Annotated in this window: 65 protein-coding genes and 2 pseudogenes (2 of these 67 cut by a window edge); 45 read left to right on the forward strand and 22 right to left on the reverse strand. The window is 54.1% G+C overall.

Annotation, left to right across the window (positions count from 1 at the left end; genetic code table 11):
• The 6 genes in view from F4V72_RS07165 to F4V72_RS07190 are tightly spaced (at most 41 nt apart) and all read right to left on the reverse strand, a layout consistent with a single transcriptional unit that may run on beyond the window.
• Window positions 1–827: the 5' end (the start) of a DDE-type integrase/transposase/recombinase gene (locus tag F4V72_RS07165; RefSeq protein WP_136057893.1), read on the reverse strand. The gene continues 973 nt to the left of window position 1, outside the view; the window shows 827 of its 1800 coding nt (coding positions 1–827); the start codon lies at window positions 825–827; its stop codon lies beyond the left edge, outside the window.
• A 2-nt stretch (window positions 828–829) separates the two neighbouring features.
• Window positions 830–1060 carry a hypothetical protein gene (locus F4V72_RS07170; RefSeq protein ID WP_136057894.1) on the reverse strand — a complete coding sequence of 77 codons (231 nt, stop codon included), beginning with the start codon at window positions 1058–1060 and terminating at the stop codon, window positions 830–832.
• Window positions 1053–1370 carry a hypothetical protein gene (locus tag F4V72_RS07175; RefSeq protein ID WP_136057895.1) on the reverse strand — a complete coding sequence of 106 codons (318 nt, stop codon included), beginning with the start codon at window positions 1368–1370 and terminating at the stop codon, window positions 1053–1055. Before F4V72_RS07175 ends, F4V72_RS07170 begins: the two co-directional genes overlap by 8 nt.
• 4 nt (window positions 1371–1374) lie before the next feature.
• The gene (locus F4V72_RS07180) at window positions 1375–2313 is read right to left on the reverse strand and encodes a hypothetical protein (RefSeq protein ID WP_136057896.1); all 939 of its coding nucleotides are present in this window, start codon (window positions 2311–2313) and stop codon (window positions 1375–1377) included.
• Between the two features lie 2 nt (window positions 2314–2315).
• Entirely contained in the window at window positions 2316–2645 is a 330-nt protein-coding gene (locus tag F4V72_RS07185) for a helix-turn-helix domain-containing protein (RefSeq protein WP_136057897.1), read from the reverse strand.
• A gap of 41 nt (window positions 2646–2686) precedes the next feature.
• Window positions 2687–2875 carry a DNA-binding protein gene (locus tag F4V72_RS07190; protein ID WP_136057898.1) on the reverse strand — a complete coding sequence of 63 codons (189 nt, stop codon included), beginning with the start codon at window positions 2873–2875 and terminating at the stop codon, window positions 2687–2689.
• An 82-nt stretch (window positions 2876–2957) separates the two neighbouring features.
• On the opposite strand from F4V72_RS07190, the gene F4V72_RS07195 reads away from it, so the two are divergent.
• The 4 genes from F4V72_RS07195 to F4V72_RS07210 all read left to right on the forward strand — a co-directional run bounded on the left by F4V72_RS07195 (window position 2958) and on the right by F4V72_RS07210 (window position 4680).
• Window positions 2958–3311, forward strand: a complete 354-nt coding sequence (locus F4V72_RS07195) for a helix-turn-helix domain-containing protein (RefSeq protein WP_136058592.1) — start codon at window positions 2958–2960, stop codon at window positions 3309–3311.
• A gap of 249 nt (window positions 3312–3560) precedes the next feature.
• The gene (locus tag F4V72_RS07200; RefSeq protein WP_136057899.1) at window positions 3561–3965 is read left to right on the forward strand and encodes a hypothetical protein; all 405 of its coding nucleotides are present in this window, start codon (window positions 3561–3563) and stop codon (window positions 3963–3965) included.
• A gap of 18 nt (window positions 3966–3983) precedes the next feature.
• Entirely contained in the window at window positions 3984–4358 is a 375-nt protein-coding gene (locus F4V72_RS07205) for a hypothetical protein (RefSeq protein WP_136057900.1), read from the forward strand.
• Window positions 4351–4680 (forward strand): hypothetical protein, encoded by a 330-nt coding sequence (locus F4V72_RS07210; protein ID WP_136057901.1) that lies wholly within the window; start codon window positions 4351–4353, stop codon window positions 4678–4680. The genes F4V72_RS07205 and F4V72_RS07210 overlap by 8 nt, the downstream gene beginning before the upstream one ends.
• Here F4V72_RS07210 and F4V72_RS07215 read toward each other — a convergent pair whose 3' ends face one another.
• Window positions 4681–5493, reverse strand: coding sequence for a DNA adenine methylase (locus F4V72_RS07215; protein ID WP_136057902.1), 813 nt, complete (start codon window positions 5491–5493; stop codon window positions 4681–4683).
• A gap of 169 nt (window positions 5494–5662) precedes the next feature.
• Window positions 5663–6514, reverse strand: coding sequence for a hypothetical protein (locus F4V72_RS07220; protein WP_136057903.1), 852 nt, complete (start codon window positions 6512–6514; stop codon window positions 5663–5665).
• Window positions 6515–6599: 85 nt separating this feature from the next.
• Between F4V72_RS07220 and F4V72_RS07225 the strand changes: the two genes are divergently transcribed.
• The 21 genes from F4V72_RS07225 (at window position 6600) to F4V72_RS24095 (ending at window position 20379) form a co-directional block, all read left to right on the forward strand.
• Window positions 6600–6959, forward strand: coding sequence for a putative holin (locus tag F4V72_RS07225; protein ID WP_136057904.1), 360 nt, complete (start codon window positions 6600–6602; stop codon window positions 6957–6959).
• Window positions 6960–6961: 2 nt separating this feature from the next.
• On the forward strand, window positions 6962–7690 hold the full coding sequence (locus tag F4V72_RS07230; protein WP_136057905.1) for a transglycosylase SLT domain-containing protein: 729 nt from the start codon (window positions 6962–6964) through the stop codon (window positions 7688–7690).
• Window positions 7680–8330 carry a hypothetical protein gene (locus tag F4V72_RS07235; RefSeq protein ID WP_136057906.1) on the forward strand — a complete coding sequence of 217 codons (651 nt, stop codon included), beginning with the start codon at window positions 7680–7682 and terminating at the stop codon, window positions 8328–8330. Before F4V72_RS07230 ends, F4V72_RS07235 begins: the two co-directional genes overlap by 11 nt.
• A complete protein-coding gene (locus tag F4V72_RS07240) occupies window positions 8327–8650 on the forward strand; it encodes a hypothetical protein (protein ID WP_136057907.1) in 324 nt (107 codons plus the stop codon). Before F4V72_RS07235 ends, F4V72_RS07240 begins: the two co-directional genes overlap by 4 nt.
• A 1-nt stretch (window position 8651) precedes the next feature.
• Window positions 8652–8963, forward strand: coding sequence for a hypothetical protein (locus F4V72_RS07245; RefSeq protein ID WP_136057908.1), 312 nt, complete (start codon window positions 8652–8654; stop codon window positions 8961–8963).
• A gap of 2 nt (window positions 8964–8965) precedes the next feature.
• Window positions 8966–9520 carry a DUF3486 family protein gene (locus F4V72_RS07250; RefSeq protein WP_136057909.1) on the forward strand — a complete coding sequence of 185 codons (555 nt, stop codon included), beginning with the start codon at window positions 8966–8968 and terminating at the stop codon, window positions 9518–9520.
• Window positions 9517–10833, forward strand: a complete 1317-nt coding sequence (locus F4V72_RS07255; RefSeq protein ID WP_136057910.1) for a terminase large subunit domain-containing protein — start codon at window positions 9517–9519, stop codon at window positions 10831–10833. Before F4V72_RS07250 ends, F4V72_RS07255 begins: the two co-directional genes overlap by 4 nt.
• Window positions 10833–12362 carry a DUF935 domain-containing protein gene (locus F4V72_RS07260; protein WP_136057911.1) on the forward strand — a complete coding sequence of 510 codons (1530 nt, stop codon included), beginning with the start codon at window positions 10833–10835 and terminating at the stop codon, window positions 12360–12362. Before F4V72_RS07255 ends, F4V72_RS07260 begins: the two co-directional genes overlap by 1 nt.
• Window positions 12346–13167, forward strand: a complete 822-nt coding sequence (locus F4V72_RS07265; RefSeq protein ID WP_170245752.1) for a phage head morphogenesis protein — start codon at window positions 12346–12348, stop codon at window positions 13165–13167. The genes F4V72_RS07260 and F4V72_RS07265 overlap by 17 nt, the downstream gene beginning before the upstream one ends.
• Window positions 13164–13676 (forward strand): phage virion morphogenesis protein, encoded by a 513-nt coding sequence (locus F4V72_RS07270; RefSeq protein WP_232081678.1) that lies wholly within the window; start codon window positions 13164–13166, stop codon window positions 13674–13676. Before F4V72_RS07265 ends, F4V72_RS07270 begins: the two co-directional genes overlap by 4 nt.
• Before the next feature lie 239 nt (window positions 13677–13915).
• Window positions 13916–15055 carry a peptidase gene (locus tag F4V72_RS07275; RefSeq protein WP_136057912.1) on the forward strand — a complete coding sequence of 380 codons (1140 nt, stop codon included), beginning with the start codon at window positions 13916–13918 and terminating at the stop codon, window positions 15053–15055.
• Window positions 15056–15064: 9 nt separating this feature from the next.
• Window positions 15065–16021, forward strand: coding sequence for a hypothetical protein (locus F4V72_RS07280; RefSeq protein ID WP_136057913.1), 957 nt, complete (start codon window positions 15065–15067; stop codon window positions 16019–16021).
• Between the two features lie 2 nt (window positions 16022–16023).
• Complete coding sequence (locus F4V72_RS07285; RefSeq protein ID WP_136057914.1) at window positions 16024–16365, forward strand: capsid cement protein; 342 nt, start codon at window positions 16024–16026, stop codon at window positions 16363–16365.
• Window positions 16365–16856: a DUF1320 domain-containing protein gene (locus F4V72_RS07290; RefSeq protein ID WP_136057915.1), complete on the forward strand. Its 492-nt coding sequence runs from the start codon at window positions 16365–16367 to the stop codon at window positions 16854–16856. Before F4V72_RS07285 ends, F4V72_RS07290 begins: the two co-directional genes overlap by 1 nt.
• A complete protein-coding gene (locus tag F4V72_RS07295; RefSeq protein WP_136057916.1) occupies window positions 16856–17317 on the forward strand; it encodes a Gp37 family protein in 462 nt (153 codons plus the stop codon). Before F4V72_RS07290 ends, F4V72_RS07295 begins: the two co-directional genes overlap by 1 nt.
• Entirely contained in the window at window positions 17317–17532 is a 216-nt protein-coding gene (locus F4V72_RS07300) for a hypothetical protein (protein WP_136057917.1), read from the forward strand. The genes F4V72_RS07295 and F4V72_RS07300 overlap by 1 nt, the downstream gene beginning before the upstream one ends.
• Window positions 17529–18965, forward strand: a complete 1437-nt coding sequence (locus F4V72_RS07305; RefSeq protein ID WP_136057918.1) for a phage tail sheath subtilisin-like domain-containing protein — start codon at window positions 17529–17531, stop codon at window positions 18963–18965. The genes F4V72_RS07300 and F4V72_RS07305 overlap by 4 nt, the downstream gene beginning before the upstream one ends.
• Window positions 18962–19486 (forward strand): phage major tail tube protein, encoded by a 525-nt coding sequence (locus tag F4V72_RS07310; RefSeq protein WP_136057919.1) that lies wholly within the window; start codon window positions 18962–18964, stop codon window positions 19484–19486. Before F4V72_RS07305 ends, F4V72_RS07310 begins: the two co-directional genes overlap by 4 nt.
• A gap of 2 nt (window positions 19487–19488) precedes the next feature.
• Window positions 19489–19767 carry a Gp49 family protein gene (locus F4V72_RS07315; RefSeq protein WP_232081677.1) on the forward strand — a complete coding sequence of 93 codons (279 nt, stop codon included), beginning with the start codon at window positions 19489–19491 and terminating at the stop codon, window positions 19765–19767.
• A gap of 149 nt (window positions 19768–19916) precedes the next feature.
• Entirely contained in the window at window positions 19917–20234 is a 318-nt protein-coding gene (locus F4V72_RS07320; RefSeq protein WP_136057920.1) for a phage tail assembly protein, read from the forward strand.
• A gap of 25 nt (window positions 20235–20259) precedes the next feature.
• Window positions 20260–20379 carry a GpE family phage tail protein gene (locus tag F4V72_RS24095; protein WP_170245749.1) on the forward strand — a complete coding sequence of 40 codons (120 nt, stop codon included), beginning with the start codon at window positions 20260–20262 and terminating at the stop codon, window positions 20377–20379.
• On the opposite strand, the gene F4V72_RS07325 is transcribed toward F4V72_RS24095, so the two are convergent.
• The gene (locus tag F4V72_RS07325; protein WP_136057921.1) at window positions 20354–20620 is read right to left on the reverse strand and encodes a hypothetical protein; all 267 of its coding nucleotides are present in this window, start codon (window positions 20618–20620) and stop codon (window positions 20354–20356) included. The genes F4V72_RS24095 and F4V72_RS07325 overlap by 26 nt on opposite strands.
• Before the next feature lie 44 nt (window positions 20621–20664).
• Here F4V72_RS07325 and F4V72_RS07330 point away from each other — a divergent pair, with 44 nt between their 5' ends.
• The 11 genes and pseudogenes from F4V72_RS07330 to F4V72_RS07375 all read left to right on the forward strand — a co-directional run bounded on the left by F4V72_RS07330 (window position 20665) and on the right by F4V72_RS07375 (window position 30720).
• Window positions 20665–23289, forward strand: a complete 2625-nt coding sequence (locus F4V72_RS07330) for a phage tail tape measure protein (RefSeq protein WP_136057922.1) — start codon at window positions 20665–20667, stop codon at window positions 23287–23289.
• Window positions 23290–23299: 10 nt separating this feature from the next.
• Window positions 23300–24190, forward strand: coding sequence for a phage tail protein (locus F4V72_RS07335; protein ID WP_136057923.1), 891 nt, complete (start codon window positions 23300–23302; stop codon window positions 24188–24190).
• 3 nt (window positions 24191–24193) lie between these two features.
• A complete protein-coding gene (locus F4V72_RS07340; RefSeq protein ID WP_136057924.1) occupies window positions 24194–24418 on the forward strand; it encodes a tail protein X in 225 nt (74 codons plus the stop codon).
• Complete coding sequence (locus F4V72_RS07345; RefSeq protein ID WP_136057925.1) at window positions 24406–25569, forward strand: phage late control D family protein; 1164 nt, start codon at window positions 24406–24408, stop codon at window positions 25567–25569. The genes F4V72_RS07340 and F4V72_RS07345 overlap by 13 nt, the downstream gene beginning before the upstream one ends.
• Window positions 25566–26300 carry a phage baseplate assembly protein V gene (locus F4V72_RS07350; protein ID WP_136057926.1) on the forward strand — a complete coding sequence of 245 codons (735 nt, stop codon included), beginning with the start codon at window positions 25566–25568 and terminating at the stop codon, window positions 26298–26300. The genes F4V72_RS07345 and F4V72_RS07350 overlap by 4 nt, the downstream gene beginning before the upstream one ends.
• Window positions 26301–26403: 103 nt before the next feature.
• A complete protein-coding gene (locus F4V72_RS07355; protein WP_136057927.1) occupies window positions 26404–26766 on the forward strand; it encodes a GPW/gp25 family protein in 363 nt (120 codons plus the stop codon).
• On the forward strand, window positions 26757–27866 hold the full coding sequence (locus F4V72_RS07360; RefSeq protein WP_136057928.1) for a baseplate assembly protein: 1110 nt from the start codon (window positions 26757–26759) through the stop codon (window positions 27864–27866). The genes F4V72_RS07355 and F4V72_RS07360 overlap by 10 nt, the downstream gene beginning before the upstream one ends.
• Entirely contained in the window at window positions 27859–28431 is a 573-nt protein-coding gene (locus F4V72_RS07365; protein ID WP_136057929.1) for a phage tail protein I, read from the forward strand. Before F4V72_RS07360 ends, F4V72_RS07365 begins: the two co-directional genes overlap by 8 nt.
• Before the next feature lie 1124 nt (window positions 28432–29555).
• Window positions 29556–30128: a gp53-like domain-containing protein gene (locus tag F4V72_RS24385; protein ID WP_170245754.1), complete on the forward strand. Its 573-nt coding sequence runs from the start codon at window positions 29556–29558 to the stop codon at window positions 30126–30128.
• A 13-nt stretch (window positions 30129–30141) separates the two neighbouring features.
• Window positions 30142–30366, forward strand: a pseudogene (locus tag F4V72_RS24235) (tail fiber assembly protein); the annotation flags it as partial.
• A 3-nt stretch (window positions 30367–30369) separates the two neighbouring features.
• Entirely contained in the window at window positions 30370–30720 is a 351-nt protein-coding gene (locus tag F4V72_RS07375; RefSeq protein WP_282958702.1) for a DUF4376 domain-containing protein, read from the forward strand.
• A 41-nt stretch (window positions 30721–30761) separates the two neighbouring features.
• On the opposite strand, the gene F4V72_RS07380 is transcribed toward F4V72_RS07375, so the two are convergent.
• The 3 genes and pseudogenes from F4V72_RS07380 to F4V72_RS24660 form a co-directional block, all read right to left on the reverse strand.
• Complete coding sequence (locus F4V72_RS07380) at window positions 30762–31463, reverse strand: DUF4376 domain-containing protein (RefSeq protein WP_150342437.1); 702 nt, start codon at window positions 31461–31463, stop codon at window positions 30762–30764.
• Complete coding sequence (locus F4V72_RS24110) at window positions 31463–32065, reverse strand: hypothetical protein (RefSeq protein WP_394355427.1); 603 nt, start codon at window positions 32063–32065, stop codon at window positions 31463–31465. The genes F4V72_RS07380 and F4V72_RS24110 overlap by 1 nt, the downstream gene beginning before the upstream one ends.
• Window positions 32039–32215: pseudogene (locus tag F4V72_RS24660) on the reverse strand (gp53-like domain-containing protein); the annotation flags it as partial. The pseudogene F4V72_RS24660 and the gene F4V72_RS24110, both read right to left, overlap by 27 nt.
• A 67-nt stretch (window positions 32216–32282) precedes the next feature.
• On the opposite strand from F4V72_RS24660, the gene F4V72_RS07390 reads away from it, so the two are divergent.
• From F4V72_RS07390 to yicI, 4 genes are all read left to right on the forward strand, one after another.
• On the forward strand, window positions 32283–32840 hold the full coding sequence (locus F4V72_RS07390) for a recombinase family protein (RefSeq protein ID WP_136057931.1): 558 nt from the start codon (window positions 32283–32285) through the stop codon (window positions 32838–32840).
• A 198-nt stretch (window positions 32841–33038) separates the two neighbouring features.
• Window positions 33039–34067, forward strand: a complete 1029-nt coding sequence (locus F4V72_RS07395; RefSeq protein ID WP_136057932.1) for a DNA-methyltransferase — start codon at window positions 33039–33041, stop codon at window positions 34065–34067.
• A gap of 22 nt (window positions 34068–34089) precedes the next feature.
• Window positions 34090–34509: a hypothetical protein gene (locus tag F4V72_RS07400; protein ID WP_136057933.1), complete on the forward strand. Its 420-nt coding sequence runs from the start codon at window positions 34090–34092 to the stop codon at window positions 34507–34509.
• A 48-nt stretch (window positions 34510–34557) separates the two neighbouring features.
• Window positions 34558–36846 carry an alpha-xylosidase gene (gene yicI, locus F4V72_RS07405; RefSeq protein WP_136057934.1) on the forward strand — a complete coding sequence of 763 codons (2289 nt, stop codon included), beginning with the start codon at window positions 34558–34560 and terminating at the stop codon, window positions 36844–36846.
• A gap of 102 nt (window positions 36847–36948) precedes the next feature.
• On the opposite strand, the gene F4V72_RS07410 is transcribed toward yicI, so the two are convergent.
• Window positions 36949–38658, reverse strand: a complete 1710-nt coding sequence (locus F4V72_RS07410; protein ID WP_136057935.1) for an AsmA family protein — start codon at window positions 38656–38658, stop codon at window positions 36949–36951.
• 120 nt (window positions 38659–38778) lie between these two features.
• Window positions 38779–40170 (reverse strand): xanthine/proton symporter XanP, encoded by a 1392-nt coding sequence (gene xanP / locus F4V72_RS07415; RefSeq protein ID WP_053509297.1) that lies wholly within the window; start codon window positions 40168–40170, stop codon window positions 38779–38781.
• A 227-nt stretch (window positions 40171–40397) separates the two neighbouring features.
• On the opposite strand from xanP, the gene gltS reads away from it, so the two are divergent.
• Window positions 40398–41603 carry a sodium/glutamate symporter gene (gltS, locus tag F4V72_RS07420; RefSeq protein ID WP_079823639.1) on the forward strand — a complete coding sequence of 402 codons (1206 nt, stop codon included), beginning with the start codon at window positions 40398–40400 and terminating at the stop codon, window positions 41601–41603.
• A 35-nt stretch (window positions 41604–41638) separates the two neighbouring features.
• On the opposite strand, the gene recG is transcribed toward gltS, so the two are convergent.
• The 5 genes from recG to gmk all read right to left on the reverse strand — a co-directional run bounded on the left by recG (window position 41639) and on the right by gmk (window position 47704).
• Window positions 41639–43720 (reverse strand): ATP-dependent DNA helicase RecG, encoded by a 2082-nt coding sequence (gene recG, locus F4V72_RS07425; protein ID WP_136057936.1) that lies wholly within the window; start codon window positions 43718–43720, stop codon window positions 41639–41641.
• Between the two features lie 5 nt (window positions 43721–43725).
• Window positions 43726–44415: a tRNA (guanosine(18)-2'-O)-methyltransferase TrmH gene (trmH, locus tag F4V72_RS07430; protein ID WP_070803451.1), complete on the reverse strand. Its 690-nt coding sequence runs from the start codon at window positions 44413–44415 to the stop codon at window positions 43726–43728.
• Window positions 44416–44620: 205 nt separating this feature from the next.
• A complete protein-coding gene (gene spoT / locus F4V72_RS07435; protein WP_000280481.1) occupies window positions 44621–46732 on the reverse strand; it encodes a bifunctional GTP diphosphokinase/guanosine-3',5'-bis pyrophosphate 3'-pyrophosphohydrolase in 2112 nt (703 codons plus the stop codon).
• An 18-nt stretch (window positions 46733–46750) separates the two neighbouring features.
• A complete protein-coding gene (gene rpoZ / locus F4V72_RS07440) occupies window positions 46751–47026 on the reverse strand; it encodes a DNA-directed RNA polymerase subunit omega (RefSeq protein WP_000135058.1) in 276 nt (91 codons plus the stop codon).
• A gap of 54 nt (window positions 47027–47080) precedes the next feature.
• Window positions 47081–47704 carry a guanylate kinase gene (gmk, locus tag F4V72_RS07445; RefSeq protein WP_000046966.1) on the reverse strand — a complete coding sequence of 208 codons (624 nt, stop codon included), beginning with the start codon at window positions 47702–47704 and terminating at the stop codon, window positions 47081–47083.
• A gap of 256 nt (window positions 47705–47960) precedes the next feature.
• Between gmk and ligB the strand changes: the two genes are divergently transcribed.
• Window positions 47961–49646, forward strand: coding sequence for an NAD-dependent DNA ligase LigB (gene ligB, locus F4V72_RS07450; protein WP_079795987.1), 1686 nt, complete (start codon window positions 47961–47963; stop codon window positions 49644–49646).
• On the opposite strand, the gene F4V72_RS07455 is transcribed toward ligB, so the two are convergent.
• Together F4V72_RS07455 and F4V72_RS07460 are read right to left on the reverse strand one after the other, a co-directional pair.
• On the reverse strand, window positions 49643–50260 hold the full coding sequence (locus tag F4V72_RS07455; protein WP_000924334.1) for a trimeric intracellular cation channel family protein: 618 nt from the start codon (window positions 50258–50260) through the stop codon (window positions 49643–49645). The two genes, ligB and F4V72_RS07455, sit on opposite strands and share 4 nt — an antisense overlap.
• A gap of 250 nt (window positions 50261–50510) precedes the next feature.
• Entirely contained in the window at window positions 50511–51392 is an 882-nt protein-coding gene (locus tag F4V72_RS07460; protein ID WP_053529943.1) for an HARLDQ motif MBL-fold protein, read from the reverse strand.
• Between the two features lie 73 nt (window positions 51393–51465).
• Here F4V72_RS07460 and F4V72_RS07465 point away from each other — a divergent pair, with 73 nt between their 5' ends.
• Window positions 51466–52368 carry a LysR family transcriptional regulator gene (locus F4V72_RS07465; protein WP_136057937.1) on the forward strand — a complete coding sequence of 301 codons (903 nt, stop codon included), beginning with the start codon at window positions 51466–51468 and terminating at the stop codon, window positions 52366–52368.
• A 49-nt stretch (window positions 52369–52417) separates the two neighbouring features.
• Here F4V72_RS07465 and F4V72_RS07470 read toward each other — a convergent pair whose 3' ends face one another.
• A complete protein-coding gene (locus F4V72_RS07470; RefSeq protein WP_053509308.1) occupies window positions 52418–53281 on the reverse strand; it encodes a YicC/YloC family endoribonuclease in 864 nt (287 codons plus the stop codon).
• A 125-nt stretch (window positions 53282–53406) separates the two neighbouring features.
• On the opposite strand from F4V72_RS07470, the gene rph reads away from it, so the two are divergent.
• Together rph and pyrE are read left to right on the forward strand one after the other, a co-directional pair.
• The gene (gene rph, locus F4V72_RS07475; protein ID WP_001247078.1) at window positions 53407–54123 is read left to right on the forward strand and encodes a ribonuclease PH; all 717 of its coding nucleotides are present in this window, start codon (window positions 53407–53409) and stop codon (window positions 54121–54123) included.
• 78 nt (window positions 54124–54201) lie between these two features.
• Window positions 54202–54223 carry the beginning of an orotate phosphoribosyltransferase gene (pyrE, locus tag F4V72_RS07480; RefSeq protein WP_136057938.1) on the forward strand. Its footprint extends 620 nt past the window's final position, so only the first 22 of its 642 coding nucleotides appear in the window; its start codon is at window positions 54202–54204; its stop codon lies off the right edge, out of view.

The following is a 54223-nucleotide window of genomic DNA, read 5'->3' on the forward strand; positions in this document are numbered from 1 at the left end:
GCCCGGCACATGTTCAGCATCGACGCGGAGACCAGCGCCGAGCCGGGGTCGGTATACAGGATGGAAGGAACGCCGTGTAACACATCTGCGCCGCCTCGCTCCTGCATGGCGTTAATCATTACCGACAGAAAGTTTTCAGCGCTTTCGCCACCGAAGCGGTATTCCACGTAGATCCAGTTAGTGGTGTGATCGATGAGTTCGAAGGACCACACGCGGTCGTTAACGATACGATCCAGATTTTTAGGTTTGTTCTTGTAGAACGTATCCCTGTCCATCACGCGCAGGCCGGTATCACCTTTGACTTTTTTGCCGGGGTTCTTCAGGTAATAAAGTACACAGATGGAAGCATCTATCTCCCATACGTGGTTTGGGTGTTTGCTTGCCAGCTCCAGCGATGGAGTTGGGTTCTGGAGTTGATCGTAATGCAGGTGATATGACCGCAGCGCCCGACTGATGGCATCGATGGACAGTGGAAAAAATTCGCCGGTCTCTTCATCGGTACGACCTGCCATTATCATGCCGTTAGTACGCAGGGCTTTGACCACGCTTTCAAGGCTGTACAGGCGCTTGTCATTATTACGCCGCGACTCCAGCCATGCCCCGGATATCACCAGTGCTTCTTCACGCGTCAGGGCGCTACAGCCCGCGTCGGCGCGTTGCTTGCGCTGTGCGGCAGGCTGAAATGCTTTCAGCTTTTTCAGTAATGTGGCGCGTGACATGCGGAGTTCCTCGCAGGCGGCTTTGTATATCGGTTCTTTACGCCCATGACCGGCATGCCGGGCGGCATCTGCATAGTGCATCAGGCGCTGATTCAGGGCGGCGTTCATGGTCAGTTACCTTGTGGTTCAGCACGGTCTGTGGGCAGCAGGCTCTTCAATTTTTCGTAGTCATACCTGCCAGTACCGAGATAAAACTCCACCTCAGACCAGTTGTCCTGCTCGGCAAAACGGACGATATGGTTAATCCAGTTCTGGGCCAGCGCAGCGGCTTTCAGGAACTCGTCACGCTGCGCCTGCTGTTCTTTGGTGCGGCGGAGTTTGATGACGGGTGCGTTAGTCATGATTAACCTCCTGAGCAGGAGCTGATGATTTTTCCCGCGCCACGCGTTTCAGGCTGTCGATGGTGTGGGCGATGTTATTCAGGTATGCCTGCGCAATACCCCAGCGGTCTTTCTGTGCGAACTCAAGGGCGCGGTTAGTCTGAGTCAGTACAGTCTGGATGCCGCATATAAAATGCTTCATGCGTAAGCGTTCCTGGTTGTCACGGTCTGGGGCTGGGCTAAAAACGTAATTGAGAAAATCACCAACTTCTTTCTGGGTTAACAGTCGCTTCCCGTTTGCGCGGATGGCTTCATTGTGTTTGTTATCCATGTGGTTACTCCTCTTCGGTATTGTCGTTAACCCATGCAGGCGGTGTCACTTCTGCCACCATGTCAGGGATGGAAAAGCGCGTGACGATATCGTCAAGCTCACTGCGGATTTCGCAAACGAGGCCCGCCATAAAACTGCTGTGGTCAACGCCACGGTCAGCGGTGTCTTTCTCCAGTTCGGCAAACGCGCCCTGCAGTGCGCCCATCAGTTCGCGGGCAATCTTGCTGCTGATAGACGTTGCTTCCAGTCGGGTGCGTTCGGCCAGTTCATTGTCGGTAATGGGCTTGAAGCGCTCTTCGTGCAGCTTGTCTTCCAGCTCATCGCGGGAGGATTTCAGGTCTGCTGCGCGCTTGCGGCTGGCTTCAAGGTCGGCCTCGGTATCGGCCAGTTGCTTTGCCAGTTGCTCTTTTTCGTCGTTCTGACGGGCAATCAACTCTTCGGCGAGATCGAGCAGACTTTCTTTGTCGCCCTGTTTGGCCACTTCGATAAGGGCGGTTTTGGAATCCTCCGGCAGCTTGCGGAACTGGCGTAGCTCGCGGTAACCGATACCCATGCGGGACATGGATTCGAGGGCTTCTTCGCCGAAGGTACGGAGGTTGGTGATGTCTCGATCAACCTGATCGACTGATGAACCAAGTAATTCGCAAAAACCTTCCCATGTTCCTGAAAACTCCGCACCGTGCGGAGTTTTATTTCCTTTGAGATGACGGTACAGCTTGTTTTCCTTGATAAAAGCAAGTTTGGAAGTCCGCACCGTGCGGGAAAATTTACCAAACGCATCTGCCATTTGGGCCTGACCAAGAAGTTGATTCAGGAGATCGCGCTCACCCTGTGCCTGAATATCTTCCTGTGATAACTCAGGGTATGGGTGTTCAAAGTCCTGCCCAGGAATAGCGGGCGTCATTGGTTCAACATCGATAGTATTTTTAGCTCTACGCCCCATGATTATTTACCCGTCCCTTTCATTAAGAGTTTTTGTTTGCGCTCCAGACGTTGCCTAATGAGTGCGTCTTCTTTCATGCAGTCATACGCCATCTGCAAAAGCGCGGTTGAGTGTGCGTATCGCAGGGTGCTTTCGCCATCAGGGGTGAAAACCTCAATAACGAGATTCTCTTCTATAAGGGCATCCAGCAGTTCAGACATGCGGGTTTTGGGAATATGTGTTGCATCAGCGATTTCACCTGCGGACATACCGGTATTAGTACGACCTGAAAGCGCCTTCAGGATTCTGGCGGTACGCGCGGCTGACGGTGACTTGCCAGTAGGTTTTGCCATTTGATCCTCCTTACTAATTACTGAAAGGCTGTTACAATAAATTAAGCGGCGATGTTGTTGGATTTGAGTCCGAGTTTTACAGCTATCTCATGCCCTATGCCGTAGTGGGCTTTGGTTTGTCCGTTCAATACGCGGTACACGGCTTTACGTGGATAGTTGTTTTCTTTAGCCCACGCAGTAATGGTTTTGCCTTGTTGGCGCAGGTTGTTTTTAACTTGATCTGCGGTCATGTTGGCTCCTTATTTGGTGCAACAATGGTTGTTCTATTTAAGGTGTATTATTATCCCAAAAATGGGATATGTAAAGAGGGTTATGACAAAAATGTCACAAGGGGAACGACTAAAAGAAGAAAGAAAACGCTTGGGTTTTAGTCAAACTGACTTCGCTCAAATGGTTGGGGCTTCCTATAAGAGTCAGTTGAGATGGGAAAAAGACGAATCATCCCCTGGAGCTGACGCTTTAGGTTTATGGGCTGAAGTTGGCTTAGATGTTCTTTATGTTGTTACAGGGCAGCGATCACAAATTTCATCAGATATCCCAAAAATGTCACCTGAGAAACAAGCGTTAGTGGATGCCTACGATGGTATGAGTGCAGACGATAGAAAAACACTTCTCCGTGTTGGCGAATCGCTATCACAGCCAAAACCAAACAAATTCGCCAGTTGATTGCAGTGTCACCAATTTACCTCGCGGCCCACCTGAGCGCCTGCGCACAAGGAAGTATGAACGACTAAAGAACAGCGATGAGCCTGACGTTGATAACGTGATCAACATCTTTTCTCGTAAAGGGAATGGCGGTGGTAAGAAAGAATAAAGTGAATTTTATTGTAAATGGGTTTCATTAAATGTTGAAAAATGCTATCTGCAGGCTTTAGCTTCCTTATAGTTTCGGCCGAAACCACATAAGGAAACGCTATGTCAGCAAAGAAACAAATACTAAAGAGTGACTGGGATTTAACCGCAACAGAACGAATCCTCAAAGAGAAGAAAAGGCTTGGTATTAGCGAAGAACGAATGGCTGAGATACTGGGGTTAACGCCGTACTTCTATGACCTGGTCTCCGATGAGAAACCTGACTTCAAAGTGTATGAAATGGCTGAAGACATTCAGGTTGCACTGGATAAGGCCGGATTTGATCTCTTCTATATATTGACGGGCGAGCATAACGGCGACAACTACGAGATCATGCTTGAGGCGTTTGATTATGCTCTTGCTGATTTGCCTCTTGATGAGCAGGGTGACATGCGTGAGTTGATGGAGCCTATCGTTAAAAAGTTTATGAAGGCCACGAATGGCGGTAAGCATTCCATGCATCATTGATATGTGAGCGAGAACACCATGAGCCACTTTAATATTAATGAATTACATATATCCTCCTCTCGGGTAACAACAGACGAATTCATAGATTTTATTAATTCCTTTAAGGGGCCTCTTGTGTGCCCAGTTTGTGCGGGTAAGTCATGGGATGTGCAAGGCGTTGTTGAGGGATTAGATGCAGGAGAGCCATGGGGAACCATGGATGTCATCGAATCCCTTAATTACGCGGAGTTAAAAGAAGGTGCGAAAACCATTTCGTTTGCAGGGGGTCTTCCTGTGTTTAGAATTACATGTAATACATGTGCATATATGATGCTTTTTTCTTATAAGCGAGTCAGATCAATAATAGACACTAATGCAGCAATGAAAAAACAAGAGGAGCAAGGGGGTGAGTGAGTCTAATGTGTATAATATAGGTTTAAACAAGTCTTCCGCTCAATCTGTTGATTTCCCTGCTGTGCAGGATCATACTGATTTCAGTAATGGCAATGGCGGAGGAGGTGATATGGACAGGCGAATTCAAAAGCTAGAAGAGAATGTTGCTCAGATTAAAACTGATATCGCTGTTATTCGTAGTACGGGAGCGACGGAGGTGACTTTGCATAAAGAAATCGGCGATATACGTAAGGAAATGAACAACCAGACAAAATGGATTGCAGGGGCTATTTTTGCAGCTCTAACAATTGGTCTTGCTGTGGCTAAAGTGCTTTTTCATTGATTATAAATGAGGATAGGTTGTAGTCATCCTTGACCTTGTTACTAAAAAATTCCTGATAATCAGTTCCTGTTTTGGTTTTGCCTTTTCCGTTGTCTGCAGGTTGTACTTGATACCTACTGACCGTATCTCCAACCCCGCAAAGGCTTGACGCATCTCCGGTATGTCGTTTACTGAGATAATCACGTTCCCCTTCATGCTGGTGGCCAGCTGCGCCATGCGCTCATATTCCGCAAGTGGAAAATCCACGCCATAGCCTTCCGTTCCCCAGTACGGCGGGTCGCAGTAGAACAGCGTGTGCGGGCGGTCATAGCGCTCAATACACTTACTCCAGTCCATATGCTCAATAATGGTTCTGGAAAGTCGCAGGTGCGCCAGCGATAACTCTTCCTCGATGCGAAGCAGGTTAAATCGTGGGCCGCTGGTGGTCGATGTACCAAAGGTGTGATCCGCAACCTTACCGCCAAACGCCTGCTTCTGTAGATAGTAGAACCGGGCGGCACGCTGGATATCGGTCAGTGTTTCTTCCGGCGTTACCTGCAACCACTTGTAGATCTGACGGCTGACCAGTGCCCATTTGAACTGCCGTACAAACTCTTCCAGATGGTGCTTGACCACGCGGTACAGGTTCACCAGTTCATTGTTGACGTCGTTGATAACTTCAACGCGGCTGGGTTCTTTGAGAAAATACAACGCAGCAGCGCCGCAGAACGGCTCCACGTAGCAGGTATGTTTGGGAAACAGTGGCAGGATGTGCTTTGCCAGACGGCGTTTACCGCCTATCCACGGCACAATCGGGAGTGATTGTTCTTTCATTTACTGTAAGCCTTTTTCAATAGTTGAAAAATAATGCCTGCATGGCATAGGCTCATCCTGTTCTCGCGAGAACGGAAGGGCCTCGGTTGACTCACAGGGATGTTCTGTGGGTTGATGGCCTGCCGAAGGTTTAGGCACCTCCCGGCAGGTCGCTCTTTTCCGGGGAGGGTTAACCAAGTTTGTTGTGAAGATTCAGGATTTCTTTCCTGATTTTCTCAGTGAGTTCCTCGCGGTGTATTTGCTGCTGTTTGTGGCAATCCAGAATGGCGATAACAGATTCAGTCACCTGACGAATGATATCTTCCGGGGTAAGTAAGGTGTGCTGTGGGGCATTCTGTTCGTCTTTATTTACAACTCCAGATAAGCAATTTGGATTTTGGCTGGAGTATTCATTTCCTTTTTTATATGCCTGCATTGTTTGTTCCGGGACTGGAGTAGTTGTCAGCGCCCAGTTAATCAGGTCAACTACCGGCTGCAGGTCGGTTTCCTGATACTCTTCAAACGATACCCCAAGCTTGCTCATCAGTGCCTGAATATGGACCGGAACCGGGCGATCAACCAAATCATCAATGGTGATTTCCCTGTCTGGCTTGCCCTGGTGATCCAGTGCCAGATACAGTAACTCACGGAAATCGAGATTCAGCGTCAGCGGATGGCCGACCTTATCCCTGAATCCGTATTCCTCAAACCACGCCATCACTTCACTGTGGCTCATGCCGCGTATGGTGGGCTTCTGGAGTGACCCCGGCAGATTAACTTCTTTCAGTTTAAAGATGGTGCCGCTGCGGGGCTTATGCCACGCGGTGTAATCATCCCCGCACATCTCCTTTTCTGCTTTCACGTCAGGCGCTTCAATAATACAGTCGCTGTGGATGAGCCTCAGCACATCCGCAATCACCGCCAGCACGCGACTTTTGCCTGAGCCTGTCGGACCTGATACGGTAATAGTGATGGTGGGGTTAAGTGTCTTTGACATGATATTGACTCCGTGATTAAACGAGTCCCCATCCTGCACATCCATATTTACCGCCACTATTAAAGCCCTTTAAAAGCGATTTAAACCCCGCTTTGTCATGCTGTCTCCATCATTCAAGGAGACGCATTCAATGAAAAAATTCAAACGCCTTTCCCGCTTTGTTGCCACTGCGCCACGCCCGCGCCTGTGGGGCTGGTTGCTGGCCGCTGCCGTGATGTTTCTGGTAATTGCGGTGGTGTCGCCGCAGCAGCTGCCGGTGGTGGTCTACAAGCTGTCGCTCATTTCGCTCGCTGCTGTACTCGGCTACTGGCTGGACCGTTCGCTGTTCCCCAAGGCTCGTCCCGGACAGTTCCAGCGTCACGTTCCGCAACTGATGGATATCGGTCGCTATCCGGTGGAGACGGGAAATCACCTGGTCTTTGCGGCTGTATTGATCCGTCGCGCAATGATTGTCGCGGCGGTATGTCTGGCTGTGGCGATGGGGTTGTAACGATGATTTTTCACTGGCCGCAAATCGTCTGGTGCGTGCTGGCCCTGATGGGTCTTGGTATGTCACTGGCTGATAGCTCTAAGAAAAAAAACGGGTTTATCGGCTTTCTGTCAAGCCTGATTGCCACGCTGGTTACCGCCTGGCTGCTCTGGTGTGGCGGGTTCTTCTCGCAGGCTGACGCCGCTGAACCACCGACCGTCGCCCTCAAATACCGCAGTGATGTTATTCGTTCTGCCCGCGTGGACTGGGGACTGAATGCGCCGGTCGCTGATTTTGCCGCGCAGCTGCATCAGGAGTCGGGCTGGAATCCTGCCGCCCGTTCACCTGTCGGCGCGCAGGGGCTGGCGCAGTTCATGCCGTCGACATCTGAATGGATTGCCGGACTGATGCCGCACCTGGCCTCGCGCGAACCGTATAACCCCGGCTGGGCCATCCGGGCGCTGGTCAGTTACGACCGCTGGCTGTGGAGCCGTGTGGCCGTGCCTGACGGCTGTGAGCGTATGGCCATGACATTGTCTGCCTACAACGGAGGACTGGGTTGGGTCAACCGCGACCGCAGGCTGGCACGAACGCGCGGTCTCGATGACGCCCGCTGGTTTGGTGCGGTTGAAACGGTCAATGCCGGGCGAAGTGTCGCCAACTGGCGGGAGAACCGCCACTACCCGCAGCGCATTCTGCGTGAGCTGGCCCCGCGCTACCTGTCGTGGGGAGGGGCTAATTGTGTGGGTTAAATGGATTAAGCGTCTGCCCTGGACAAGCATTGCGCTGGTGCTGGCCATCATCATGATCTTTGCCGCCACCTGGCTTAAAGGCTACACCACCGGGCGTAAAGAAGGCTGGCGTGATGGTGAACAGCAGGTAGCGCAACTGCAGTCGCAGTTTGATACATACCGGCGTGAAGACGCGGTGAAACAGACCGAAGCGCTGATGGAGATTGTCAGGCGCTATAACGCGCAGGTCGCCGCCGCGCACAAGGCGGACGAGGATTTTCAGGCCAAAAAACAACAGCTGGAGCGTGAGAATGCTGCCCTTAAAAAACAGATTGCCGACGTCACCCGCCAGTGGGTGGATGAAAAAGGCAAGAGCCATCCCATTGAGTGCGTGTTTACTCGCGGTTTCGTGCAGCAGTACAACGCCGCCCTCGGTGTCACCGCCCCATACAGCGCCGGTCATCACGAATCCGCTACCGCCGCTTCCGCCAGCGCTGGCACAACGACCGGGACAACTGATACCGCTGTCACCCGGTTACGCGACTCCGGCGTCAGTCAGGCCGATATCCTCGCCAACGTTACCGACAACGCCCGGCAGTGCCGTGTCTGGCGTGAGCAACTGAACGGCGTGCTGGATTACACAGAAGGATTGCATCAATGACCATACAGGTTGAGTTCTGGACGCTGGTTGGCTTCCTGATTTCGTTTATCGGTGCGGTCTGCGGGCTGGCGAAATGGTTATTCAACAACGCAGAAGCGCGGCAGGCTGCCCGGTTCGCGTCGCTGGAGCAGACCATGAAAGAGACGGCGTCGCGCTGGAACGATCTGGAGCGTGAGTTCCTGGAGTTTAAGGCGAAGCTGCCCGTCGACTATGTCCGTCGTGAGGATTACATACGCGGCCAGACGGTGATTGAAGCCAAGCTGGACGCTGTCTACGAGAAGCTCGGTAGCGTTGCGCACCAACAAAATCTGAGAGGTTAACATGACTGATATTATCCGCGTTCGCCGCGAGTCCCTGCGCTGGAGCCTGCTGGTTGCGCTCAACAAGTCGCGTCCGTACACCACCAGTGAACATCTGCTGTTTGATATTGCGCGATCCATTTATCAGGACGCCACGAAACTTGAGGTGCGCCAGGAGATGGACTACCTGAGTGACCGGCGTCTGATTGAAATCACGAAACAGCCCAGCGGCATGTGGTTTGCCGACTTAACCCGCACCGGTATTGACCTGGTTGAGTACACCATTCCCTGCGATCCGGGCATTGCCCGCCCGGACAAATACTGGAGTGAATGATTATGGGGCGCAAAAGTTCACTGGATGTACTGCCGCAGGATGTCCGGCGCTGGCTTGAACGGGCGCTGACCGAGCGTAACTTCACAGGCTATGCCGAGCTGGAGGCGCTGCTAAAGGACAAGGGTTTTGTGATAACCCGCTCCAGCCTGCAGCGCTTTGGCTACAGGATGGAACAGCAACTGGCGCGCGTACGTGCGGCCACCGAGGCGGCGCGACTGATGGCCCGTGAGGCGGAGGATGACAGCGACGACCGCTCCGGCGGTCTGATGGCGCTTATCCAGACCGAGATGATTGATATCTTCATGCGTCTGAAGGCCGTCGAGGGTGACGATCCAAAGGAGAACGAGAAACGCGCGAAGCTGCTGGCGATTGCCTCGAAAAACATCGCCACCCTGACACGCGCCTCCGTGAACCTGAAAAAATTCCAGCTGGATGTGCGCGACAAGCTGGATGCAAAGATGGATGAACTGGAATGTCAGGCCAAAGGTGGTGATGGCCGTCTGAGTCTTGAGACGCTGAAGCTGGTTCGCGAACAGATTTACGGGATTGTGTCATGAGTGCCGCCATTCAGTTACACCCCTACCAGCAGGCATGGTTCCTTGACCGCGCCCGCTTCAAGATAGGCATGTTTGCCCGCCAGACCGGGAAGACGTTCACCACCACGCTTGAGCTGGTCGACGACTGCTTTGAGGTGGAGGCCAGCGGCGGACGTACCCGATGGGTTATTCTCTCGCGCGGGGAGCGTCAGGCGAAAGAAGCCATGGAGGAAGGCGTTAAAAAGCACTGTCAGGCGTACAGCATGGTCGCACAGGAGATTGAGAGCTATTACCACGCCGCGAACGGCGAGCGCTACACCATGCTGGAAGCGGTCCTGCCGGGCGGCTCCCGTATCACCGCGCTGCCCGCCAACCCGGATACCGCGCGTGGCTTTGCCGCCAACGTCTTTCTGGATGAATTTGGCTTCCATGCCGACAGTCGCAAAATCTGGACGGCACTGTTCCCGGTTATTTCCAATGGCTTTAAGTTGCGCGTCACCTCCACACCTAACGGTAAAGGTAATAAGTTCTACGAACTGATGACCGATAAGGCGCTGGACGCCGTCTGGTCCCGCCACACGGTCGATATTTACCGCGCCGTGGCTGACGGGCTGCCGCGCAATATCGACGAGATGAAGCTGGCGCTCAACGATGAAGATGCGTGGGCGCAGGAGTTTGAACTGAAGTGGCTGGATGAGGCCAGCGCGTGGCTCTCCTACGAACTGATTGACGGCGTCGAGCACGACATGGCGGGCCTGCCGGAACACTACACCGGTGGTCCCTGCTATGTGGGCGTCGATATTGGTATTCGTCATGACCTGTTTGTTATCTGGGTGCTGGAGCTGGTCGGGGACGTGCTGTGGACGCGGGAAATCATTACGCGCAAGCGTGCGAAGTTCGCCGAACAGGACGCGCTGCTGGATGATGTGTTCTTCCGTTACCGCGTGTTGCGTTGCTGTATGGACCAGACCGGGATGGGTGAAAAGCCGGTCGAAGATGCAAAGCTGCGCCATGGCGACATGCGGGTTGAGGGTGTGCTGTTCAATACCCCCAACAAACTGACGCTGGCCACGCGGGGCAAAGAAGCGTTTGAAGATCGCAAAATCCGTATCCCGCTGGGCGATACGGAACTCAGAAGCGACCTGCACAAGCTGCAGAAGGTCTCCGGGCCAACGGGCCAGCCGCGCTTTGTGGCGGAGAGTGACGCTGCCGGTCACGCCGACCGCGCATGGGCGGGTTTTCTGGCGCTGAATGCTGCCGGAACGGACAACGGGCCGACCATGGTGTACTCGCGCGGCGCGCGCCGGATGCCGGGTATTCTCAGGGGGTATTAATGAGCAGCGTTAAAGGGCTTTATGTTTCACCAACAAAATTTGTCAGCTTTGCCGAGCGCGACAAGCGCCGCCTCACCGATGAGATAGCCTCGCGTGGCAATACCGTCTGGGGCTTTGGCTCGTTCTTTGGCATGCTGCCCAATCCTGACCCGATACTGAAAGCGGCGGGCATGGATATTCGTGCCTATCGTGATCTGCGCGTTGACCCGCTTGTCGGCAGCGCCATTCGCCGTCGCAAGTCGGCGGTGAAAGCGCTGGAGCGCGGGTTCAATGAGGGCGATACCGACACGCCGGTCTGCGAATTTTTAAAAGACATGATGGCCGCGTGGGATATGGACGCCATCATCGGCGGGTTGCTCGATGCGCCGCTCTTTGGCTGGCAGCCCGCCGAACTGATGTGGGCGAAAGATAACGGGCGCTTCACGGTCAGTAATATCGTCGCCAAACCGCCTGAATGGTTCCATTTCGATACGGATAATCAGCTGCGCTTTCGGGGTAAAAACGTGCCGTCTGAGGGTATTCTTCCGCCTGACTACAAGTTTATCTGCCCGACACAGGATGCGACCTACGATAACCCTTATGGGTTCGCCGACCTTTCCATGTGCTTCTGGCCGGGGATGTTTAAAAAACACGGCTGGCGGTTCTGGATGCAGTTTGTTGAGAAATACGCCACGCCGTGGGCGGTGGGTAAACATGCGCGCGGGGCCACGCAGTCGGATATCGACCAGCTGATGGACGGGCTTGAGCAGATGGTTCAGGACGCGATTGCGGTTATCCCCGAAGGCGACAGCGTCGAAATTAAAGAGCCGATGGGCAAGAGCGCGTCCAGTGATATCTTCCAGGCAATGATCACCATGGCGCGCGCTGAAATATCAATCGCGTTGCTGGGGCAGAACCAGACCACTGAAGCTGAGACCAACAAGGCCAGCGCACAGGCGGGGCTTGAGGTCACTGATGACATTCGTGACGGTGATGCGGCGATTGTGACCGGTGCCATCAATCAGGTACTGCAGTGGGCGGCACAGCTGAACTTCGGCGATGTGCCGGTGCCGGTCTGGAACCTGTGGGAACAGGAGAGCATTGACGACACCCAGGCAAAGCGCGACCAGACGCTGAGCCAGACGCGCGGGTTCTTCACTGAGCAGTATTACCAGCGTGAATATGGCCTGCAGCCGGGCGACATTAACCCGCAGGCGATGATGCTGCCGTCATCCTCATGGGGGCAGATGCCGCTCACCGGTCAGCCGTCGCTGGGCTTTGCGGAGGCCGCAGCGCGCGCTGATTCCGATGTCCGGGACAAGCTCGATGAGGCGCTCAGTTCGGTAAGCGACACCCTGATGAACGATGACGTAATGGCCCCGCTGCTGGCTCCGGTGTTTGAGGCGATACGCAACGGTGCCACGCCCACTGACCTGATGGGCCAACTGGCGTCGATTTACCCGCAGATGAACGGTGACGAGCTGGTCGAACGGCTGGCGAAAGTCCGCTTCCTCGCGAAGGTGCTGGGGATTCATTATGCTCACGGCTAGCGATATTGCGGTCTGTATGCGCCTGCCCCCAGAAAAAATCATTGAGTACCTCGCTAAAAAAGAGGTGTTCATTTCGTGGGACTGGCACGACTTATGGCAGGAAGAGCACGCGGGCGCGAAGACCATTGCGAAGGTGACCCGTCTTGATATTCTCCAGGATATCTACAACGCGCTGGAGAAAGCGGCGGCTGAGGGTAAGTCCGGGCGCTGGTTTCGTAAGGAACTGGAGCCGGTACTGCAGGCGAAGGGATGGTGGGGACGCATTACCGACGTCAACCCTGATACCGGCGAAGAGCAGGAAATTCAGGCAGGCAGTCCGTGGCGTCTCGATACCATTTTTCGTACCAACATGTCGATGGTGTACAGCGGCGGACGCTGGGCTGAACAAATCCAGAATGCCGACGACCGGACTTACGGGTTGTATGTGGCCATCCGGGACAGCCACACCCGCCCGGTTCACCTGTTGCTGGATGGCACGGTACTGCCGCTGTCTCATCCGTTCTGGCAGAAGTATTACCCGCCGAACGGCTGGGGCTGTCGCTGCAGCGTGATAACCCTGACGGCGCAGGAGGTCAAAGAGCGCGGTCTCTTCATCGGCGGTCTTGAAGGCGTGCTCGGTGAGAAGATGCAGCTGGTTTCCCGCAATACCGGTGAGATGCGCCCGGTGGCCACCTGGACTGTGGGTGGTAAAACCGTCAGTCCCGACCCCGGATTCTCGTATAACCCCGGCGTGGCATATCGTCCTGACCTGAACAAGTACAGCGGGCCGCTGGCAGAACTTGCAAAACAGGAGTTGTCGCAATGAGCAAAAAAGACCTGATGACCATCGACCTTAACCTGACTGACGTCACCCGGATGATTAACGGGATGGCGGAGGCCGGGCGTGACACTTCCCCGTTGATGCGTAAAATCGCAGGCCTGCTGGCCGCCACGACCGCGCTGAACTTTCGGGATCAGGGTAATCCGCCGTGGGAGCCTTCCGCTGCCGCGCAGGCGCGCACAGGGGAAACGCTCTCGCTCTCCGGTCACCTGCGCCGGAGTATCACTGAAAAGTACGATGCCGGGCATGCGATGGTGGGAACGAACGTGGAATACGGAGTCACCCATCAGCTGGGGCTGACGTTGAATCATAAATCCAGACCATCAAAAGACAGACGTAAACCCGATATGATGACGAAGGCATGGAAACAGGCGTTTCCGGCGCGTCCCTTCCTCCCCGTCGATGCCGACGGCAAACCCCAGAAGGGGCTGGAGCAAAAAATGCTTACCCTGGCGACCGATTTTCTGCGTGAGGCCGCAAACGGGCGCGGTTGAATATGCGGCCCACTGAGCGCCTGAGTGATTTCAGTGCGGCCATCGTATGACTTTTTTCAGACAGGTGCCTTCTAAACCGTTTTAAACCGCTTCCTGACTATCTTCCGGGGTGATATTCTGCCCCGGATGACGTTCCCCCTCCGGCTTCCCTGATTTCTTCCCTGCGCCATTCTTTAAAGTCCTTTAAAAGTCACGCCCTGTACTCCCCGTTATTGTGAGCAAAACAACGGGAGTGCCACATGAATCTCATTCACATCTTTAAGTCCGGTATCCATACCGATATGCATGGTCACCGGATTAACTTCAGCGATGCTGACCTTGGTAATATTGCGGCGGTGTATGACCCAAAGCTGCATGAAGCGCCGATTGTTATCGGACATCCCAAAACAGATGCCCCGGCCTGGGGATGGGTGAGCGGTGTCAGCAAAGACAGTGATGGCCTGAAGGCGGCTCCCCGCGATATCGATCCGCAGTTTGCCGAGATGGTCAGGAAGCGTCGCTTCAGCAAGGTCTCCTCTTCTTTTTATTGCCCCAACTCCCCCGGCAACCCGACGCCAGGCAAATACTACCTGCGCCACGTTGGTTTTCTCGGTGCGCAGCCGCCCGCCGTTAAGGGATTAAAACAGGTTTCCTTTGCTGAGGATGAGGAAGGCGTTGTTGAGTTTGCCGACTGGAGCCTGCAGACCACTGCGTCACTGTTCTCGCGTATCAGGGATTTCATCATCAGCCAGTTCGGGATGGAGAAAGCCGACAGCGTGGTGCCGGACTACATGATTGACAGTCTGCGCGATGAGGCAGCTCGCACAACCGCGACAGACACCACACCTGCATTTTCTGACCCTGTCGGGATACCGGCAGAAGACGCAATCCAACCCGTGGCCGAAAAACCGGCCCCCACACCACCGGAGGAACCCGCCGTGGATAAAGAGTTACAGGCGAAACTTCAGAAAGAGAACGACGATCTGAAGCGCCAGATTGAAGAGCGTAATAAAGCGGAGGCGCTGCGTGCGACCACTGAGCGTCATAACGCCAACGTGGCGTTTGCGGACAGCCTGGTGAGTGATGCGCGTCTGGCTCCTGCCGGGAAAGGCCTGGTGGTTGCGGTGCTGGATGCGCTGGGCGGCGGCGATGAGCCGGTCAGCTTCAGCGAGAACGGCAGCGAACAGCCGCTGGTCGATGCGTTCAAAACGCAGATGCAGAAGGCCCGACCGCTGCTGGATTTTGGCGAGGTGGCCACCGCTGACAACACTGACCGCAGCGCCATTCCGGCTGAGTTCGCGGAGGCCGACCCGGCACGCCTTGAGATGCACACGAAAGCGGTGTCGCTGATGAAGGCTGAAAACATCACCTACGAGGCTGCGGTTCGCCGCCTGATTTAAGGAGAGACCATGTCGTCTGAATATTTAAAAGGTAAGCGCGTTGCCGACCCCATCCTCACCAGCGTCGCACGCGGCTATAAAAATGCGGACTTTATCAGCTCGTTTATTTTCCCGCGAGTCGGCGTGGAGAAGGAAGGTATCAAGGTGCCGACCTTCGGTAAGGGCGTGTTCGCCACTTACGAGACCCTGCGCGCCATGGGTGCGGCAAGTAACATTGCCACCCGCGAGAAGACCGGCACGATGGATATCGTACTTGATGAACACGATCTGGCGTTCCCGGTGGACTACCGCGAGCAGCATGAGTCGATGTTTAACGAGCAGGCCAAGGCCGTCAAGCGCGCCCGTAACGGCATTCTGTTAAGCCAGGAGGTGGCGGCAGCGGCGATGGCGCAGAGCACCTCGCTGTACCTCAAAGAGAATGTGCGCAAATTTACCGCCGCTGACAGTTGGGCCGGTGGTAAAGGCGACCCGGTACGTGATGTCTCTTCCGGGATGGATGCGGTGCGTGATGCCATCGGCCTGCGTCCTAACCTGATGGTCATGGGGGCAAGCGTGCTTCCGCTGCTGCGTTTCCATCCTGCCCTGCAGGCTGTGATGGGGGCCAACGAGCGCAAGCGCATTACCGTCGAGCTGATGAAAGATATTTTCGAGATTGAAAACATCGTTATCGGTTATCCGGTGAAACTCGAAGACAACGACAAAAAGGATGCGGCGGCGAAGACCGTCGATATCTGGAAAGACAACCTGATGCTGTTCCATGTCTCCGGGCCGCAGAACGAAGGCGACAACGGCGATGAGAACGAGCCGTCGTTTGGCTACAACTTTGAGCTGAATGGTCTGCCCATTGCTGACACCTACCCCGGCGAGGGCGGCAAAATCAGCTACGCCCGCTATACCGACATCTACAAAATGGCGGTGGTTGGCGGTGACGCAGGCTACATCATGACCAACCTGAAGGGGGCGTAATTATGGCAACGCAACAGGTCATTCTGGCTACTACCATCATCGCGGCAGGCGCGGTGACACAGCAGCGTCTGGTGGGCTATGACGGCAACACCTGTGCGAAAGGTGCAAAAGCCTTTGGCGTGGCGGAGGTTGACGGTGTTGAAGGTGATGCGGTGCCGCTGAACGTGCTGGGCATTATCGCCGCCGAAGCCGGTGCGGCCATTAACCCCGGCGATAAGCTGCAGTCCGATGATAACGGCTGCGTCATCCCGCTGGAGGCCACCGGCAAGCCTGAACAGGTTGGCGTGGCCATCACCGCTGCAGCCGCTGCCGGTAACACGCTTCGCGTGATGTGGGGTGCGTAATGTACTGCTCGCAGGCGGATGTTGAAAAGGTCATATCACGGCGCACGCTGCTTCAACTGACGAGCGATTCGTCTGCTGATGCGCCGGTCGCCGATGATGACGGACGTGTGTTTTCCCGACCGCAGGCATCTGAGATCAACGCTGATGTGATCGAGGATGCCATTCGCAGCGCCTGCGAGCTGATTGATGCGCACCTGCGCGGGCGTTACGACGTGGTCGCGGTGAAAGCCTCCAGTCCCACGGTGCTGCGTGACCTGGCCGTAAACATCGTGCGCCAGAAGCTCTACGAGCGCCGACCGGAAATGGCAGTGCCAAAGACCGTGGAGACGTCGTACAACGCCACGCGCCAGATGCTGACTGACATCAAGAACGGCGGCCTCACCCTCGGTATTGCACCGGAAGGTAAGGACATGCCTGACCCCGGTCAGATACGTGTGAAGTCGCGCCGGGCCACGCTCGGCGGGCCGGGCGGCTGGCTGGAGAAATACTGATGAACACCCTGAAGATACTGAATGCCACGGTGGCAAGGCTGCAGGAAAAACTGCCCTTGCTTGACAGTGAATTGTTCCCTGATGACCCGGAGAACTACCGGCTCAATCACGATACCGGCGCGCTGCTGGTCAGTTACAGCAATGCCGACTTTGGCACTAACAGCGCCATTGACTGCGTGATGCAGGAGCAGCCGGTGCGCGTGGTTATCACCCTGGTCTTTCGTGAGCTGAACACGTCGACCGGTGCCATTCAGGCGCTTGATGAGACCCGCCGCGCACTGGCCGGATTCCGGCCTGCAGGATGCCATGCCCCGTATGTGCTGGTCAGTGAAAAATGTCTCGGCTTTGCGTCCGGCGTCTGGATGTTTGCGCTGGTCGTGCAGGCGCGAACCATGTTTGTGCAGGATGACCCGGAAGAGCCGGAAGGTATTCCCGCGTCGCTTTATGAGGAAGAGGAATAATGAAATACATTTACAGTGGCCCGCCGTCCGGCGTGAGTCTCAATGACGGCGATACCGTCCGCGAGGTCATGTTGTGGCCGGGGCAGGAAGTGGAATTTGCGCCGGATAATGAGTACGCGCTGGCGTTAGTGGCGGAAGGTCACCTGCAGGAAGTGAAAGCCCCGAAACGCCAGACCACCACTAAAGATATCCCGTCCACCGGAGGTACACAGTGAACAGTCAGAACCCTAGCTGGTTCCACGGCGCGAACACCCGAGAGACGCTCGGTGGTCCGCGTCCGGTAAAACAGGTTAAATCCGCCGTTATCGGCCTGATTGGTACGGCACCGGCTGGCCCGGTCAATACGCATGTCCTGATTGATTCGGAGACCGCCGCTGCGCAGTACGGGCCGGAGCTGCCGGGCTTTACCATTCCGCAGGCGCTAAGGGCCATTGCCGACCACGGCGTTATGTCGGTGGTGGTGATTAATGTGCTGAATCCGGCAGCGCACAGCAGCCGCGTGGCGGATGAGTTTATCACCCCTGAAGGTGGCGCAAGGCTTGCTCACGGCATGGTCAGTGAGGTGGTGGTGAAAGACGCCACCGGCGCCACCACGTATGTTGCCGGTAAGGATTACACCCTCGATGCCTCGTCCGGCGTGATTACCCGACTGGCTGATGGTGGCATCATGGCCACCGATAGCGTGAAGGTGACTTACACCTGGCTTGATCCGTCAAAAGTGACAGCGGCAGATATTATCGGTTCGGTGGGTGCTTCCGGTCGCCGCGGCGGGATTCTGGCGCTGGATGATGTCTTCAGTGACCTGGGCTTTGACAGCAAAATCCTGATTGCGCCGGTGTACTGTACGCAGATGTCGGTCACGGCAGCGCTGTCGGTGATGGCCGACAAGCTCGGCGCGGTGGCGTATGTCGATGCGCCGGTGGGCTGCAGCGTCCAGCAGGTGCTGGCCGGACGTGGCCCGAAAGGCACCATCAACTTCAATACGTCATCAGATCGCGTCCGCCTGTGCTACCCGCACCTGAAGGTTTACGATCCGGTGACGAACGCTGACCGGCTGGAGCCGCTGTCAGTTCGTGCTGCCGCCCTGCGTGCGCGTGTCGATCTCGATGAGGGGTACTGGGTATCGTCCTCCAACCACGAGATCAAGGGCGTTACCGGAATGGAGCGCCCGATTTCCGCGCGAATTGATGATGCGACCTGTGAGGCAAATCTGCTTAACGAAGCGGGTGTTACCACCGTCTTTAACAGTTTCGGCACCGGTATTCGTCTGTGGGGTAACCGTAACGCGGCGTTTCCGACGTCGACGCACATTACCAGCTTTGAGAACGTCAGGCGCACGGCGGATATCTTTAACGAGTCACTGCGTCTGACCTCGCTGCAGTATATTGACCAGCCCATGAGTGATGCCCTGATAGATAACATCCTGGGTACAGCGGAGAATTATGCCCGCACCATGTCCGGCGACGGCGCACTGCTGGGCTTTAAGGTCTGGTACGACAAGGCCCGCAATACCCGTTCTGAACTCGGCTCCGGGCATCTTCGCGTCAGCTATAAAATCACCCCCTCGATCCCGATGGAGTGGCTGACCTATGAAGCAGAAATTACCGATGAGTACGTGATGAACCTGAAAAGCGGAGGCGGCAAATGACCAAAAAAATCGCACGTAACATCATCACTAACGCCAATATCTATCTTGACGGTAAAAACTTCCTGGGACGTGCTGAGGAGGTCAAGCTGCCGGATATTGCGACTGTGGTTCAGGAGCACAAAGCGCTGGGGAAAATCGGTAAGGTTGAGCTGCCCTACGGCTTTGACAAAATGGAAGGTGAAATCAAGTGGAATGGCCTGTACCCGGAGGCTGCAAAACTTGTTGCCAACCCGTTTAAGGTTTACCAGCTGCAGCTGCGCGCCAGCGTGGTTCGCTATGCAGGTTCAGGTCGTCAGGATGAAGTGCCGCTGGTTGTTACACTCAGCGTGAACTTTAAAAAATCCCCGCTGGGGACATTCAAGCAACTGGAAGCGCCTGACCTGAACTCGGAATACGGCTGCACCTACGTCAAAATGATGCTGGACGGTGAAGAGATTCTGGAGCTGGACGTGGACAATAATATTTTCCGCGTCGACGGTCAGGATATGCTGGCCGACTACAACGCCAATATCGGGGGCTGATAATGCTGAAGGTTGAAAAAAGTTTCATTGACGCCCTGGCGGACAGCCTGACATTCCATACTTATCATTTTCCCGGCACCACCTGCACGGTGGCCATTGCGGTAATGCCCGATGGATTCGTGGCGGGAACGGGGAAAAGCGCCTGTATTGATCCGGCGCAGTTCAGCAGCGATACCGGTTATGATATTGCTGTTGAGAACGCCAGAACGGACGCGGTTAACCGGCTGTGGGAGATGGAAGGTTACCGTCTGAAGCAGGCCGCGAAACAGAACACCCTGTAGAGAGCGCAGTATCCGGGAGGGAGTCCCGGCAGGTTTCTGGGGAAATGGATGTCCCCGCACTTCTTTAAACCCCTTTAAAAGCCCTTTTATCCCTTCCTTTATATGCTCGGTCTGTCACTGATTCTTTCATTTATACAGACGAGGCATTTATGGAAAATATCCAGACCGAAGATAACGTCAGCCATTCACCTGCTGAGGTGTCGAATACCTGCGCCGATGGCTACACGCTGAAATACCCCTACAAGCTCGCCACTGGCGAAATGCTTACCTGCGTCACGCTGCGCCGCTTAAAGGTTGCCGATATGAAAGCGGCCAAACGACAGTTTAAAAACTCCGACGAATGGGATGAGGCGCTTATCGCCCGCATGACGGAGCTGAACCCGGAGGATTTAACCGGCATGGATCTGGAAGATTACCAGGCGCTTTCAAAACGATTTCGACAGTTCGCCGGGCTGGCTGACGAGTGATGATGCGCTGGTAAAAGGGACGGCGTTGCTGGCCCGCTGGTTTCGCTGGCAGCCGGGAGAGATTGACCGGCTGCTGATGGATGAGTTTGAGGAGTATATCGACGAGGCGAATGAGCAGATTAAGCGTGAGTACGGCGACGGATAATGCCGTGCCAGGCTTTTTTCATCAGCCACCAGATACCTTCAGCAATATATGCCAGCGGATACATCAGCGGTGTCACCATTGCCTGAATAAAGAAAACGGCCAGACCGCCAATAATAAATAAAGCAATGCCACCGAGGATTCCCATCTGTCCTGAGAGAACGAATTCAGTGGTGACATACCAGGCTACATAACCATACGCGGAGAGCACGGCAATAATATAAACGCCAATAACAAAAAACATCGTCCTCTCTCCTTTATTATTTACCCATTCGCCGAGTATATATTATGTCCACATCGTTTTCATTAGGTGTCGTTATCGGGGCTGCCGTCTCCGGTTCATTTACCTCGGCGATGGGGACAGCGCAACGTACGCTGAGTAAACTCACCGACACCACCTCCCGCCTTAAAACCCGTCAGGACGCCCTCAGTCGCGCCTCAGAACGCTATGGCCAGATTGGTTCCGGCATCGCTGACCGTCTGCGCAGCAGTTATGACAGTGTCGGTGACAGTCTGAAGCGCGTCGAATATCAGCACACCCGGCTGCTGAAATGGGATGCGAAGGTCAACACCATGCTGCTCAAACGCCAGCAGGTGATGTCCGAGCTTCGGGGGCTTGTTGGCGGTGTGACGGCGGCTGGCGCGCTGGCTTATAAGTCCACAGCGACTTATGCCGGTGAAGAAGCACTGGTACGTTCAACCAGTCAGGGCGCACGTAACTATGACCGGGCTGAAGAGCGTCAGTTGCTGGCCGACACCCGGACAGCTTCCCGCGAATCCTCACAAAGCGTCACTGAGCTTTTAAAAGCCACGGACGATCTGGTCGATGCAGGGTGGAACCGCAAGGAAGCCGCGAAACTGAACGATATTATCGGCAAGGTGGCCACCGTCTATAACATGGGGACGCAGGATACGGCGAAAGTGGCCGATGTGCTGACCCATAACCTCGGCTATGACAATGATAAGGGAATCCCGCACGCCTTCAATCTGCTTGCCGACAGCGGTAATCGTGTCGGTTTTGAGTTCCCGGATGTGGCTCCGGCATTTGGTAAACTGGCGGAGTCTTTCGAGAAGCGCGGCATTACCGGTGATGAGGCCATAACCGAGATCATGTCCTCCCTCGGTGCTGCACGCCTGACGATGCGTAATAAAGAGGACGTGGTCTCCGGGCTTCAGGGCTGGATGGATACCAGCGACGGTCGCAGGATGGAGCATCGTTTTGATGTTATGGGTGTCGACTACGTCCGCTCGCGCGCCGACTACATGAAAGGCGGTATGTCGGATTTCGAAGCCTCGCTGCGCGTTACCCAGCGCTATCTTGAAGAAGTGGGTAACGGCCAGTTCATGAATAAATTTAGCGCACTCAATGGTGACGCTGCTGCGCAGCAGCAATTAATACAGTCTTTTGGTCTGGGCCAGATAGTGTCTTCGCCTGAACAGATTAAGTTTATTAACGCCATGTCGAAAAACTGGGGGGCTTACGAAAATAATAAGCAGACCATTAAAAACCAGGGCGACCCCAATTATCTGAATATGGCTTACGACCAGAAGGCGGATACGCTTGGCGTGCAGGGTAAGCAGCTTAAAAACGAGCTGAGTATTCTGTCCTCAACGTTCGGTGAAGCGCTGGCCCCGGTGGTACGTGAGAATATCGATCTGCTGAAAGGCTGGATTTCCAGTGTCACTGACTGGGTGAAGAACAATCAGGCGCTGACGCAACAGCTTGCGGGGTTGGCCGTCACAGCCGGTAAATATTTCCTGATAGTGCGCGGGGGCTGGCTTATCAGCAAGCTCGTTTACAGTAGCACTCTTGGCTGGTTGTTCGGTCTTGCCCGGGGAGGTTTGCGTGGTGTTGCAACAATTGTCCGGTTGACCCATGAATACCGGACGCTGGGCAAAAGCTCCTCGATGCTGTTTAACCTCACGATGAGGACAGGACGCGGCTTTAAATCACTGTGGGGCAAAATGCGTGGTCTGGGGCCGCTGGCTTCCCGTCTGGCTACCGGCGCAGGTCGTCTCGGTCGCGTTCTGGGTGGTGGTCTTCTGCGTGGTCTGATGGTTGCCGGTCGCGCCATTCTGTTTATTGGTCGGGCATTAATGATGAATCCCATAGGCCTGCTGATTACCGGTATTGCCGTTGCCGCCTTCCTTATTTATCGTTACTGGGAGCCAATTAAAGGTTTCTTTACCCGCCTGTGGACGGGGATTGAAAATATCGGCACGCAAATCTGGTCATCCATTACCGGCTTCTTTACCGACCGCTGGCAGGATATTCAGACTGCATTTGATGGTGGCCTGCTGGGTATCGGTGAATTAATTATTAACTGGTCGCCGCTGGGATTATTTACCAAAGCCTTTTCCGGCGTGATGAAATGGTTTGGTATTGACCTGCCCGGTAATTTTACCGACTTCGGCAAAAATATTATCGATGGCCTGACAAAAGGCATTGAAGATACCTGGAAATCAGCCAAAGACAAATTCAAAAAATTCAGTAATGGTCTGAAGAATATCTTCACCACTGAAAATAAAATTCAAAGCCCCTCCCGCGTCTTTATGGGATACGGCGGTTATATCGTCGAAGGTCTGCAGCTCGGTATCAACAACACGGCATGGAAAGCGCAGCAGGCCGCAAAGGGGCTGGCCGCTAAAATCATGCCCGATGGCCTGCGTTCGCCACGCATTCCCGCTGTGCCGTTTATTGCCGATATTCCGCGTGGTGCCACCGCAGGCGGCGGTGAATCCTCCCCGGCAATTCATCTGGTCTATTCCCCGTCAGTACATATAAAGGAAGCGACGCCCGGCACATTAACCACGGACATGATAAAGCAGGCATTAAAAGAGAACCTGCCGGAGCTTGAGCGTCTGCTCGATGAAATCATGCGCCGCAAAGAGCGCCGCAGCTTTGATGCGTAAGGGGTGAAAAATGTTTGCATTACTGGGTGACATCGAGATTAACACCGGCATTTCTCCCGACAAACTCGACGGGACATATGGCAGTGATTTTGCCGAACTGGACCGCATCAGCGGCAAGCCGGGTTTGCAGTATATCGGGGGCAAACTGGATGAATACAGTTGGAGCTTCGTGCTGCATTTTCACTACTGCGATCCTGCCAGCGTCTGGAATCAGATTAACGCCGCACGACTGGCGCATCAGGCGCTGGCGGTGGTTATTGGTACGGAGTATCCGGGGTGGTTTGTCATTACCGATGCCACACGCAGCATCACGCTTGCGACACCCGACGGTCAGATTCAGGCGCTGGCCGTCACGCTGACGTTGCGGGAGTTTACGGGGGACCCGAATAATCCACCTCAGCCACTCGCCGTCAGTTCGGCATTATCCGGTGTCGGCGCAATCACAAAGCCCCTGCAGCAGGCAAACGGTATTACCGGCATGTTGCACACCGCCGTCACGGCAGCGCGCACGGCACAGTCTGCACTGAGTACCGCCTCAAACGTGGTGCGCGTGGCCCGTCAGTTTAAGGACAACCCTGTGGCGGCGGTGAGCCGTATTCCCGGCATGATAACCAGCCTGAATAACGTCACCGGTCCACTGGAAAAAGCCTTTCCGGCGCTGACGGGACTGAGTGCGCAGTTGCCTGAAGCGGCAAGAATGGCCCGCGCCGGTAGCCAGATAGTCTCCCTGATTGATGGAGGGGCTGACACCTTAAAGCGTATTGACCTGAAGCATCCCACCAACCTTTCCGGTGCGTTCGACAGCGTGGCCGGTGCTGTGGGCGAGGCAGCAGCCGTGATGACGGATAATTCATCATACCTGAGCCAGCTTGCCTCCCGCATGATTACCCGGAGCATGTAACCGATGAGCGATAACAACGGTATTTTTCTGGAGCACATCACCACCGAGGGGGAGCGCTGGGATCACATTGCCTGGCGTTATTACGCCGACCCAATGGGCTATAGCCGTATTGTGCTGGCCAACCCACATATCGCAGTGACACCTGTTCTGCCGGGCGGACTGCGTCTGGCTATTCCGGTGATTGACGCCGTTGATGTTACTGAGGAGCTGCCGCCATGGCTGCGATGAACACGCTGCCGGTGCCGGAACCGGCCTTTGTGCTGCGGTATAATTTAAAGGACATCACGCACGACATTACCGCGTATGCGACCAGCATCACTTTTACCGACAAACTGAGCGGAGAAAGTGACGAACTGGAGGTGGAGCTGGAAGACAGTGAGCAGCGCTGGCGGGACGCGTGGTATCCGGGGATGGGTGACACGCTCGCCCTGCAGCTTGGGTTTAAGGGCAAGCCCCTGACCGACTGCGGCGGGTTCTCCATTGATGAAATTGAGCTGTCAGGCCCGCCTGACAGCGTCAGCATCCGGGGGCGTTCGGCACCGGTTACCCGCGCCATGCGCACCAGGTCAAACCGGGGCTTTGAGAACACCACGCTTGCGGCCATCGCCGGGCGTATTGCCCGCAAGCACAAGCTGAAGCTTGAGGGGCAGATTGAGCCGCTGACCCTTGAGCGGATCACCCAGTACGGCGAGTCCGATCTGGCGTTCCTGAAGCGTCTGGCGCAGGACTATGGCTATATGGTCAAGGTCACCCCACAGAAGCTGATATTTTCTCACCTGGGTAAACTTCGGGATGCGCCGGTCATCCGTACCATCACGCCACAGGACATCAGCCGCTGGACGCTGCGTGACACCCTGCATGAGGTCTATAAAGGCGGGAAGAACAAGCACCAGAACAGCCAGACGCGTACGCTTGTGACCTACAAAGCGGATGGTTCGCAAGATACCCGTCAGGAGAAACGAAAGCAGGTGCAGGTTCCATTCCGCCTGCCCGAAGAAAGCGCCGGTGCGGATACGCTGAACACCTACGAGCGTGCGTCAAATCCTGCTGAATCCCGCGCCAAAGGCAAGGCGAAGCTCGACAGTAAAAACGAGTACAAGCACGCCGGGACACTGTCTCTTGGTGATGGCGATTTGTCTTTGCGCGCCGGAGCGAGCGTCACCTTATCCGGTTTTGGTCAATCTGACGGCAAGTGGCTGATTATCAGCGCCCGTCATTCCCTTACGCGCAGCTGCGGACTGACCACCGATATTGATATTGCACGCGGTCTGAAACATAAGGCAGGCGCGGGTAAAAAACAGGGCCGAACCCTGACCGTCTTTCATGCAGACGGCACAACAGAAGAGGTTAAGGCTGACAAGAGGATTTCGACGCGATGAACGGTGTGATCTTTGCGACCGGCACGGTCAGCGCCATCGATCCAAAGACGGTTCGCGCCCGCGTTCGTCTGCCGGATCATGATAACCTTCGCACCTGGTGGCTGGATGTTATGCAGAACAATACTTACAAAAATAAGGATTACTGCATGCCCGACGTCGGCGAGCAGGTAAAGGTACTGATGACCCCTGACGGCGTCGAGGGGGTTATTCTCGGCGCGGTATATTCCAGTCAGGATACGCCGGTCATCAGCGACCCGGACAAGCGCCGTACCGACTTTGCTGACGGGACTTTTGTTGAATACGATCGCAAAAATAACGCGATGGCCATCGGTGGTGCGATAAAGACGTTAACCATCACCACCCACAGTGATATCACCCTGCAGACCGACACGCAGGTTACCGTTATCGCCCAAAACCGCGCCACGGTTAAGACGCAGGACGCCCTCATCGATGCCGCAAATTCAGCGACCATCAAAACCCAAAAAGCCACGGTAAATTCACCAGAAACCGAAGTGACCGGCAATACGACAATAAAAGGCGATCTGCTGGTTAAAGGGAGTATTACCGGTCAGGGTGGTATGGCGATTTCCGGTGGTAAGGGAGGTGCTGCGGCCACCATCACCGGCAGTCTGTCGGCAACGGATGATGTTTCTGCAGGTGGTACGTCACTGAAACGCCACGAGCACCCGAAAGGTCACAACGGCGCGCCCACCGGTCCGCCGTCCTCATAACTATTTTCACTGTTGCCCTGCGTTATGCGGGGCAACGTCGTTTTTGCTTAGTATTTAAAGCGCTTTAATACTTCCACTCATCCTCACGTCCGACACTGTCGGCATGAATACGAACAGTTCTTCACAATCACAGCCGCTGTGGTGGCAACCCGCACTGGGCCGCGATGGTCGGGTAACTGGTGCTGCTTGTGTCGCGCAGTGCATCCGTACCATTTTGTCGACGCCGAAAGGCAGCGACCCGCTGCGACCGGAGTTTGGCAGCGATGCTTACCTTTACCTCGACTGGCCGGTTCCCCGCGCGGTGCCAAACGTCATCCGCGAGTCTGTCGATGCCATTCGTCGGTGGGAGCCGCGCTGCCGGAATGTGCGTGTAAAGCCGGTTATCGCGGGCGAACACGTCACACTGCGCGTGAGCTGGCAGTTGCAAAGTGGCGGTGAGGAATATACGGAGGTCAAATGGCGCTAGCACTGGCTGAACCGGTCTTTCTGGAAACCCGCCCGGAAGTCATTCTGCGCGAGGTTATTGACTGGTACGAAAAAGAGTCCGGTAAAAAACTCTATCCCGCTGATGATGAGATGCTGCTCATCAACATGGTGGTTTACCGTGAATCGCTGGTCCGCACCATTATCCAGGATGTGGCCGGGCAGAATCTGGTGGCCAAAGCCCGCGCGCCAATGATTGATTATCTCGGCCATCTGGTCGGGGTGTTTCGTCTGCCCGCTGTTCCGGCGCTGGCCACACTGAGATTCAGTGTTGATGAAGCGCCTGCAGCCAACATCCTCATCCCGGCAGGAACGCGCGTCAGCGCCACCGACAGCGTTATTTTTGCAACCGACAGCGACGTATTATTGCAGGCGGGGTCACTCAGTGTTCAGGTTCATGCAACCTGTACCGACGCAGGCATTGCCGGTAACGGCTGGCAGCCCGCTCAAATCAGCAACCTGCTGGATGATATTGATGGCGCGGATTTGCAGGTTGTGGCCATCGCGCCCAGCGCTGGCGGTGCGGATGCTGAAAGCGACGATCACCTTCGCGAACGTATTATTCTGGCCCCGGAGTCGTTCAGTAACGCAGGCTCAAAGGGGGCGTATCGTTTTCATGCCATGTCAGCACATCAGGATATTGTTGATGTGGCCGTCACGCGCCCACAGCCAGGCACGGTAAAACTGACGCCGCTAATGTCATATGGACTGCCGGATCAAACCCTTCTGGATGCGGTCGACGGGATTTGTTCTGACGAGAAGGTGCGCCCCCTTACCGATACTGTCATCACCAGCATCCCGGATGAGGTGACGTACTCCATCAACGCCACGCTGATGGTGTATGACAACCAGGATGAAAAAACGGTACTGACGCAGGCGCAAAGCGCCATTACTGAGTGGGAATCCGCTCAGTCATCCCGCCTTGGCCGGGACATTATTCCCAGCCAGATATCCGCAGCACTTTCTGTTCCGGGTGTTTACAAAGTGAGTCTGGACGCGCTGACAGAACAAATCCTGACTGAAACGCAGTGGGCGCACTGTCTCGCGATTCGTCTGACGCCAGGAGGAAAAGTACATGGCTGAGAATAACAATCTGCCGCTGGCCCCCCCGCTTGCTGGTGATAAACGTTTTTCCACGCTGGCTAGGCTTGCTGAAACGCGTTTCTCCGGTATCAGCCTGACGCCGCTTCTGGTTTATCTCATTGATATGACCGAAACCACTGCTTTGCCGTGGCTTGCCGGGCAATTGTCACTGACCGGAGATAATGGCTGGAGCCTTGCCGAGTCTGACGAAGCAAAACGGGAACTCATCAAAAACGCCATCGAGCTGTTTCGCTATAAGGGGACGCCATGGTCAGTCCGCCAGGTTATCCGCAGCCTGGGTTTTGGTGAGGTGCAAATTATTGAGGGTGGCGACGGGCTTGATCCGGCTATCGCCATGAAGTGGCCAACCAACACGCACTGGGCGCTGTATCGCATCAAGCTGAGTCAGGCGATTACGAACGATCAGGCCAGACTGATGCGTAAAACGCTGGCAGCGTTTGCGCCTGCACGTTGTGAACTGGCGAGCCTTGATTTTGTGGCTGCGCCCGTTCGTTACAACAATACCGCCCGCTATGACGGGACTTACAATCACGGGAGCGCCTGATTATGGGTAAACTGACCGAACTCGAACAATGGGATGAAGATGTCTATCAGATTGAGACGTCCGATCCTGTATTAGGTGGCCCGGATGGCATCTCCAACCGTCCGCAAAAGCAGCTGGCCAACCGCACGCAATGGCTAAAGAAGCGTCTGGAAGACGCAAATAACGCCCTGGCTGAACACGAAAAATCCCGTAACCATCCTGACGCCACACTGACAGCTAAGGGCTTTGTTCGTCTCTACAGCGCCGTTAACAGCATGGATGAAACAATGGCCGCCACGCCAAAAGCGGTCAAAATAGCGATGGACAATGCTAACGCGCGTCTTGCCAAAGAGCGCAACCTTGCCGACCTGCCGAGCATACCATTGGCGCTGGCCAACCTGACCCTTGCTGACGTCAAAAAATACGTAGAGTCCACCAACACCGGCGTCAGCAAACTACCCCAGCTCCGCCCATCCAGCGAAGATGACCTGACCAGTCTGCCCGCCGGTTATATGGCCCTCGCTAAAAACAGTACACCAGGCGGGCCACTGCCAGACGAAAACTGGCATTACCTTGAGGTCGCGGGGAAGCTGGATAACCCATCAAACAGCCCCAACAGAAAAGGGGGCGTTATCAGGCTGACACAGATAAGTAACCCTGGAATAAGCTGGACTGGCGCAAAATTTGATGACGGCACCACCACAACAGCAAAATTCAAGTGGGCCAGAGACTTCAACACCCTGAACAAGCCCACGCCGGAAGACGTTGGGCTTGCAGCCACCAAAAAAGCGGTAGACGACACCCAGACCGGCCTCGCTGCGCAGGGCGTCATGTGGATAACCTCAGCCGACGACCTGAGCAATCTGCCGTCCGGCGCTCGCCGATTTGCCAGCAACAAAGCACCAGCAACGGTACTGCCAGCAGCGGGTTATTTTTTCATTGAGGTGCTGGCGAAACGCGATACAGCGAACGGCAGTTGCATTCTGGCAACGAGTAGCACCGGAGACATCTGGATCGGTCTGCGTTACACCGTTCCCGCAGATGCCGCCTTCACCTGGACACAGCTAAACCAGACTGTAGAAAACCTCGGTTTAACGGAAGCTGTAAAACGAGCCTTAAATGCTGTTCAGAAAACCGGCGATGTCATGACCGGCAACCTGGCACTCCGCAGCGACGGCCGGGCGTATTTTGTTATCCAGAATGCGGATGATTCGGCGCGCGCTTATTTCTACAAAGACAAAAACGGTGACGGCATCCATATTAATAACGGGCTGGATGGCGGCGGCGATTTCATTTTTGGTAAAGATGGTACCTTTCATTCCCCCGACTACGTGTACGTTGGTGGCTCAAAGATAGCATCTGACGGCAACGTTAATGGCGCTCGCTGGGGTGGCTGGCTGAATGACTTCCTTAATAACAATTACAACCGTAAAAACACCGCCGGACTGGGAAGTTTTGGCTGGGTTCGTGATGAAAGCACCGGGTTTATAATGCAATGGGGAACGCTTGGTGGTTCAAACGGAACCTACAATTTCCCGCGCGCGTTTCCTGCTGCCTGCTTTGCTGTGTTTGTTACCAACACCAGTTCACAAGGGGCTTTGGTAGATAACGCATTTGGGTATCCCGTAAATAACAGTCAGTTTTTTGCCGCCACCAAAGCGTCAAACGGCGCTGGCACAGGGGCTTACCCTGTAGCCTGGTTTGCGATTGGGAGATAAATTAATGAGCGTAATGAGCGATTACTATTACAGCTTTAAAGAAAAAGGTTTTTTCTACCAACCTGAAACGGAATCAGGCGATTACCCTGGTGATTTAATTTCCCTGACCGATGAGCGGTATCATGAATTAATGCAGGGTCAGGCGGAAGGAAAATATATCGAACACAGAAAAGACGGCCCCGTACTGGTTGATTACCCCGACCAGTCACTGGAAGACGCACGTAAACAAAAACACGCTGAGATAAACACCTGGCGCAACAGCCAGGAAAACAGCAGCATTATTTTCACCCTTAACGACCACAAATGGGACTGCGGCAAAGCCTCACAGGCCCGCCTTGCGCCCGTTGTTGCCGTGGCTAAATCCGGCGCACTCCCGCCCGGCTTCTTCTGGACAGACGCCGACAACATCGATGTGCCAATGACCGCTGACGAACTCACCGCGCTGGAAGCCGCAATGCAGCAGAACATGGTGCTACAGGGCTTCAAAATCCATGAGCGCCAGCGGCAGATGAAGAAAGATATCGACGAATTAACTAAGGTCAGTGATATTTTAAATTATCCCGTAGGCTGGCCTGATAATAGCGGTAATTAAATAAAACAACGCCCGGATTGCCGGGCATTATTATTTAGATGTTATTTTGTTGGGGTATCCGGCCAACCGATTTTATAATCCAGAATTGCCTTTACATTAGTCAGCTTGTCGATTTCCTCTTTCATTTCCCGTTGTCGCATGTGGATTTTTAGCCCCATAGTAAACATCGCCTGGTCGATTGCGTCACTGAGGTTAATCAGCTCGCCAGACGTCATCGGTATGTCATTATTATCGGCGTCCGTCCAGATAAAACCGTCCGGTAACTTGTTGGCTTTTGCCATCTGTACCGATAGCGTAAGGCGCTCCTGCGTGGCTTTGCCGTAGTCCCAGTTGTGATTGTTAAACTGAAATACGTAATTTGCGTTTTCCTGGCTGTTGCGCCATGCGTCTATCTCGCGGGTTTTCTGCTCACGGGCTTTTTCGGGGGTTATCAGGTCAATAATATTTGTGCCATCAAATCCCCAACGACCGGAAATATCCGCACGGCGGTTAGCGGTAGTATTGGGGACTTCGGCGACGCTAAACCCTTCTGGATTAATCGCCGATACGTCTTTTGAAATGCAGCGGATAATACCCTGGTTGTCATATGCCACTTTTATTGTGTCAGGTGAAAACAGTTTCTGGCATTCGTACCAGTCCTGCCCATCTTGCGAAAACATAAAAACAACCTTGTGCTTGTTCGCCAAATCCGCCTGTTCAGGGGTTTTGGGAGATCCTCTGCTTATATTTTTTAATATCATCATTACACTCTCCCTGCATTATACCAAATGCCATTAATATTTTTTTGCACGGGTGCATAAACCGGGTATTCGGCGTTATCATTAAAATCCCCACCAGTAAGAACATAGCCTGCTGGTACCGTACCGCCATTAGCTCCCCACACTGCTGACTGATTCGCGCCCATGCGTACATCCTTAACAAAGTTCTGATTTACCCAGTCAATCGTCGCACGAACGTTGATGTTGTTGTCGCGGGCGCCGAACTGGTTATCAAGCCAGGTATTCAGCCAGCCACCCCATAGAGTGCCGTAGATATTTCCGTCAGTAGCCACTATTGCTCCAGCGACATGAAGCCTATAAGGGGTAAATATTTCATTGGTTTGATAGTCAATATGAAGAGGATTGCTTCTCCACGCTCCTTTCTGGTCGTAGGAATGAATATCCCATCCATTCTTATATGGCCCCCACGCCCAGCGGATATAACCCGTCGCGTCATAAGCATTGAGCAGCGTGCTAAAATTAGTATCAGCACCAACTGCGTTAGCTGTATCTTTCAGTATCAGGGTTCTGAATAGTTCAAAAGCTCTTAGGCCGAAACGACCTACGCGCTGATTATCAGCATAAATATCAATCACACCATCCGCACTGCCGATAAATCCACTGTCACTGTCGCCGATATTTATACACGGTGTGCTGCCATCAAAAGCGCCGGTTCCTACGCTACCGATACTGACGCGTTTTGTCGGATTCAGGGTTTCTTTTAAACCGACGTTTTGCCTGACACCTCATAGCGATAAAAATGCTATTTCCCCGCACCTACAACAGATTTAAGAAGGTTCAGAAATGGCAAAAATTGGCTATATCCGTGTGTCAACAAATGACCAGAACACCGATTTACAACGCAATGCTCTCGTTTGCGCAGAATGTGAACAGATTTTCGATGATAAAATGAGTGGTACAAAGGCCAATCGCCCCGGATTAAAACGCGCTTTAAAGCGCCTTCAAACAGGCGATACGCTCGTTGTCTGGAAATTGGACAGATTAGGCCGCAGCGTCAAGAACCTGGTTGCTCTTATCTCAGAACTGCACGAACGCGGCGTCCACTTCCAAAGTCTGACCGACAGCATCGACACCAGTACCTCAATGGGCCGCTTTTTCTTCCACGTCATGAGCGCCCTGGCTGAGATGGAGCGCGAACTCATAGTAGAACGAACAAATGCCGGTCTCGCCGCTGCACGCGCACAGGGTCGCATTGGTGGCCGACGTCCGGCACTGTCACAAGACGAAATAGCGCAATTAAACCGACTCATTAAAAACGGCTATTCACGAAAACAGCTAGCCATTATCTACGATGTATCACTCTCCACAATCTACAAATTCACCCCCATTAACCACTCCTGAATTGTTTTTAAAGGGCTTTAATACTCGGGCCATCTGATTACTTATACGATGCCGATTATTTATTGATGAAGGTGAATATCCGATGCCACGTAATGAAAGCACTCAAATCACGATTGGTAATGACTGGACTCAAGTCACGGATGGTAGCTTCGCACGGTGTATGTCGATGGCGCCATTGTAACTATCCGGTGAGGCATTATGACTATTTACAGTGGTTTTAACCCACCCGCTCAGGTACGTGATCTTCGTGTTAAAGGCATAATTGTGTTAACTTCCCTGATTAATATACTCCACCACGGCGACTGCCTTGACGTCATGCCGACACTTGAACCCGGCAGCGTTGACCTTATCGTGTGCGATCCACCTTATGGCACGATGAAGGGTGCTAGCCTGGACACATGGAGCGCTGCAACCACGCAGTGGGATGAAGCTATCGATCCCGTAGTGCTGCTTGCCGCGTGCGAACGTGTACTCAGGGTTAACGGCGCACTGGTATTGTTTGCCCAGGAACCCTACACAAGCCGCCTGATAACGCAGGCGCATAGCAATATGCCGTTCAGTTACCGCATGGTGTGGGAGAAGGAGCACTTCGGCAACCCACTGCAAGCCAAAAACGCCCCCACATCATATTTTGAGGACGTGCTGGTATTTTTCAAAAAGTACGAACTGAACCTTAATCATCCGATGCGTGAATACTCCCGCAGGGTAAAGGCATTTACCAGGGCGACAAAGGCACGGGTAAATCGCACGCTTGGACACCGGGGAGCCGATCACTTTTTAAGAAGTGACACTATTCAGTTCTCGCTACCCACACGCAGCACCTACGAGCAACTGACCGTCGCCTACAACCTGACCGCTATGCCGGGTTTTCTGGCGTACGACGAAATTAAGTTGCCGCAACGCGTTTTCAATCTGCCACCAGGCAAACGGCATAAACCCAACATTCTGAAATATGCCCGCGACAGGGAAAAATATCACCCAACCCAGAAGCCGGTAGCGTTACTGGAAGACCTGATTCAGACCTACAGCAACCCCGGCGATATGGTGCTGGATTTCACGATGGGAAGCGGTTCAACGGGCGTTGCCTGCATCAACACAGGTCGTCGCTTTATCGGTATCGAAAAAGAGCAACGTTACTTTGATATTGCGAAAACACGCCTTGATAAAGCCAGTTGTCCGGCCCGCAGTCTTTCATCACGGTCACTGCACCAACCATCCTTTAGGTGAAAGGTTTAAGGGAACTATAAACATGGCAAAAGTTAAAAAGGTTAAATGGCCGGAGCTTCCCTCATTGCTGGTTCCGTTGTTCGAGTGCGCTAATATTTACCTGTGCACATCCTGTAATGAGTGGGAACAGGCATATGAAGCCATGAGTATTGAGCCGATCGATGTCAGTAGTCTTGCTGGTTGTGTCCGCCTGATAGAGTGCACAAAGACAGGTCAGGTGACGATTATGCTGGGCGTGTTTACTGGGCAACTTGAGGTACTGGTTCATGAATGTGCTCATGTGGCTTTCAGGGTATGCAACCTGTGCGGAGTGGAGATTAACCCGGAAGGCAGTAATGAGACCTATTGTTATCTACTGGATAAGGTATTTCGGTTCGCGGAACCTTATGTCAGGAAAGGCGGAATAAACACCAAACAAGCAAAAGCCGCAAAATCACTGTAATTAATTTGCAGTATTTGAAAGAAAAAACAACCTTCATTTATCGCGCGGATGGGCCGCATTTATCGCGCGGCGCATCATCAGGTGTTCGACGTTGAACAACAGGGGAATGAGATGGTGGTCTATGCCGCGCCGCGCGATGTCCGCGAACGAACCTGGCAACTGGATACCCCGTTGTTTACCCTGCGCTTTTCCTCGCCGCAGGAGGGAGTGATAGGTGTACGGATGGAACACTTCCAGGGCGCTTTGGATAATGGTCCACATTATCCGCTCAATGTTTTGCAGGATATCAACGTGGAGATGCAGAACAACGCCGAATTTGCCGAACTCAAGAGCGGCAGCCTGAGCGTGCGCGTCACCAAAGGCGAGTTCTGGTCACTGGATTTTCTGCGCAACGGGGTACGTATCACCGGCAGCCAGTTGAAAAATAACGGCTATGTGCAGGACGCCAACAGCGGGCGCAACTACATGTTCGAGCGTCTGGATCTCGGCGTGGGCGAAACCGTCTACGGGCTTGGCGAGCGTTTTACCGCACTGGTGCGCAACGGTCAGACGGTGGATACCTGGAACCGCGACGGCGGCACCAGCACCGAGCAATCATACAAGAATATCCCATTTTATCTGACCAATCGTGGTTACGGCGTGCTGGTGAATCATCCGCAGTGCGTGTCGTTTGAAATTGGCTCCGAGAAAGTCTCCAAAGTCCAGTTCAGCGTCGAGAGCGAGTATCTGGAATACTTCGTCATCGACGGCCCGACGCCAAAAGCGGTACTCAACCGCTATACCCAATTTACGGGGCGTCCGGCGCTGCCGCCCGCCTGGTCGTTTGGTCTGTGGCTGACCACTTCGTTTACCACCAATTACGACGAAGCGACGGTCAACCGCTTTATCGACGGCATGGCCGAGCGCAATCTGCCGCTGCATGTTTTCCACTTCGACTGTTTCTGGATGAAAGCTTTTCAGTGGTGCGATTTTGAATGGGACCCGGTGACTTTCCCCGATCCGAAAGGGATGATTCGCCGCCTGAAAGCGAAAGGGCTGAAAGTCTGCGTATGGATAAACCCGTATATTGGGCAAAAGTCACCTGTTTTCAGGGAGCTGAAAGAGAAAGGGTATTTGCTTAAACGCCCGGATGGCTCCTTGTGGCAGTGGGTTAAATGGCAGCCTGGACTGGCGATTTACGACTTCACCAACCCGCAAGCCTGCGAGTGGTATGTCAACAAGCTGAAAGGCCTGGTAGATATTGGCGTCGACTGCTTTAAAACCGACTTTGGCGAGCGTATTCCGACCGATGTCCAGTGGTTCGACGGCACCGATCCGCAAAAAATGCATAACCATTATGCCTACATCTACAACGAACTGGTGTGGAACGTGTTGAAAGAAACCGTAGGCGTTGAAAACGCCGTGCTGTTTGCCCGTTCCGCCTCGGTGGGCGCGCAACAGTTCCCGGTACACTGGGGCGGCGACTGTTACGCCAACTACGAATCGATGGCGGAAAGCCTGCGCGGCGGGCTTTCCATCGGCCTGTCAGGGTTTGGCTTCTGGAGCCACGATATCGGCGGGTTCGAGAATACCGCGCCGGCGCATGTCTATAAGCGTTGGTGCGCATTCGGGCTGCTCTCCAGCCACAGCCGCCTGCACGGCAGCAAATCCTACCGGGTCCCGTGGGCTTATGACGACGAGTCCTGTGACGTGGTGCGCTTCTTCACCGAACAGAAGTGCCGGATGATGCCGTATCTGTATCGGGAAGCGGCGCGCGCCAACGAAGCCGGTACGCCAATGATGCGGGCGATGATGCTGGAGTTCCCGGACGATCCGGCGTGTGATTATCTTGATCGCCAGTACATGCTGGGAGAGGCGGTCATGGTAGCGCCGGTATTTAGTGAAGCGGGCGACGTGGAGTTCTACCTGCCAGAAGGCCGCTGGACGCACCTGTGGCGCAACGATGAAGTGCAGGGCAGCCGCTGGCATAAACAGCAGCATGGCTTCCTGAGCCTGCCAGTATACGTGCGTGACAATACACTACTGGCGCTGGGCAACAATAGCCAGAAGCCCGATTACGCCTGGCATGAGGGTACGGCCTTCCAGTTGTTCCATCTGGATGACGGCTGCGAAGCGGTCTGCGAAGTCCCTGCTATGGATGGTTCGACAATCTTTATGCTGAAGGCGAAACGCACAGGCAATACCATTACGGTGAGCGGCGAAGGTGAGGCGCGCAACTGGACGTTGTGTCTGCGTAATATTACGCAGATTAGCGGTACCAAATGCGGTTCATATGCGGGAAGTGAATTGGGCGTAGTGGTCACCCCGCAGGGAAATGAGGTGGTGATTACGCTTTAAATTTGAATCGCCGGATGGCGCTGTGAGCTGCGCTTATCCGGCCTACAAATGTGCCAGAACCGTAAGCCCGGTAAGCGCCACCGCCACCGGGCAAGCCCTCAATTACAGCGCTGGCTCCGTTGACGTAACTTCCCCGCCGGACACCACGCCCGCTTGCATCGTCTGCGTTATCTGCTGCTTTTGTGCGTTGACCGCGTGTAATTGCCCGTTTACCGTCCGCTTCAACGGCACATCGGCCTGAATATTGCCGCTGGCCGTGAGCTGAATATTGCCATCACCAGCAATCGGTAATGCCGGCCAGCCCCACTGCTGTAGCACATCCATTGGTACGCCGCGTCCGTTCAGGCTGATTTGCGTCTGACGCTGCGGAAGTTGCGATACGCTGGCAGTGGCTTCCAGTATCCCTTTTCCAGTAAATGCGCTCAGATCGCTGATATTGACCGTGCTGGCATTGGCCGTCAACGACAGCGACGGGCGGCGCACGTCCACGCGGTTAAAGGTTGCCGCTGCGGCGTTTAGAGTCGCATTACCACTCCAGACGCCCCATTGATGATGTTGTACCAGTTCCAGGTTCGCGCCGTAGCCGTCCAGGGCGGTGATTTGCCACGGGAAGGCCGGGTCGATATCGATCACCAGGTTGCGACTGGCGCTGAATTTTTTCAGCGTCAGGCTGTTCAACCAGTCAGGCAACGGCTTCATCCATAACTGCTTCCAGTTTTCCGGTAGCGTATACTCCAGCCCGGCGATAGCGGTATCGTCCAGAATAAGCGCTTTGCCCTCGCGTAACCAGGCGCCGGAAGTTCTGACCATACCGCCTTCCCAGCGGGTGGTGAACTGGCGTAGCGCAACGCCCTGTGGTGAAAATTCGGCGTTCAGGATCGGATCGAGAAAGTGCAGCGAGCCGTAAATAAACTCGCTGGCGTTCATCGATAATTTACCTTCCTGACTTTGCCAGTCTTCTTTGCGCAGAGTCAGATTGCGCAAACTCAGGTCAAGATCGGTGACTGCCCAGTCTGGCCCTTGCAGGCTGGCGTCCGTCACTTCAAGTCGACCAATCTGCAAAGATGGAACCGTAGTAAGCGGCGCGAAAAACTCGCTCAGGGATTTATCGCTTTGTAACCGAATATCATTCAGCCGCAGATTTTCAACGACCCAACTACCGTCAGCATTACGCCGGGCGACGCCAGTCAACGCTCCGCGCGCCATATCGGCGCCGACGGTGTTTAACATCACCTGATTATGATCGATACTGCCTTCAATAAGCACATTAGTGGCGGGAACGTCGTTTAACGTCAGCGAACCGGCACTCAGTTGAATCTGGGCTTTATTGCCTAATATCTGACCGGCTTCGGGGCGCCAGGGCATAATGCCGCCGTTAACGCGCTGGGCGCTCAACCGCCATTCGCTGCCGGGACTATTGAGCGCCATATTGCGAAGTTGCAGGCGGTCGGCCTCAAACGGGAAAGGCGCGGTTTGCACTGAAATATTCAGCGTGCCGTCCTGTAACAGAATCGTGTCGACATGCAGCGGCTCGGTTAACTGGCGAATGCTCAGACCGATATCTACGGTTTTCGCGACCAGGGTAGCAGGCTGACCATCACGACCAAAGGTCACATTCTCCAGTAAAAGATGGGATGGGGCGGAAAAACGATGATCCATCACGTCGAATGTGAGGTGATAACCGCTGTTCTCTGATACCCAGTTGCTGACGTGATCTGCGCCCCAGCGCGTTTGCAGCAGAAAATAAAAGCCGAAAATCACCACTAAACAGGCGATCAGCACGTAGAGAAGCAACCTCCCAATCAATTTCATGGTCTTCCATCCCGTGAAATGCACATAGGGGATTTATGCACGATTTGCGTGCAATCCTCAAGACAGGAATGGTGAAAGAGCGTTACAGCGGCGGCGAATCGGGTCGCCGCCGCAGGGTTTTTACGGTTTTTCCGGCGGGAGAATCAGGTTCAGAACGATGGCCGTGATGCCGCCAGCGGCAATTCCGGATGAGAGCAGATTTTTCACCCATTCCGGCGCGAACTGCAGGATCTGCGGCTGTTGCGAGACGCCAAGACCCACGGCCAGCGATAGGGCGATAATCAGAATCGCGCGGCGGTTCAGCGGCTCACGCGAGACAATACGCACCCCGGAGGCGGCAATGGTGCCAAACATTACTAACGTGGCGCCGCCGAGCACCGGTTCCGGGATATGCTGCACAAAACCGCTTACCGCCGGGAACAGGCCGAGCACAATCAGCATCAGCGCGACGACAAATCCCACATAGCGACTGGCGACGCCGGTCAACTGAATTACGCCGTTGTTCTGACCGAAACAGGAATTCGGAAACGTATTAAATACCGCTGAAACAAAGGAGTTCAGGCCGTTAGCCAGTACGCCGCCTTTTAGCCGCTTCATGTACAAGGGGCCGGATACCGGCTGCTCGGAGACATCAGACGTGGCGGTGATGTCGCCGATGGTCTCCAGCGAGGTAATCATAAAGACCAGCATCAACGGCAGTAGCAGGTTCCAGTCAATGCCCAGACCATAATACAGCGGAGTCGGCACCATGATGATGTCCTGTGAAATCGGCGCGTTGTTTTCAGGCAACATGCCCATAAACCAGGCCAAAAGATAGCCTGCCGCCATGGCGATAACCAAAGAAGCCACGCGCAGGTAGGGATTACGCTGCCGATTCAGCAGGATGATAATGGCCAGGACGACGCCGGCCAGCAACAAGTTTTTCGGTGCGCCAAAGGTGTTGTCGCTCATGGCGGCATAGCCGCCGCCGATGGAGGTTAGCCCCACCTGAATCAGTGACAGGCCAATAATCATCACCACTACGCCGGAGACTAACGGCGTGATAATCCGGCGTGCCAGATGTAGAATGCGTGAAAGCACCATCTCGGTGCAGCTTGCCAGCATCAGCGTGCCGAACAGCGCCGCCATCATCGTCGGGACGTCCGCGCCGCCGGTTTTCAGCGCGGTACCGCCCATAATCAGTGGAGCGACAAAGTTAAAACTGGTTCCCTGGATGGATAACAGCCCCGATCCTACCGGCCCCCACGCTTTAATTTGAATAATAGAGGCTACGCCGGAGGCGAACAGCGACATGCTGATAATGTGCTGCGTATCCTGCGCCGGTAAACCCAACGCCTGGCAGATTAATAGCGCTGGCGTGATTACCGCGACAAACATGGCCAGCAGATGCTGACAAGCGGCAAAAAGGGTTTGAGGGAGCGGCGGGCGATCTTCAAGGCGGTAAATCAATTCGCTGTTTTGCGTCTGCGCAACCGGTTGCGCATCTGCCGACTCGATGGCGTTAACGGACATCAGGGACATTCTCGTGGTGGAAAAGCGGTGATTTTATCTGACCGGCTGGTAAAAGCAAACGATTGCGAGCGAATATTCTTAATATTTAAAAAAGATAAATGCACCTTTTTATATAACTTTTTGCCTTTTTCTGCTTAAAATCCATGCCGACGACTCGCAAAGAGCTAAAAAACTGACTCAGGAAATGATTTGTGCGCACATGTCACAGCGCACTACAGGAGCTTTAAATGTTTGAACTCGATACCTTATCGACCCTTGTCGCCGCCACGCTGGTGCTGCTACTGGGTCGCAAGCTGGTCCAGTCTGTCTCCTTACTGAAGAAATATACGATTCCGGAACCGGTGGCGGGTGGGTTACTGGTCGCTATTGCGCTGCTGGTGCTGAAAAAAAGCGTCGGTTGGGAGGTCAACTTTGATATGACCCTACGCGATCCGCTGATGCTGGCGTTTTTCGCGACGATCGGCCTTAACGCCAACCTTGCCAGCCTGCGGAAGGGGGGACGCGTCGTTGGCGTCTTCCTGATCGTCGTGGTCGGATTACTGCTGATGCAGAATGCCATCGGTATCGGCATGGCGAGTCTGCTGGGGTTGGACCCGTTAATGGGGCTGATTGCCGGATCGATTACGCTGTCCGGCGGGCACGGTACCGGCGCGGCGTGGAGTAAGCTGTTTATCGAACGTTATGGTTTTGCCAACGCCACCGAAGTTGCGATGGCTTGTGCGACCTTTGGCCTGGTACTGGGTGGGTTGATTGGCGGCCCGGTAGCGCGTTATCTGGTAAAACACTCCACCACGCCGGATGGAATGCCTGACGATCAGGCCGTGCCGACGGCCTTTGAAAAGCCGGACGTGGGTCGTATGATCACTTCTCTGGTGCTAATCGAAACCATCGCCCTGATTGCTATCTGTCTGACGGTGGGCAAAATCGTAGCGCAGCTACTGGCGGGAACGGTGCTTGAACTGCCGGTCTTCGTTTGCGTGCTTTTTGTTGGGGTGATCCTCAGCAATGGTCTGGCGCTGGTGGGCTTTTATCGCGTATTTGAGCGTGCTGTTTCGGTGCTGGGGAACGTGAGTTTGTCGCTATTCCTGGCAATGGCGCTGATGAGCCTGAAGCTGTGGGAACTGGCGTCGCTGGCGCTGCCGATGCTGGCGATTCTGGTGGTACAGACCATCTTCATGGCGCTATACGCGATCTTTGTCACCTGGCGCATGATGGGGAAAAACTACGATGCGGCGGTGCTGGCGGCGGGACATTGCGGTTTTGGCCTGGGCGCAACGCCGACCGCCATTGCCAATATGCAGGCGATTACCGACCGTTTTGGCCCCTCGCATATGGCGTTCCTGGTCGTGCCGATGGTCGGCGCGTTTTTTATCGATATCGTCAATGCGCTGGTGATTAAGCTGTATCTGCTGTTACCTATTTTCGCGCAATAATGGTTTGTACGGCGGCATTTAAGCCGCCGTGCTCACTAGGCGTTAGAATAGCGTTCAGTTTCCGGCATCCAGCGCTCAATCAGCGCCGCCGCCTGCTGCGGATAACGTTCATGAATATGACGGGCAATACGCTGAACTTCGGGAATAATGGCCTGATCGCGCAGCAAATCAGCTACTTTAAATTCGGCGTTACCCGTCTGGCGGGTGCCCAGTAATTCCCCCGGGCCGCGTATTTCCAAATCTTTTTGCGCAATCACAAAGCCGTCGTTGCTGTCGCGCAATACCTGTAAACGCTTCTGCGCCGTTTTCGACAACGGCGATTTATAGAGCAGCACGCAGTGCGATGCGACCGCGCCACGGCCAACGCGCCCTCTGAGCTGGTGTAATTGCGCCAGGCCCAGTCGCTCAGGGTTTTCAATAATCATCAGGCTGGCGTTAGGAACATCGACCCCCACCTCAATCACCGTAGTGGCGACCAGCAGATGCAGTTCACCCTGCTTAAAGGCCTGCATCACCGCCTGTTTTTCGGCGGGCTTCATGCGGCCGTGTACCAGGCCAATATTCAACTCCGGTAACGCCAGCTTGAGTTCCTCCCAGGTGGCTTCCGCCGCCTGCGCTTCCAGCAGGTCGGACTCTTCAATCAGCGTACATACCCAGTAGGCCTGACGGCCTTCGGTTGTGCAGGCGTTGCGCACACGATCAATGATTTCATGGCGACGGGTATCCGGAATAGCAACGGTAGTGACAGGGGTACGGCCCGGCGGGAGCTCGTCAATCACCGAGGTATCGAGATCGGCGTAGGCAGTCATCGCCAGGGTGCGCGGAATGGGCGTTGCGGTCATAATCAACTGATGCGGATGAAAGCCCTGCTGCTGGCCTTTTTCCCACAATGCCAGCCGCTGGTGGACGCCAAAGCGGTGCTGCTCATCGATAATCACCAGCGCCAGCCCGTTAAACTGCACCTGCTCCTGAAAAATGGCGTGGGTGCCGACAATCATCTGCACCTGACCGCTGGCAATAGCCTCTTGCTGCGCCTGACGCGCTTTACCTTTTTGCTTACCGGCCAGCCAACCCACTTCAACGCCCAACGGTTCGAACCAGTTGCGGAAATTATTTGCGTGCTGTTCAGCCAGCAGTTCAGTCGGCGCCATCAGCGCCACCTGCTTGCCATGAGCGATGGCGCGTAGCGCAGCCAGTGCGGCAACCAGCGTTTTACCGGAACCCACGTCGCCCTGAACCAGACGCATCATCGGCACATCGAGCGCCATATCACGTTCGATCTCTGCCACCACCCGCGCCTGAGCGCCTGTGGGTTTAAACGGCAACGACGCTAATAGTTGCTGTTTTAAGGTATCGTTTGTACTTAGCGGCTGAGCGTGATAGCGCTGCGCGCCTGCGCGAAGCGCCAGCATACTAAGATTGTGCGCCAGTAGCTCTTCAAGAATAAGCCGTCGTTGAGCCGGGTGTTTGCCGGTTTCTAAATCGGCGAGCTGGAGCGTCGGCGGCGGGCGATGCAAGGTACGTAGCGCCTCCGGCAGACTCATCATCCCCTGCGCCAGTTCCGGCGGCAGTAGTTCGGCAATGGCGCAGGTGTCGAGCAACTCCAGCGCCTGATCGGTAAGCTTGCGCAGTGTCGCTTGCTTCACGCCCTCGGTGGTCGGATAGACGGGGGTGAGCGTTTCCTGAAGCTCCGGCGTGCTGAGATCGCCCTGCAGGCGATATTCAGGGTGGATCATCTCTGCGCCATACTTGCCGCGCTTCGCTTCCCCGTAGGCCAGTACGCGCCGCCCCGTCGCCAGGCTGTTTTTCATCGCCGCGTTAAAATTGAAAAAACGCATGGTAAGAATGCCGGAACCGTCGCTAATCTGGCAGGTCATCATTCGACGACCGCCGAAAGTGACGTTACAGTTCAGCACTTCACCTTCAACGGTGGCGTAGATGCCAGGCAGCAGTTCGCCAATCGGGTAGAGATGGGTACGGTCTTCGTAACGCAGGGGAAGGTGTAATAGCAAATCCTGGACGGTATGCAGGCCGATTTTGGCCAGTTTGCTGCTTTGCGCTGCGCCTACGCCTGTCAGGGAATTAAGCGGAACAGCGTCTAGCAAGCGGCCTGACATGGTGATTACCCTGCCGCCTGCATCGTCGCCCACCAGTCAGCATCGGCGTCTATTTCGCCCTGCTGATTGACGCGAGGATAAGGCAGACCTTTACGTTTAGCGACTTTCGCCAGCACCGGATAACCGCCCTCAAACAGCAGGCGCTGCTGTTCATCTTCTGGCAACATACTATTTTCACGCAGATACATGCCCGCGTTCTGTCGCTGGCGCTGGGCTTCATAAAGAATGAGCGCGGAGGCGACGGAAACGTTCAGCGACTGTACCATGCCGATCATAGGAATGATGATATCCCGATCCGCCAGGTCTAATGCTTCCTGAGTAATACCGGTTTTCTCCTGACCCATCAGAATACAGGTCGGGCGCGTGTAATCAATTTCGCGAAAGTCCACGGCCTTATCAGAAAGATGGGTTGCCAGAATCAGCATTCCCCGTCCTTTCAAATGGGCTACCGCATCGCCAATGGTACGGTGCGTTTTCACCTGTACCCAACTGTTGCTGCCCGCCGCCGCGGAAGCCATGGTGCGCATCCGGCTACCGGGCCAGACAGCATGGACTTCATGGACGCCAACGGCATCTGCAGTACGAATGATTGCAGAAACGTTATGAGGTTTGTGGACTTGCTCCATGCAGACCGTGAGATCAGGCTGACGCCTGGCGAGCATTTCGCATATACGCGCATAACGTTGTGCATTCATTGATACTTCATCCTTCAAATTGCCTCGGCGTTAGCTGCTGGTTACTCGGCTCGTCCATGAGCCTCGCCCTGCGGGCCACCGCTTTGCGGTGTTCAAATCTGTTCCTGACAGATTTGTCATTCACCCCAGCCACGTACTTCTGTACGCTTCTGGGGAGTCATTCGCTTGCCGTTTTAATGCAATGCGAATGATTTTGCGTAAAAAATTAGTTTCGGTTACGGGTGACTTTAATGACGTCTGGCATCACGCGGATTTTGCGCATGATATTCGCCAGATGTACGCGATCGCGCGCGGTAAGGCGAATAAAGGTACTATAGACGCGACCATCTTTCTCTTCAGTATTCAGGCTTTGAATATTGGAGGTGGTCGTATTAATCGCCGCCGTCAGGTTAGCCAGCGCGCCCTGATGGTTAAACATTTCCACCTTGATTTCGGTAATGAATTCCTGCTCCGTCTCTTTGTCCCATTCGACCGCCATAAATTTCTCTGGCTCTTTCTGGTATCCACGAATATTACGGCAGGATTCATGGTGGATCACCAGTCCTTTACCTGGGCTGACGTGAGCGATGATTGGGTCGCCTGGGATCGGACGACAACACTTCGCAAAGGTGATCAGCACGCCATCGGCGCCTTTAATTGGCAGGTGGCCATGATTCGATTGCGCAACGGTCGGCACCACGGCTTCACCTTGCTGAAGATTCTTTGCGACCACTACGCTCATCGCGTTGCCGAGACCGATTTCCGCCAGCAGATCGTCAAGCGTTGCCAACTTCATACGATCCAGCTCACGCTGAATATTTTCCTGCGGAATTTCCGCCAGCTTACGGCTACCGCCTAAAGCATGGTTAAGCAGACGGCGCCCCAGGCTTACGGAGTCATCACGTTTGAGGTTTTTCAGCAACTGACGAATTTTAGCGCGCGCTTTAGAGCTGACGACAAAGTTTAGCCAGGCGGCGTTGGGACGCGCGCCCGGCGCGGTAATAATTTCGACGGTCTGACCGCTGCTAAGCGGCTGCGACAGCGGATAAGGCTGGCGGTCAACACGCGCGCCGACACAGGCGTGGCCGATATCGGTATGCACTGCATAGGCAAAATCCACCGGCGTAGCGCCAGCGGGCAGTTCGACAATGCGCCCTTCCGGGGTGAAAACGTAAATCTCATCCGGGAAGAGATCGGATTTTACGCTTTCGATAAATTCAAACGAACTACCGGCGCTCTGTTGTAGCTCCAGCAGGCTCTGCATCCAGCGCTGAGCGCGGATCTGCGCCGTGGTGCTGGTCTCGCCGTGTTCTTTATACGCCCAGTGCGCTGCGACCCCCATTTCCGCCATCTGATCCATATCTTCGGTACGGATCTGGACTTCAACAGGAACGCCGTGCGGGCCGATCATCGAGGTGTGCAAAGACTGATAACCGTTCGCTTTGGGAATGGCAATATAGTCTTTAACGCGTCCCGGACGCGGCTTATAGAGGCTGTGCATCTGGCCGAGTACGCGATAACAAGTATCGGAGTCATGGACGATCACACGAAACGCGTAGATATCCATGATCGAGTGAAAACGCTGCTCTTTGAGCACCATTTTGCAGTAGATCGAGTAAAGGTGCTTTTCTCGACCGCTAACGCGACACGGAATTCCCGCCTCTTGCAAACGTCCTTCGATTTCAGAGAGGATTTTTTGGATCATCTCTTTACGGTTGCCGCGCGCAGCTTTTACCACTTCTTTGATGACGCGGTAACGATTGGGATACAGCGCTTCAAAACCCAGCTCTTCCAGCTCGGTTTTAATGTGATGAATACCTAAACGATGTGCCAACGGGCTGTAGATTTCGAGGGTTTCACGGGCAATACGACGACGTTTATCCGGGCGTAACGAGCCCAGCGTGCGCATGTTATGGGTACGGTCAGCAAGCTTAATGAGGATGACGCGGATATCCTGCACCATCGCCATAATCATTTTGCGAAAGTTTTCGGCCTGCGCCTCTTTCTTATCGCGGAACTTGAGTTTATCAAGTTTCGACACCCCCTCTACCAGCTCGGCAACGCTTTTACCGAAAAGCTGTTCCATGTCCTGGTAGGTAGCGGGGGTATCTTCAATCACGTCATGCAGCAGAGCAGCCATCAGCGTTTCGTAGTCGAGTTTCATCTCGGCCAGAATACAGGCCACCGCTACCGGGTGTGTGATATAGGGTTCACCGCTTGAACGTGTCTGACCCTCGTGAGCGTCACGTGCAACGAGATACGCCTGCCGAAGACGCTTAATCTGGTCTTCCGGCAGGTAGGTTTGAATCAGTTGATTCAGGCTTTCAAACAGATACAAGGGCGACCCGCTTTGTGATTAACGACGACCTTCAGCAATAGCGGTAACGGCTTGTAATTCAGCGGCTTCCTGCTCTTGCTGTTCCTGGCGTTCGCGGACGTCGAGGATCTGGTTGTTAATCAGACCTTCTTCGATTTCGCGTAGCGCGATAACGGTAGTTTTATCGTTTTCTTCCGGTACCAGCGGATCCTTTCCGCCTACCTGCATCTGACGAGCGCGACGCGCGGCGACCAGTACCAGGTCAAAACGGTTACCAATTTTCTCTACAGCGTCCTGAACAGTTACGCGTGCCATACTTAAAATGCTCCACAGGTGAAGAAATGACTGGGCATGATACTGAAAGTGGGTTCAGTCTGCCAACAATTTGCTGATTAAAGCGTCATGACGCTGCTTTTGGCGGCTCATACGCAGACGTTCAGCGCGAATGATGGTTTTCAAATCGCTTAACGCGGTATCAAAGTCGTCATTCACAATAAGATAATCATATTCGGCGTAATGGCTCATTTCTGCAACCGCTTGCGCCATTCGTTTGGCAATGACTTCTTCGCTATCTTGCCCGCGACCGCGTAAACGGCGATCCAGTTCGATCTTTGACGGCGGCAAAATAAAAATGCTGCGTGCTTGCGGCATTTTTTCGCGAATTTGCTGGGCGCCCTGCCAGTCGATATCCAGAAAAACATCGACGCCGGTTGCCAGCACTTGCTCAATGGTTTCGCGAGAAGTGCCGTAATAATTGCCAAACACTTCCGCGTGCTCCAGAAACGCCTCCCTGCCAATCATGGTCTTAAACTCGTCATGATTTACAAAGAAATAGTGCTCACCGTGCACTTCACCCGGACGCGGCGCGCGCGTGGTATGTGAAACGGAAACCTGGGTGTCATACAACGGTTGGGTTTTTAATAAAGCCTGAATCAGGCTGGATTTACCCGCGCCACTGGGGGCAGAAACAATATAAAGCGTACCTTGAGCCATGAGTATCTTACGTATGTGATTATCGAAATAGAGCCTTGATACGGGCTTATTATACACATCGCCGTTATGCGACGTAGTCTTTGTCACACTTTTTGCGCCAGATTATTGCATTTTGCGTCCCTTTTTCCGCTTTTATCGCGTCGTTGCAGCAACCCACTAAAAAATCTGGAAAGCGGCTCGGATGATGCGTTTTTACCTCTCGGTTTTTATTCCCTGAAGCGTTATACCTGCCGGGCAATATGCACAGGAGGTCGTGATGAGATTATGGAAAAGCGTGGCGTGGGGCATTTTATTGTGGCATTCGCAGAGTGGGGCGCTTTGCCCGGCCTGGCCACCAGCAAGGGCCACTGAAGAAATCGCCCGTTTACAGCAACAGCTCGCTGACTGGAATGACATCTACTGGAAACAAGGTGTTAGCGCGGTTGACGATAGTGTGTACGACCAGCTCAGCGCAAGGCTGGTTCTGTGGCAACGCTGTATTGGTCAGGATGTTTCATCTACTCCGGTTTCACCGCCGTTAAACGGTACAACAATGCATCCTGTTGCACATACGGGCGTTCGTAAACTCGCGGACCGGCAGGCGGTAGCGCAGTGGATGCGCGGGCGCAGCGAGCTTTGGGTACAACCAAAAGTGGATGGCGTAGCGGTAACGCTGGTTTATCAGAACGGTAAACTGATCAGGGCTATCAGCCGGGGTAACGGACTACAAGGCGAGGACTGGACGCCAAAAATTCGCCAGATCCCCTCTATACCGCAGACAACGCGAGGCGCGCTTGCCAACGCGGTATTGCAGGGCGAAATTTTTCTACAGCGCGAGGGTCATATCCAGCAACAAATGGGCGGGATGAATGCGCGCTCGAAAGTCGCAGGGATGTTAATGCGCCAGGATAACGCCTCCGCGCTAAATTCGTTGGGTATTTTTATTTGGGCGTGGCCGGATGGTCCGGCAAATATGTCCGACAGATTAAGTCAACTTGCTAAGGCTGGATTCAGTCTGACGCAGACATATTCCCTGGCGGTAAAAAATGCCAGCGAGGTCGAGCGCGCGCGCCAGTCATGGCTGACGTCAGCATTACCCTTTGTGACGGATGGCGTAGTGATACGCATGGCTAAAGAGCCCGCATCACAACACTGGCGACCGGGGCAGGGCGACTGGCTGGCGGCATGGAAATATCCGCCGGTAGCGCAGGTCGCGCAAGTGAGCGCTATTCAATTCTCGGTGGGGAAAAGCGGCAAAATTGCCGTAGTAGCGTCACTTGTCCCCATTATATTGGATGATAAGCGGGTTCAGCGGGTCAATATCGGTTCTGTGAAACGTTGGGAAGCGTGGGATATAGCGCCGGGCGATCAGATCCTGGTGAGTCTGGCCGGGCAAGGCATTCCCCGGCTTGATGAGGTTGTCTGGCGGAGTCGTGAGCGGAGTAAGCCTGTGCCTCCTGGTAGCCATTTTAACTCGCTGACCTGCTTTTACGCGTCGGCAATGTGTCAGGAACAGTTTATCTCCAGGCTGGTATGGCTGGGGTCACGGTCGGCGTTGGATCTGGACGGAATGGGCGAAGCCAGTTGGCGGGCTTTGCATCAGACGCATCGCTTTGCGCATATCTTCTCCTGGCTTGCCCTGACGCCAGCGCAAATAGCTAATACGCCAGGCTTTGCTAAAGGAAAAAGCGAGCAGATATGGCGGCAATTTAACCTGGCGCGTCGGCAGTCGTTTACCCGCTGGATCATTGCGATGGATATCCCCTTAACGCAGGCCGCATTACAGGCCAGCGGCGATCGTTCATGGGAACAATTATTAATGCGAACAGATCAACAATGGCGGCAGTTGCCAGCGACGAGCGAGCGTCGTGCCGGGAGAGTTATCGACTGGCGGGATAATCCGCAGATCAAGGCGCTGAGCAGATGGCTGGCTGCTCAGCATATTCCCGGATTCGGATCTTAGTGTCCTTCATGGCGGTAATAAAATACCGGCAGGCCAAGTTTAAGACGTAGCGCTAATAACCTTGCTGTAAAGCCAAACAGTAGCGTAGAGATAACGACGACATCCGGATTCATGACGTAATGTTGTAGCGCAATATAGAGCACCGCCGAGGCGAACGAAATGCCGGCATATAGCTCTTTTTGAAACACCAGTGGGATGCGTTTACAGAACATATCGCGGAGTACGCCGCCAAAGACGCCGGTAGTGACGGCGGCCACTACGGCAATAATTGGCCCCTCGCCCATATCAAGGGCTATCTGAGCGCCAATAATAGAGAAAACTACCAGCCCCAGCGCGTCAAGTACCAGGAAAAGCTTGCGTAAATAGGGCATGACGGGAGCAACAATTGTGGTCAATACAGCGGCAGTCGCCACAATAATGACATATTCGGGATGCTTCACCCAACCTAGCGGATAGTGACCGAGCAGAATGTCGCGAACCGAGCCTCCGCCAATGGCGGTAGCGGTAGCAATAATAATTACGCCGAATGTATCCATGCGACGACGACCCGCAGCGAGTGCGCCCGTCATGGCCTCGGCAGTAATGCCAATTAAATAAAGAACGTGCAACAGCATGATTTCCCCCTAATTTACTGGGGGCGAAGATTAACGATTTGTGCGCTGTATCACGATTGAGATTTTCTAAGGCATTACTCTATTAATAAATTTTAGTAATGATTTTAAATTTATGATTAATAATTATTTATTATAAATATCAATAAATTGAACATCATTTTTGTGGTTTATTTTATGTGAAGCATTTCTATTTTGACTTAGATAAATTACCTGAACGGCGCCCTGGACGCGCCGCCGATTCGTCATTTCATTATGGCTGCTGTGCGGTAAGCTGTGTGATGAAGCGCTGACGCGAGCGTTCCACATACTGTTGCAAGCCATTGGAATCAAAGAATGCCTGTGTATCGCCGTTGCGAAGTTGCTGTCGTTTCTCCAGTAGCCCGAAGCGGTCACCTTTGTTGGCAATAAAGATATCAACATGCTGGGCGGCCAGTGTTTTAAAGCTGCTCTGAATATCAGTAACCAGGTCAGGGTAATTTTTGTTGTTAATCAGCAGATAGTCGGGTGTGGCGAGACTATCGGCGTAAATTAGCGTCTTGCCGTTGCGGAGCGTTACGCGCCAGGAGGTTGAGCCGGGTAGATGTCCAGGCGTGAATAGTGCTGTCACGGTTATCCCTCCGAGGCTGATGCTTTCCTGGTCGTGGATAATTTTATCGGTGGTGACGGGCGGGAAGGGGAGCGCATCGCCAAGCGCAAAATCCTGTCGTCCACCCCTCGCCATCTGATCGGCGTTGGGTTGGCTGGCGACCAATTGTGCGCCACTCCACCCTTTTAAACGTGCCATGCCCCCCGCTTGATCCAGCCGCGCATGGCTGTTCAACAGATAGCGCACGTCAGTGAGGCGAAATCCTGCCGCTTCAATATTCGCTTTAATTTGCGGTGCGCTTTCATCCAACCCCGCATCAATAAGAATATGCCCTGCCGGGGTGGTCAGTAGAATAGAAGAGAGATTTTCTGTGCCGACATACCACACGCCTTCCGTGATTTGAAACGGCTCCATAGGCTTAGCCCACGCTTTAAACAGTGACAACGGCGGAGCGGGTGATAACGGTTGTGAAGGATCTAATGCCGCCATTGCAGGAAGTGCTGATGTTGAAAATATACATACAAAGAATAATACATAGCGATTCATAATGTTCTCCTGATTGAAGCGCCCGCAGTATACCTGGCAGTAATTTAGCCAGGTTCAATAAGAGAGACGTTTAATGAACTTGCTGCAAATGGATATGAACCTGTTAAAAGTACTGTATGTGCTGCTAGAGACCAGCTCTACGGGGAAAACGGCGCAAAAGCTGGCTTTGTCGCCTTCTGCGGTAAGTCATGCGCTAATGAGATTGCGCGATGCGCTAAACGATCCGTTGTTTCGACGGGAAGGGAACCGCCAGATTCCTACGCCTTATGCGCAGGCGCTACGTGACAAATTGGCGCCTGTGTTTGTTTCGCTTAATGAGGAGCTGTTTGGCGATAAAGAGAACGGCTCCCGTTGTTTCCGGGTGGTACTTCCTCCCGCATTGAACGCGCTGCTTACGCCCGTTCTCGCAGAGAAAGGTTATCTTCATCAGGCGGTGATCGAGTGCCTTCCTTTTGCCCGCCGACCCTGGCGTGATGAATTGTTGGATAGCTCGGTTGATTTGGTGCTGGCAATTGGCGACCATCAAAAGCAGGTCAGCGCTCTGCATTACGAACGGGTGGGGACTACGCGTTTGATCGCGGTTTATGGCACGCCATTGCGTTCACGTCTGGAGAATGCCGCAGCGTTGAATTTTGCTGATCTACAGCATTATCAGCACATTTACTGTTTGCCATGGACAAAAGAGAACAACGAACTGGACAGGCAGCAGACTCGTGCCGGATTTGAACGTCCGCTGGCGTTTGTTTGTCATGATTACAGCCAACTTGCGCCTGCTGTCCAGTCGGCGCCGCTGATGGCTATTGTACCGTGCCCCTGGTATGAAAATTTATCCGATAAGCGTGGTCTTTTTGTCCTGCCGCTTGCCGGAGAGCAGGCGGAAGGCGCTATTTTCATGCAGTACCGGGCTTCGACGGTAGAGTGGAAGCGACGCCTTATCGAAGCCATTCGCCGGAAATTAAAAACGTACTACCAATAAACGCGAGAGCCCGCATAAGGCGGGCGCTGTGACGTATTGAGCGCCAGAATTATTCGATATTCTGAATTTGCTCGCGCATTTGCTCGATCAACACTTTTAATTCAATAGCGGAGTTAGTTACATCAGCGTTGATGGATTTGGACGCCAGGGTGTTCGACTCACGGTTAAATTCTTGCATCATGAAGTCCAGACGGCGACCTACCGCCTCTTTTTTCTTCAGAATGTTGTAAGTCTCTTTGACGTGCGCTTCCAGACGATCCAGCTCTTCCGCCACATCAATGCGTTGCGCCATCATCACCAGTTCTTGCTCCAGACGGTTGTTTTCAAGCTGTACCTGCGCGTCTTCCAGCTTGGCAACCAGGCGTTCACGCTGCCATCGCAAGATTTCCGGCATATGCGCGCGAACTTTCGCTACTTCGGCGCTGACGCCTTCCAGCCGTTGTTCAATCAGCGCTTTTAGCGCCTGGCCTTCCGTTTCACGCGCTACGATAAAGTCGTCCAGCGTACCGTCCAGCGCGGCTAAAATTTCTGCGGCAATCGCGTCCAGATCCTGCTCTTGCGCCGCCATGACACCTGGCCAGCGCAAAATATCAACCGGATTGATTTCCCCTTCGTCGCTCTGCATTTTGACCCAGTTTGCGGCGCTAACCAGTTGTTTTGCCAGCTTTTCATTCAGAATAAGCTCGCCTTGCGCGCTGGCATCGGGTTCAAAACGCAGCATGCATTCGACTTTGCCGCGCGTCAGACGTGTACGAATGCGCTCGCGCACGACGGGTTCAAGACTACGGAACTGTTCCGGCAGACGAAAGTAAGTTTCCAGATAACGCTGGTTTACCGAGCGCATTTCCCAGGTCGCGCTACCCCATTCACCCTTAATTTCACGCCGGGCGTAGGCGGTCATACTGCGGATCATAGATGTTCCCGTTTTTAAAGGAGAGATGAGGGGATTATAGCTATCCAGGCCTTGTCAGGATAGGAATAACCATCGGAAGTCCGTATAATGCGCAGCCACATTCGTTTTAAGTCGGAGATCTCAATATGCGTCCAGCAGGCCGTAGCGCTAATCAGGTGCGTCCCGTAACCCTGACCCGTAACTATACAAAACACGCTGAAGGCTCGGTACTGGTCGAATTTGGAGATACCAAAGTGTTGTGCACCGCCTCCATTGAAGAAGGCGTCCCGCGTTTTCTGAAAGGACAAGGCCAGGGGTGGATCACCGCTGAGTATGGCATGTTGCCTCGCGCCACCCATACCCGTAACGCGCGCGAAGCGGCAAAGGGTAAGCAGGGTGGTCGTACTATGGAAATTCAGCGTTTGATCGCGCGTGCGCTGCGTGCGGCGGTCGATCTGAAAACGCTCGGCGAATTTACCATTACGCTGGACTGCGATGTAATCCAGGCCGATGGCGGTACGCGTACAGCGTCTATTACCGGTGCCTGCGTGGCGTTGGCGGATGCGCTGAATAAGCTGGTTGCAAACGGTAAGCTGAAAACCAATCCGATGAAAGGCATGGTGGCGGCGGTTTCCGTAGGCATCGTTAACGGCGAAGCGATCTGCGATCTGGAGTATGTTGAAGATTCCGCCGCAGAAACCGACATGAACGTCGTGATGACCGAAGACGGCCGCATCATTGAAGTACAGGGCACCGCGGAAGGCGAACCGTTCAGCCATGAAGAACTTCTCACTTTGTTGGCGCTGGCCCGAGGGGGAATTGAATCCATTGTAGCGACGCAGAAGGCGGCGTTAGAAAATTGATTTTAAGGCGACTGAAAAGTCGCCTTTTTTTTGTCCGTAAATTTCGTAAATGATGAAAGTAAGAAAAGGAGCGAATCCATGAAGCCGTATCAGCGCCAGT

It is taken from the genome of Salmonella enterica subsp. diarizonae, assembly GCF_008692785.1.
Lineage (GTDB): Bacteria > Pseudomonadota > Gammaproteobacteria > Enterobacterales > Enterobacteriaceae > Salmonella > Salmonella diarizonae.

What these genes read in the sequence shown, in the direction of transcription:
- F4V72_RS07470 (WP_053509308.1), bottom strand. Translation starts at nt 53,281, where the DNA reads ATGATCCGCAGTATGACCGCCTACGCCCGGCGTGAAATTAAGGGTGAA.
- F4V72_RS07410 (WP_136057935.1), bottom strand. Translation starts at nt 38,658, where the DNA reads ATGAAATTGATTGGGAGGTTGCTTCTCTACGTGCTGATCGCCTGTTTA.
- F4V72_RS07270 (WP_232081678.1), top strand. Translation starts at nt 13,164, where the DNA reads ATGAGCAAAAAAGACCTGATGACCATCGACCTTAACCTGACTGACGTC.
- F4V72_RS07310 (WP_136057919.1), top strand. Translation starts at nt 18,962, where the DNA reads ATGACCAAAAAAATCGCACGTAACATCATCACTAACGCCAATATCTAT.
- F4V72_RS07275 (WP_136057912.1), top strand. Translation starts at nt 13,916, where the DNA reads ATGAATCTCATTCACATCTTTAAGTCCGGTATCCATACCGATATGCAT.
- F4V72_RS07250 (WP_136057909.1), top strand. Translation starts at nt 8,966, where the DNA reads ATGGGGCGCAAAAGTTCACTGGATGTACTGCCGCAGGATGTCCGGCGC.
- F4V72_RS07260 (WP_136057911.1), top strand. Translation starts at nt 10,833, where the DNA reads ATGAGCAGCGTTAAAGGGCTTTATGTTTCACCAACAAAATTTGTCAGC.
- ligB (WP_079795987.1), top strand. Translation starts at nt 47,961, where the DNA reads ATGAGATTATGGAAAAGCGTGGCGTGGGGCATTTTATTGTGGCATTCG.
- F4V72_RS07335 (WP_136057923.1), top strand. Translation starts at nt 23,300, where the DNA reads ATGTTTGCATTACTGGGTGACATCGAGATTAACACCGGCATTTCTCCC.
- gltS (WP_079823639.1), top strand. Translation starts at nt 40,398, where the DNA reads ATGTTTGAACTCGATACCTTATCGACCCTTGTCGCCGCCACGCTGGTG.
- yicI (WP_136057934.1), top strand. Translation starts at nt 34,558, where the DNA reads ATGGGCCGCATTTATCGCGCGGCGCATCATCAGGTGTTCGACGTTGAA.
- F4V72_RS07465 (WP_136057937.1), top strand. Translation starts at nt 51,466, where the DNA reads ATGAACTTGCTGCAAATGGATATGAACCTGTTAAAAGTACTGTATGTG.
- F4V72_RS07320 (WP_136057920.1), top strand. Translation starts at nt 19,917, where the DNA reads ATGGAAAATATCCAGACCGAAGATAACGTCAGCCATTCACCTGCTGAG.
- F4V72_RS07245 (WP_136057908.1), top strand. Translation starts at nt 8,652, where the DNA reads ATGACTGATATTATCCGCGTTCGCCGCGAGTCCCTGCGCTGGAGCCTG.
- recG (WP_136057936.1), bottom strand. Translation starts at nt 43,720, where the DNA reads ATGTCAGGCCGCTTGCTAGACGCTGTTCCGCTTAATTCCCTGACAGGC.
- F4V72_RS07280 (WP_136057913.1), top strand. Translation starts at nt 15,065, where the DNA reads ATGTCGTCTGAATATTTAAAAGGTAAGCGCGTTGCCGACCCCATCCTC.
- F4V72_RS07240 (WP_136057907.1), top strand. Translation starts at nt 8,327, where the DNA reads ATGACCATACAGGTTGAGTTCTGGACGCTGGTTGGCTTCCTGATTTCG.
- F4V72_RS07255 (WP_136057910.1), top strand. Translation starts at nt 9,517, where the DNA reads ATGAGTGCCGCCATTCAGTTACACCCCTACCAGCAGGCATGGTTCCTT.
- F4V72_RS07360 (WP_136057928.1), top strand. Translation starts at nt 26,757, where the DNA reads ATGGCGCTAGCACTGGCTGAACCGGTCTTTCTGGAAACCCGCCCGGAA.
- F4V72_RS07195 (WP_136058592.1), top strand. Translation starts at nt 2,958, where the DNA reads ATGACAAAAATGTCACAAGGGGAACGACTAAAAGAAGAAAGAAAACGC.
- F4V72_RS07190 (WP_136057898.1), bottom strand. Translation starts at nt 2,875, where the DNA reads ATGACCGCAGATCAAGTTAAAAACAACCTGCGCCAACAAGGCAAAACC.
- trmH (WP_070803451.1), bottom strand. Translation starts at nt 44,415, where the DNA reads ATGAATGCACAACGTTATGCGCGTATATGCGAAATGCTCGCCAGGCGT.
- rpoZ (WP_000135058.1), bottom strand. Translation starts at nt 47,026, where the DNA reads ATGGCACGCGTAACTGTTCAGGACGCTGTAGAGAAAATTGGTAACCGT.
- F4V72_RS07175 (WP_136057895.1), bottom strand. Translation starts at nt 1,370, where the DNA reads ATGGATAACAAACACAATGAAGCCATCCGCGCAAACGGGAAGCGACTG.
- F4V72_RS07395 (WP_136057932.1), top strand. Translation starts at nt 33,039, where the DNA reads ATGACTATTTACAGTGGTTTTAACCCACCCGCTCAGGTACGTGATCTT.
- xanP (WP_053509297.1), bottom strand. Translation starts at nt 40,170, where the DNA reads ATGTCCGTTAACGCCATCGAGTCGGCAGATGCGCAACCGGTTGCGCAG.
- F4V72_RS07340 (WP_136057924.1), top strand. Translation starts at nt 24,194, where the DNA reads ATGAGCGATAACAACGGTATTTTTCTGGAGCACATCACCACCGAGGGG.
- F4V72_RS07180 (WP_136057896.1), bottom strand. Translation starts at nt 2,313, where the DNA reads ATGGGGCGTAGAGCTAAAAATACTATCGATGTTGAACCAATGACGCCC.
- F4V72_RS07220 (WP_136057903.1), bottom strand. Translation starts at nt 6,514, where the DNA reads ATGGATGTGCAGGATGGGGACTCGTTTAATCACGGAGTCAATATCATG.
- F4V72_RS07345 (WP_136057925.1), top strand. Translation starts at nt 24,406, where the DNA reads ATGGCTGCGATGAACACGCTGCCGGTGCCGGAACCGGCCTTTGTGCTG.
- F4V72_RS24385 (WP_170245754.1), top strand. Translation starts at nt 29,556, where the DNA reads ATGACCGGCAACCTGGCACTCCGCAGCGACGGCCGGGCGTATTTTGTT.
- F4V72_RS07380 (WP_150342437.1), bottom strand. Translation starts at nt 31,463, where the DNA reads ATGATGATATTAAAAAATATAAGCAGAGGATCTCCCAAAACCCCTGAA.
- gmk (WP_000046966.1), bottom strand. Translation starts at nt 47,704, where the DNA reads ATGGCTCAAGGTACGCTTTATATTGTTTCTGCCCCCAGTGGCGCGGGT.
- F4V72_RS07365 (WP_136057929.1), top strand. Translation starts at nt 27,859, where the DNA reads ATGGCTGAGAATAACAATCTGCCGCTGGCCCCCCCGCTTGCTGGTGAT.
- F4V72_RS07330 (WP_136057922.1), top strand. Translation starts at nt 20,665, where the DNA reads ATGTCCACATCGTTTTCATTAGGTGTCGTTATCGGGGCTGCCGTCTCC.
- F4V72_RS07325 (WP_136057921.1), bottom strand. Translation starts at nt 20,620, where the DNA reads ATGTTTTTTGTTATTGGCGTTTATATTATTGCCGTGCTCTCCGCGTAT.
- F4V72_RS07170 (WP_136057894.1), bottom strand. Translation starts at nt 1,060, where the DNA reads ATGACTAACGCACCCGTCATCAAACTCCGCCGCACCAAAGAACAGCAG.
- F4V72_RS07455 (WP_000924334.1), bottom strand. Translation starts at nt 50,260, where the DNA reads ATGCTGTTGCACGTTCTTTATTTAATTGGCATTACTGCCGAGGCCATG.
- F4V72_RS07230 (WP_136057905.1), top strand. Translation starts at nt 6,962, where the DNA reads ATGATTTTTCACTGGCCGCAAATCGTCTGGTGCGTGCTGGCCCTGATG.
- rph (WP_001247078.1), top strand. Translation starts at nt 53,407, where the DNA reads ATGCGTCCAGCAGGCCGTAGCGCTAATCAGGTGCGTCCCGTAACCCTG.
- F4V72_RS07225 (WP_136057904.1), top strand. Translation starts at nt 6,600, where the DNA reads ATGAAAAAATTCAAACGCCTTTCCCGCTTTGTTGCCACTGCGCCACGC.
- F4V72_RS07200 (WP_136057899.1), top strand. Translation starts at nt 3,561, where the DNA reads ATGTCAGCAAAGAAACAAATACTAAAGAGTGACTGGGATTTAACCGCA.
- F4V72_RS07185 (WP_136057897.1), bottom strand. Translation starts at nt 2,645, where the DNA reads ATGGCAAAACCTACTGGCAAGTCACCGTCAGCCGCGCGTACCGCCAGA.
- F4V72_RS07400 (WP_136057933.1), top strand. Translation starts at nt 34,090, where the DNA reads ATGGCAAAAGTTAAAAAGGTTAAATGGCCGGAGCTTCCCTCATTGCTG.
- F4V72_RS07290 (WP_136057915.1), top strand. Translation starts at nt 16,365, where the DNA reads ATGTACTGCTCGCAGGCGGATGTTGAAAAGGTCATATCACGGCGCACG.
- F4V72_RS07355 (WP_136057927.1), top strand. Translation starts at nt 26,404, where the DNA reads ATGAATACGAACAGTTCTTCACAATCACAGCCGCTGTGGTGGCAACCC.
- F4V72_RS07205 (WP_136057900.1), top strand. Translation starts at nt 3,984, where the DNA reads ATGAGCCACTTTAATATTAATGAATTACATATATCCTCCTCTCGGGTA.
- F4V72_RS07315 (WP_232081677.1), top strand. Translation starts at nt 19,489, where the DNA reads ATGCTGAAGGTTGAAAAAAGTTTCATTGACGCCCTGGCGGACAGCCTG.
- F4V72_RS07390 (WP_136057931.1), top strand. Translation starts at nt 32,283, where the DNA reads ATGGCAAAAATTGGCTATATCCGTGTGTCAACAAATGACCAGAACACC.
- F4V72_RS07285 (WP_136057914.1), top strand. Translation starts at nt 16,024, where the DNA reads ATGGCAACGCAACAGGTCATTCTGGCTACTACCATCATCGCGGCAGGC.
- F4V72_RS07460 (WP_053529943.1), bottom strand. Translation starts at nt 51,392, where the DNA reads ATGAATCGCTATGTATTATTCTTTGTATGTATATTTTCAACATCAGCA.
- F4V72_RS07300 (WP_136057917.1), top strand. Translation starts at nt 17,317, where the DNA reads ATGAAATACATTTACAGTGGCCCGCCGTCCGGCGTGAGTCTCAATGAC.
- F4V72_RS07215 (WP_136057902.1), bottom strand. Translation starts at nt 5,493, where the DNA reads ATGAAAGAACAATCACTCCCGATTGTGCCGTGGATAGGCGGTAAACGC.
- F4V72_RS07295 (WP_136057916.1), top strand. Translation starts at nt 16,856, where the DNA reads ATGAACACCCTGAAGATACTGAATGCCACGGTGGCAAGGCTGCAGGAA.
- F4V72_RS07350 (WP_136057926.1), top strand. Translation starts at nt 25,566, where the DNA reads ATGAACGGTGTGATCTTTGCGACCGGCACGGTCAGCGCCATCGATCCA.